Genomic DNA, 57,671 nt, shown 5'->3' with positions numbered 1-57,671 from the left:
TATAGAATTCTAACTTCTCGCGCGGAATATAGGTTAATTTTGAGGTGTGATAATGCGGATCAGAGATTAACTCCAAAGGCATATAAATTGGGATTAATTGGCGAAGATCAATGGAAAATGTTTCAAGAGAAGATGGAAGCTATAGCCTCCGAAAAGAAGAGATTAGTTAAGACAATTGTTTCTCCAACTCAAGAATTAAATAAACTTTTAGAAGAGAAAGGAACAAACCCTTTAGTGACCCCTATTTCTTTAAATAATCTTTTAAAAAGACCTGAGATTACTTATGAAGATCTTGATAAGCTGAATTTAGGTGGAGAGTTAAGAAAAGATTGGAAAGAAGTAGTAGAGATTGAAATAAAGTATGAGGGATATATTCAAAGAGAATTGTCAAAAATAGCAGAATTTAAAGAATATGAAGACTTAAAAATTCCAGAAGATTTTGATTATGAAAATATTCCTCATCTCTCTCGCGAAGGTAGAGATAAATTGCTAAAAATAAGACCTCAAACCTTTGGGCAAGCGCAGAGGATTCCAGGGGTTAACATAGGTGACTTAACAATTCTTTTATACTATTTAAAACAAAAATATGGAGAAAAACAGAGATTGGCGAGATGAATATTTTAGTAGATCTTATTATGAGTTTTTAGCTCGTCATTTAACACCAGAAAGAACAAGAAAAGAAGTAGATTTTTTAGAAGTAGTGATTCCTTTAAAAAAGAACATGTTGATTTTAGATTTAGGATGTGGTTTTGGAAGGCATAGTATAGAGATGGCAAAGAGAGGTTATAAGGTTATTGGCGTAGATAGATCTTTAGAGCTTTTAGAAATTGCTAAAAAAACTGCAAGAGAGGAAAATCTTATAAATTTGGAATTTTATCCCATAGAATATAAAGATTTAAATCAATTAACTTATTCATTTGATGTAGTCTTATCTTTATATACAAGTTTTGGTTTACATTCGTATAGAGAAGATAAAATAACTTTAAGAGAGATATATAAGATATTAAAACCTCAAGGAAAATTATTCATAGATATTGAAAATAGAGAAGCATTATTAAGACATTTTATTCCATATTCTTGGAATATAATGGATAAGTTTGTACTCCTTTCAGAGCATAAATTTGAGCCTGAAAGTGGATATTATATATCCCGAAGGATTGTATATAATAGGGAGTCTGGAGAAGTGAGGGAATTTTTTAGAAAGATTTACCTTTATACTGCTAGTGAATTAAGTAATTTATTAGAAGAAGAAGGGTTTAAAGTTTTAAGATTTATTGGTGATTATGAGGGTCATAAGTATAGTTTAGCTTCTCATCGATTAATCGTATTATGTATGAAAAGAGAATAAAAAGGGGAGATTTTTTATTTCTCCCCCGTATCTTTATTTTCACTATCAGTTTTTTCCGATTTCTTTTTATAATCGGTTGTGTAGAATCCTGAACCTTTAAATACAATTCCTACTGGATAAAACATTTTTTTTAAGGTTCCTCCGCACTTTAGACATACCTTTGGAGGTTCATCTCCTAAGGTAGTCATTATTTCATATCTTTCATTGCAATTAATGCAGATAAATTCATAGATTGGCATTCCAGCGTCACCTCCTTATTTTTTTCTACGACTAAAATTAATTTTTAATAATCAGAAAAAGTTTTGTCAAGAATTATAAGATAGTTACATTATTTAGTTTTTCTAAATAGAGTTTCTATACTTTCAGAACTTAAGAGAAAATCAATATCTCCAATTAATTCAAACTTTAAACTTTTCATCTTTACTTAAGAGCATTAATAATACATAAATCCCTTTCATGTCTAATTTTCTCAAAATATTGATATAAGGATAAGTAAGCTAAAAGAAAAACCAATAAAGATTCTGCTCCTTGGTTAAGGTTAACACCTTCAGGAGTAAGACCATCAAAGCATCCTCCTGTTTCTTCATCATATAAAACTTTACTATTTTTGTTTTTTCCAAAGAACCAATCAAAGGAAAGCCAAGCAAAGTCTAAATATCTTCTCTCTAAAGTAGTATTATAAGCTGATAAAAATAGAAGAGTCATATATCCTGCTTCAATAGGTTGGTGATCATATTCGCTTTTTATACCGTTTTTATAGTACCATCCTTTATTTCCTACTACATCTAAATAATCTTCTTTAATTAAATTTCTTATTAAAAATTCTGTACTTTCTTTTGCAATTCTTAAGAATTCTAAATTTTTTGTTAAATCATAAGCATAAAATAAAGCCATAGGAATGATAGCATTTCCATAGGTAAGATACTCCTCAAACCATTCCCATTTTTCTTCTTTATTGTGCTTATATTGATTTACAAGAGATTCTGAGAGTTCATTTATATAATCTAAAATCTCTTTTTTCTTATATTTTTCAAGAAAATGATAAAGGCCAAGGATACTGTATCCTTTTGCTCTTGGAGAATTTAGATTTTTTATATTTCTTAATGCCTTTTCAAATATTTCTCTTCCTGCTAAGTGTAAGTTGAAAATATCTATGTGTCCTATCATATAACCTAAAGCCCAAAGACATCTCCCAAAGCAATCTTCTGATCCAATTTCATCTATGAATTCTCGATTGTAATTCATGAAATTATGGAAATATCCGTCTTCTTTCTGGGCATGTTGTATGAAGCTTAAATATTTAATAATAAACTCCAAAATATTCTTATCTTTAGTTATCTCATAATATTTTACTACTACTATTAAGGCTCTTGCATTATCATCAGTTGTATAGCCAGTTTTTCTGTCAGGTACAGAATATTTGGAATGTTGTATTATTCCCGTATCATCAGTAAGTCTTCTTAAATGGGAAAGGGTAAGGGTAGGATATCCTGGAAGTTTTATCATAGGGTATCCTACACCTCCTTTCCAAAGTGTTAATATAAAACTTCGACTCTTTTTGGGAAATTTATTATGGATTTAAATAAAAATACATATTTTAAAGCCACATAGGGCCACTTCATTTGTTTTCCAAATTCCAATGCTTTTTTCTCTAGAGTTTTCATAAACTCTGGATTTTTTAGAATTCTATCTATAGCTTCAGAAATTGCTTTAGCATTTCTAAAATCAACTAAGATTCCTCTGTTATTACTTAGCATTTCTTCTGCATAAAGATATGGTGTAGATATTATAGCTTTTCCAAAGCCAATTGCATAAGCAAGAGTTCCACTACAAATTTGTTCTTTATTTAAATATGGAGTAATATAAATATCTGTTGCTATTAAATACTCTATTAGTTCTTCTTTAGTCAAATACTTATTTACGAATATAACATTATTTTCTAGATTAAGCTCTTTTACTTTGGCTATCAGTTTTTCTCTATAGTCTTCGCCGTATATTTTCTTTACTTTAGGATGAGTTTCCCCAAGAATTAGATAGACTATATTGGGATATTTTTCAACAAGAAAAGATATTGCTTCAATAGCATACTCTATACCCTTTCCTGGATTTATTAGTCCAAAAGTGGAAATAACTAATTTATCTGAAAGACCAAACTTTTGTTTTGCTTCCTCTTTAGATAAAGAATTATATATCGGCACTCCATGATGAATAACTGTAATTTTCTCTTTGGGTATAGAGTAGACATCATTAAGTATTTGAATTGCAGTATTACTTAAAACTATTAATTTTTCACTTCTTTGAGCAATCTTTTGAATTATCCTTTTTTGTTCTTCACGAGGTTGAGTAAGAACAGTATGTAAAGTTGTAATAACGGGTTTTTTAATAACATCTAGAAAAAGATTTAAATACTCTCCATCTTTTCCCCCAAATATTCCAAACTCGTGTTGAATGTTAACCATATCAATATTACTTTTATTTATATATCGAGCACTAAGAATATAATCACTTGGATTGTATTCTTTAATTTTAAAGACCACTTTATTATTAAATTTATACTCTTTGTCGTTTTCTTCTATCACTATAACTTGGGTATTAATATATGGAAAATATTTATCTATAGCATTTACTAAATCATAAGTGAAAGTTGCAATACCACATTCTTGAGGAGGATAAGTACTCAAAAAAGCTACGGTCCCTAATTTTTTCATTTCTTTTCACCTCCTATGGAATTTAGAGTATGTTTTTATAAAGAATATAAGAGCCCTTATAGTTTTTGGAGGAAATAAGTGTACCCCTCAGTATATCTAATTAAAATATATATAAAATAATCAAGTAACTTGTCAAGTCAAGAGAGCTAAGTATAGATAATTGCTTTTAAATAATCTTTATTGTAAAATGAAACAAAGAAGGGAGGATAAAAAATGAAAAAATTAGTATTTTTATTTTTTTTAGCAGTAATAACTATAGTCGCTGGTTGTGTTAAACCTCTGGCTATAAAGCCTCAAGTTATTAATATTGAGGGAGTAGAAATAAGACTTTCTCTTCTTGATCCTTATGAGTGGACTACTTTATCTAAAGATATTCTAGTAATTAATTTAGAAATTACCAATTTAAGGAAAGAAGCTATATGGGCCTATCCTTTAATTAAATCAGTAATTATTGATTCATTAAATAGACAATATTCACCTCTAAGAGAAATAACATATCAGAGAATAGAACCCTATCCTCGGTTCTCATTAGAGTTTCTTTTCTCTTCTCAAAAACCTCCTGAATTTTCTCTTTTCGTTGAATTTGGAGATGAAAGGAAGGAAAAGGAGCTTGTAAAATTAATAGAAAAGTTTGATCTTATGAAATTTAAGGATGGAAGAATTTTTCCTGGTGCTACTGTAAGTGGCATTCTTCTTTTCTATATTCCTTCATATAGACTTCCAGGTAGATTTATTATACCTGATATTTATCTTGAAGAATCTATGAGAAGTTTGACTTTCGAATTCATTATTAGCAGATAGGGAGGTTGATGATGCCTAGAGCAATAGGTGTGGATCTTGGTGGAACAAAGATAAATGTCTTATTAGTAGATGAAAAGGGAAATATTTTAGCAAGAGATAAGAGACCAACTGAGGTAGAAAAGGGTAAAGATCAAGTTATTAAGAAAATAAAAGAAATGATTATAAAAGTCCTTGAGGAAGCAAAATTAGGTTTAGGAGATATTGAAGGTATTGGGATTGGATTTCCAGGTATTGTTGATAGAGAAAGATCAGTAGCAATTTATGCTCCTAATTTAGGTGAAGAATGGAAACAAGAAGTTCCTATTGGGGAAGCACTTTCTATCTTTTTTGATCTTCCCATAGAAATAGAAAATGATGTAAATTTAATAGCTTGGGCAGAATGGCTTGTTGGAGCTGGAAAAGGAACAAGAACTATGCTATCAATAGCAATTGGAACGGGTATTGGTTCAGGAATTATTCTTGATGGTAAAATTTGGAGAGGAGCTCACGGTATCGCCGGAGAATTTGGACATACAACAGTTCTTCCTGATGGACCTTTATGTGGTTGTGGTAATAGGGGTTGTATAGAAGCTATTGCTTCTGGAAGCGCTATAGAGAGATATGCAAGAAATTTATTACCTCAACATTCAGAGAGTATTATTTGGAAACTTTGTGATGGGGATTTAAATAAAGTTTCTGTTAAAACCATTTTGGAAGCTGCGGAAAGGAAAGATGATTTAGCTCTGCATATTTTCAATTATGCTGGATATTATTTAGGTATTGCATTAGCTAACTATGTTCACATTATAGATCCTGAAAGAATAGTTATAGGCGGTGGAGTTGCTAATGTAAGAGAATATATTGCAAAGCCTATGAGAGAGGAATTTTATAAAAGAGCCTTAAATTATGTGAAAGAGAGAGTGAGTTTTGCATGGGCGGAATTAGGAGAAGATGCGGGTGGAATAGGTGCTGGCTTAATGATATTACACAAGTAATTTCTATTCCAAATTTAATAACAATTTTAAGGTTTATTGTAATTCCTTTTTACATTTTTTCTTTACTTGATAAAAATTTTTTCTTAGCTTTAATTCTTTTTCTTTTATCAGCTTTAAGTGATATATTAGATGGATACTTAGCGCGTAAATTGAATCAAGTTAGTAATTTAGGAAAAATTTTAGACCCTGTTTCTGACAAAATTATTATTATAACGAGCCTTCTATATTTTGGTTTAAACGGTTATCTTCCCTTTTTTTTAGTAATAGTTTTTTTTATAAAAGAAAGTTTAATGATACTAATAGGTCTCTATTTTCTTTCAAAAAAGATAGAGATTATATCGTCACGAATTTTCGGTAAACTCGCAACAGTTTTTACTTCTATCTCTGTTATTATGATTTTAATTAAACTTTCCTTTGCAGAAATTATCTTTATTATAGGTCTTTTTTTATCTTTGATAGCGGGTTTCGATTATCTTTTAATATATACTAAAAAACTTAAATCTTCTTGAATATACAGACTATATCTCCAAATTGTAAAATGTCGTTATCATGTAATAACTCTCTTTGGATTTTTATACCATTTACAAATGTTCCATTAGCGCTATTCAAATCTTCTATGTAATAGTTTTCTCCCTCTCTTATAATTTTTGCATGAAACCTTGAAACTGTGGGATGAGAAAAAATTATGTCATTTCCTTCATCTCTTCCAATTTTAGTTTCTTCTTTTTGAATCTTAAAGTCTTTTCCTCTTTCTAAGCCATGTTTTATTATTAAATATGCCCAATAAATTGGTGCAACAGCTGAGTCTAACATAATAGTATTTGATTTAAATTCTTTAAGGTCTTTAAATTTTTGCATTTTAGGTTTCTCTATTTTTTTTAGTCTTAATATTAGATCAACCGCTATTAATAAAATTAGAATTCCCAATAATATATTTCCCATGATTGATACCTCCATAGTTATATATTAATTTATTATACGAAAGGTTTCATGAAAGTCAAACAGCAGAGGAGGCTTTTCTAAAAGGTTATTTTAAAATATAAAGATAAAGAATTTAAAATTTGACACAATTGTAATTTTAGTGATAAAATAAAGTCAACAATTATACAAAAGGAGGTGATTAAAGAAAGGAATTTTTTAAAAATTATCAATGTACTTTTTCCCCTCTGTAATTTAGAGAGGAAGTTCATTACCTTATCTGGGTAATGGAAACTCTCTCTAAAAATTATTTGTTAAGGAGGGTAGCATGAGTCGAAAATTTTTGATATTTACTTTAATTTTATGTTTAGGTTTATCTTCGTTGACTTTTGCTCAAGTAAAGACTAGATTTAAAGATGTTCCTCCCACTCATTGGGCAGCAGAAGCAGTAAAATACCTCTCAGAGATAGGAATAATTGCAGGAATAAAACCTGATACTTTTGGTGGTGACATGTATGTTACAAGATACCAAATAGCGGTTCTGCTTTATAAATTAATTCAACAATTCAAACTTGCAGAGCTTGCTATTCCAGCAAAAGATATTGCAGAACTAAAAACCTTAGTGAAGGAGCTTAGCGAAGAATTAACTCTCTTAGGCAGTAAGGTAGATGATTTAATGGCAGTATTAGATGAATTATCAGGAAGAGTGGCTGATGTAGAGTCTGCGTTGGAAGGAAAAGCTTCTTTAGAAGATGTAAAAACTATAGTTGATGAAAGTTTAGGAGATGTAGTATCAAGATTAGATGAATTAGAGGGAAGATTAAGTGATTTAGAAGGGTTAGTAGGAGACTTAGATAGCAGGTTATCTGAGGTAGAGGTAGCATTAACGGAGAAGGTAAGTTTAGAAGAAGTAGAGGCATTAATATCAGAGAAGATAGCAGAGATAGAGATACCTGACATAAGTGAATTAGAGGGAAGATTAAGTGATTTAGAAGGGTTAGTAGGAGACTTAGATAGCAGGTTATCTGAGATAGAGGTAGCATTAACGGAGAAGGTAAGTTTAGAAGAAGTAGAGGCATTAATAGAAGACAAATTAGTAAGTATTGTTGAAAGATTAGATAATGTTGAGGCAGTTGTATCAGATTTAGATATACGTATTGGAACTTTAGAAAATGGAATTTCTGACTTAATGGCAGTAACTGATGATCTATCATCTAACTTAATCTCTCTTTCTGAGAGAATAGATGCTCTTGAGGGCTCAGTTAAAGATTTAGAATTGCAAATTGCAGATCTTGCTACTCAAATTGCAGAGATTGAAAAGATAGAAGTGACTGAAGAACAGATCAGAGCGGTAGTGGAGGTAAAACTTGAGGAACTAATTGAAAAAATAACAAGAGAAGTAATGGAAGAGCTAATTGGTAGGGTAAGTGATTTAGAGGGATTAGTAGGAGATATTGACCGTAGATTAGTAGATGTAGAGGTAGCATTAACTGAGAAAGCAAGCTTATATGAAGTAGAGGAAAAAATATCAGGTGTTGTTGAAAGATTAGATAATGTTGAGGCACTTATATCAGATTTAGAAAGTGGACTTTCTGATTTATTAGTAGTAACTGATGATCTATCATCTAATCTTATTTCTCTCTCTGAAAGAGTAGATGCTCTTGAGGGATTAACTGAAACTGTTGATAATTTATCAGCTATGGTAGAAGATCTTGAAGTTAGAGTATCTGATGTAGAAATTCTTCTCACTGATAGACCTACAATGGACGAAGTAATTGCGCTATTAGAGGAAAAATTAGCAGAGATAGAAATTCCAAATGTAGAAGAATTAAGACTCTTAGTTGAGGAACATAGTGATACTCTTGAGGCTTTAAGAGCTGATGTAGATGCCATTCTTGTTGAAGAATTACCTACAATAAAAGATGATATAGCAGGTTTGCAAAATCAAGTAGCAGAATTGGCTGATAGAGTATCTCTTATTGAATCAGGATTGAAACCAGAAGTATTAGAAGTGATTATAGAAGTAGATAAATTATTAGCAACAATAGAAAAAATAGACGTTGGAACTGAAAACCTTTATACTCTCGTTGATGATTTAGCAATAAGTCTTACAAGCTTGGGAGAAAAAGTTTCTTCTCTTGAAGAATCAATATCTAGTGTTCAGGAAAAGGTAGCAGGAATTGAGAAATCTATTGCTAAATTTACAGTAAGTGGATCTACTTCTGTTACTGCAAAGAAGGAATTTGGAGAAGCAAAAAATATTGTTGTTGATGATTCTACAACTCTGAATTTAACATTTGTACCTGTAGATGGCGTAAAAATATCTACAAGTATATCTCTCAAGGGTATAACTTCGAAAATAGATCCTAAACTTAATAAATTAGATGTTAGTGTATCAGAAGCAGTATTTGGAATAAAGAATGTTTCTCTTGTCTATGATCATACTGCAAGTAGCAATTTCGCAGTAGATGTCAATGGGCTTGTAGGAGCAAAAACTGCAAAATTAGTAGCATCTGCAGAATTACCATTTAAAGGAATAAAAGCAAGTCTTGGAGTTGATGGAAGTTTTGATGGAACATATACAGATCTTATTGTAGGTAAAGTTTATGGGAGTGTAGGTAATATAAACTTCAATATATTTGGTACTTTATCAACTCATACTACCTTAACCACTGCTCTATTTATAACTGGGCCTCTTGGTATAGATGTTGATACTTCTATTGCAAAGGGAATTAAACTTTTCGGTGAAATTATGTATGACAATGCAATATTTAATTTGTTAGCTGGAACATCTCTCGAAGATATACTTGCAAAAGGACTAAGCTCCACCTTAAAAGCGACATATAAAGATAATAAATTAGAACTTTATGCATCTGCAAGCTATCCAGTGACTCCTCAGGCAAAAGTAACGGGAGAGGTTACAGTCTCTGATGTAACAGCTACACCTGGCGTAACAGTAAAGGGAACAGTAGAGGGAACTATTGCTCCCTTTGCATATAAGACATGGCTCTCTGCTGATCTAAAAACAAATAAATATGCAGGATATGTAGAGGTTTCTGCAGTAATGGATCCTTACTCCTTCAAAGTTGTGGCAGATATGCCAGATCTGACAAAGATTGCTGATCTTAATACTACAAAGTTAACAGTAGAGGGAAGTTATAAACTTGCACCAAATCTTAAACTATCAGCCTTTGTAACTACACATTATGAAGGTACTACTACTGCTGCAGGAAAAATCTCCGCGGATCTAGAGCTTGCTCCTAAGGTTAATGTAAACTTTACAGTACTTAAGAAGGCATTAGGAACATTAACAACTGATCCATTAAAAGATCTATCTGCTAGTGTAACAACTTCAGTGAGCTTCTAATCTAAGCAATCATAAAAAGGGGCTCCCACGTGGGGGCCCCTTTTTTTATATGTTTTCAAGCAATGCTCTGAATAAAAAAGGAATAAATTTAATTGATTTTAAGTTTTTAGGATTTGAAATTATTGAAGGAATAGCAGAAAGAATTGAGGATTGATAGGCAGTATCTCCTTTTTCTTCTAACTTTTTGATCACGTCGGGATTTTTTAAAATAATATCCCATATTTCTTCTAGATCTTTATCAGAAAGTTTATTTAAAAATCTTCTTATAAATCCAGTGAAAAATAGTTCTTTTCCAAAAGATTTTTTTATTAGTCTGGGATAGTTTTTTAAAAAATTTAAATTTCCTGTCTCAAGATATCTGTAAATCTGATTTACTGCTATCTTGGCTCCCTTGAGTCCAAAGTATATTCCTCCACCTGTGGTAGATTTATTAAATCCTCCTGCATCTCCTACTACAATTATGTTTGGAGGAATATACATTTCATAAGGTCCATATAAAGGGATAATTCCAGAGTATCTTTTTTCAATCTTTAAATTCTTTATCCTTTCTTTTATTTTAAATATTAGATTATCTAAAAAAATTTGAGGGTTATTTTTCGGATAAACTGCAACTCCGATCTTTACTAAATTATCTTTAAAAGGAGAAATCCAAGAAAAAAATCCCTTTGAATATTTCTCTCCAAAGTATAATTCAACACATTCTTTATCTTTTAAAGATATTCCAGATACTTCATATTGAAAACCAATTAAAAATGGATTCACTGAAATTCCTAAATTTCTTAAAAATTGTCTTTTCGCCCCTTCAGCATCTACAATTACTTTTCCCTTTATCTTGTTTATTCTTTCCTTTTCTTTATAGTATACTTCGCTATATCCTTTAAAATGTTCAATACCAAAGGCTTTTGATCCAAGTAATATTTTTGTTCCCTTCTTTTCTGAAATCTCTCCTAATTTTTCATCGAATTTTACTCTATCTAATATATACGAATCTTCTTTTTCTTTTTTTAATTTTATCTCTTTTCCTGAAGGGGAATAAAAATAGCCTCCCTTTAAAGGGAAAAGAATAGAATCTTGAGGAAGGAGAAATTCCTTAAAAGCATGAACACTTAATTTTCCTAAGCAATGAAGAGGTTCTCCAATTTTATTATGTTCTTCCAATATGACAACTTTTAGTCCTAAAGAGGCAGAAAGATAGCCTGTAAAATTACCAATAGGTCCTGCACCAATTATTATCAAATCCCATAGCATTATTCTTGTAGTTCTTCCCAAGCTTTAAGAAGTCGTCGGACTCCTTCAAAAATATCATTCACATTAGTTTGTGAGAAAGATATTCTTGCAGTATTTTTTCCTTTTCCATTTACAAAAAATTCCTCTCCTGGAACAAAACTGGTTTTATTTTCTAATGCTTTTTCTGCCAAATTATAACAATCCATATTCTCAGGAAATGTCAAAAAGAAGAAAAAACCTCCTGAAGGATTATTCCAGACTGCCTTTCCTGAAAAATATGTTTTGAGAGCTTCTTTTAATTTATCTCTTTTTACTTTATATGCAGTTTTTAATCTTTCCAGATGACTTTTCAAAAAACCATTTTTACAAAAATAGTATATTAATTTTTGCGCATATGTTCCACAGCAGAGATCGGATGCTTCTTTTAGTAATCGCAAAGGTCTAATTAGATCCTTTGGTGCAACAATAAATCCTGTCCTCAACCCAGGAGATAATATTTTTGAAAAGCTTCCTATGGTAATTAGATAATCACTATCCTTCAGAGTTAATAAAGGAGGCAAAGTATCCTCATCATAGGCTAAAAGACTATATGCTAAATCTTCCACAATATAAAATTTATATTTTTCTGCAAGATCTATTAATTTTTTTCTTCTTTCTAAAGGAAGACACGTTCCAGCAGGGTTTGAAAAATCAGGAACAACATATAAAACTTTTGGAGAAGTCGGTAGTTTTTTAATAGTTTCTTCTAGTTCTTCCAAATTTATTCCCTTCTCATCCTGAGAGATACCAATTAATGTAGATTGAAAGACTCTCCAGGCTTGAATTGTTCCTAAATATCCAGGAGACTCAATTAATGCATAATCATCAGGATCTAATAATAATTTTCCAATTAGGTCTAAAGCTTGTTGAGATCCTTCTGTTATAATTATATTTTCTATAGGCACAGTTTTTCCCCATTTTATAAAAAATTCCTCTCCTATCCAACTTCTAAGATTTGTATCTCCTATACTCGACGAGTATTGAAAAACAATTTTCCCTTCTTTTTCTAGCATTTCCTCTTGACATATTTTAATTTCCTCAATGGGAAATAAATTATTATCAGGTAAACCGCCAGCAAAGGAAATAACTTCAGGGTCTTGAGCAAGAACAAATTTGGACATAGCATCAGAAGAAGGAGTTTTTGTTCTTTTTGAAAGTAAATCTCTCATATAAGATCCCTCCGAAAATTTTTCATATTCTTATCATAATTCTTTTAATTGGTCAAGATTTTTATTAAATTATTTTTTGTATTTCTACTTTATTTAACAGATTGAAAATTAATGATATATCTTCTTTCTTAAGCTCTAACTTCTGAATTTTTATATATGCTGTAGAGTAGGCAAGTTTCAAGGCGTAAACAGGATCATTATTTTTAATACCTATTATAAAGCCTGCAAGAAATGCATCTCCTGCTCCCCAGTTGAATCCTTTAATAGGAGGTAAAGTAGCAAAAAACATATCTTCTTCTGTGGCAAGAAATGCTCCCTTTTCTCCTAAGGTTATTAAAGAATATTTAATTCCCTTATCTTTAAAAAAATATCCTGCCCTTTTTAAATCTCTCTTAGTTTTTATAGAAAAATCTAAAATTTCTTCTGCCTCCTCTCTATTTGGCTTTATAATATCTGGCTTTTTCTCAAGAGAGATTTTTAATGCATCCCCTTGAGCATCTAGCACTTTAATCACAGGATAATTTCCTGAAATATCTAATAACTCTGAGTATATATCTGAAGGAACTCCTGGAGGGATACTACCAGAAAGAACTACAAATTTAGAATTTATAATTAATTTCTTAAATTTTTCTTTAAGCTCATAAATATCTTCCATAGAAATTTCAGGTCCTCTTCCATTTATAACTGTTGTGGGTCTTTTGTTTTCAGTTTCTATTATCCCAACAGCAAAACGTATATCCTTTTTCATTTTTACAAAGTCAAAGGGAATTTCTCTCTTTCTTAATTCTTCTTCTAATATTTCTCCAGTTTTTCCTCCAGATATTCCAAGAACGTAAGTATCTTCATTAAAGATTTTTAATGTTCTTGAGATATTTATTCCCTTGCCACCTGGAATTAAAATTTCTTTATCAGATCTGTGAACTCTTCCTATTCTTAATTTGGATAAAAATAAAGTTAAATCTAAACTAGGATTTAAAGTAACAGTGAGAATCATAAATTCCCTCCAATTTTTTCTCTTTTCTTTTTTCTTTCTGCATATTATACTTAATCTATGCTTGATAATATAGAGGAAATTTTAAAGTTAGCGGATGATTATAAATTACAGGGAAAACTTCTAAAAGCTATTTCCTTATATGAGGAACTTCTAAAGGAAATTCATGATTTTGATTTATCTCAATGGATTAGAATAACTTTAGCAGATCTATATTTGTGGGTTAAAAATTATGAGAAAGCAAAAGAATTGTTGACAAAAAGTATAGATTTGGATCCTTTTAATCCTCTATATTATTATCTTTTGGGATTTGTTTATCTCGCAGAAAATAATATAGAAATTGCGAAAATAAGTTTTTTAAAAGCATTAGAGTTATCTCCTGAAAATCCAGAATATTTAAGAGGATTAGCATGGACTGAGTATATATCTGGAAATTTAGAAAGAGCAGAGTTACTTCTTAAGAGAGTCCTAGAACTTGATTCTGGAAATGCTGCTGCAAGAGATAATCTTATTGAAGTTTTTATAAAGGAAGGAAAATTAAAAGAAGCAGAAGAAGAAATTAAGAAATTTAGAGCCTTTGATCCTCAGGATTGGCAAATTTTTCAGAGAATCCAACAATTAAGAGAAAAAGCAAAAGAAATTAAAGAAAAATCTTAATTTTTTAAAGTAGTACCTTGAACTTCAAAATTTTTCAGATATCTATCAATTTCTTCTCCTTCTAAAGTTTCTTTTTCTATTAGTATTTTAGATAACTCTCTTAGTACATTTTCATGGGTTTTTAAGATATTGAATGCTCTATTATATGCTGAGTCGATTATTTCTTTTATTTCTTCATCGATGGTTTTTGCTGTATCCTCACTGAAGTTTCTAATTTGCATTAGATCCTTTCCTAGAAAAACTTCAGAATGTTGATCTCCAAGAGAAAGATTTTTCAATTTCTTGCTCATTCCAAACTCGCATACCATTTTTCTTGCAAGTTCTACTGCTCTCTTAAGGTCATCAGCAGCACCTGAAGTGGGTTGTCCAAAGATTAATTCTTCTGCTGCTCTTCCACCTAATAATACAGCAATTTCTGATTCTAGTTCTTCCTTTGTTAATAAATATCTATCTTCTTCTGGCATTTGTAATGTATATCCAAGAGCTAATCCTCGAGGAATTATAGTTACCTTATGCACAGGATTAGCTTTTGGAAGTATTTTTCCTACCAAGGCATGTCCTAATTCATGAAAAGCTACAATTTCCTTTTCGCTACTTCTTATGATCCTACTCTTTTTCTCTGGTCCTGCAATAACTTTTTCTATTGCTTCTTCAAAGTCTTGCATAGTAATTTCTTTTCTATTTCTCCTTGCAGCTAAAATTGCAGCTTCATTTACTAAATTTGCTAAGTCAGCTCCTACAAAACCAGGGGTTCCCTTTGCTAATGCTTCTATATTAACATCCTTTGCTATAGGTTTTCCTCTCATGTGAACTTCAAGAATTTTTTTTCTTCCTTCTAAATCTGGTCTATCCACGACTACTCTTCTATCGAATCTCCCTGGTCTTAAAAGAGCAGTATCCAATATATCGGGTCTATTTGTAGCTGCAAGAACTATAACATTGGTATTTTCATCAAAGCCATCCATTTCTACTAAGAGTTGATTTAAAGTCTGTTCTCTTTCATCATGTCCTCCTCCAAGTCCTGCTCCTCTATGTCTACCTACAGCGTCCAGCTCGTCTATAAATACAATAGATGGAGATAATCTTTTTGCTTGATTAAATAAATCTCTCACTCTTGCAGCTCCAACTCCAACAAACATTTCTACAAACTCGGATCCACTAATGGATAAGAAGGGAACATTAGCTTCTCCAGCTACCGCTCTTGCTAATAAGGTTTTTCCTGTTCCTGGGGGTCCCACAAGAAGAATACCCTTGGGAATTTTTGCTCCCAATTGACGAAATTTTTGGGGATTTTTGAGAAATTCTACTACCTCTTTTAATTCTTCCTTTGCTTCGTCCGCTCCTGCAACATCTGCAAATGTAACTTTTGGTTTATTATCTAAGAAGATTCGAGCTCTACTTCTTCCAAAGGAAAAAGCCTGATTATTGCTTCCTTGAAGCTGACGAAGAAGAAGCCACATAAGGAAAAATACAAATAAATATGGTCCAAATCCTAAAAGAACATTTAACCATAAAGGGGTAGTTTCTGGGGGTTTCACTTCTATCTCTACATCATGGGCTATTAATTTATCAATTATTTTCGAATCTTGAATAGGAATTGTAACAGAAAATTTTGTTCCATTTTTGAAAATTCCTTCGATCTCTCTATCACTAATAGTAACTTTTGCTATCTCGTTTCTTTCAATATTTCTTAAGAATTCAGAATAATTTATCTCTATAGCACCCTTATTTATATTTAAAGGCGGATTTATAAAGGTATATATCAAGACTATAATTAAAATTAGGAAAATTAATTTTTGCATAATATTCTTCAATTTTATACTAAACCTCCTTTTCTACTTTAATATAAAGTATTTTCTTTGTATTCTCATCGATTTTTGCTAAATCACTTCTTCCTATTCCAACAATCCAAAGAATTTCATTTTTTCCCAGGATTAAAGGTATCAAATTCCTCTTAAATCGAGGTATCTTTCTGTCTATAAAGAAATCTTGCAATTTTTTACTCCTTCCTCCGAGCCCAAAGGGCTTAAATCTATCTCCCTCTTTCCAAGTTCTTATTGTTAACTCTTCTAAGTTTATTTTATCATAGTCAAAATACACATGAAAAGGATTTTGAAAATCAATATTTTTAATGTTCTCTCTATCAACCACTTCTGCAATAAGCTTCTCTCCAGTAGGAAGTTCTACATGTCCTGGAATTTTTAATGTTATAGAATATTGATCATATTTTTTTAGAGGAACTATTAAAATCTTATTCTTTGATTTATATAGTTCAATAGAATTTATTTTACCTAAAAAGCCCTCCTTTGGTTTCTCTATTTGCAAAATAATTTTCGTAATAGCTCTTGAAGAAAGATTTTTATTAAGACCACTATATACTTGAGAGAGAACTCGAAATTTTATAGGAAATGCTAAATCTTTCCATGTTGATAAATTTATTTCAAGATAATCTTCTTTTTTGACTACTTCTTTATTCAGATAATCTTCTGTGAATTTGTTTAAAAATTTCTCTTCCTCTTCTGCAATTTTTTTCTGGGTTATTAGACTTTCTGGAAAATGTTCTGAAATTTCTTGAAGAAATGGAATTAATTGCCAACGGATTTTATTTCTTAAGGTTATGGGAAGAAAATTGGTATAGTCTTCATGATAAATTATATTATTTCTTTTACAATATTCTCTAATTTCTTCTTTTTTAATATTAAGCAAGGGTCTTATAAATTTACCTCTTTTTATAGGAATCCCTACTAACCCTTTAAGTCCCATACCTCTTAAAAAATTCATGATAATGGATTCTATTTGGTCATCTAAAGTATGTCCCAAAGCAATTTTGTCTAGTCCTTTTTCTTCGGCTAATTTTTCTAATAGCCTATACCTTTCTTCTCTTAATTCTTTTTCTTTTAAAGATCTTTTAGATACCTCTAGGAAATATAATGGTAAATTTCTTTTTTCTGCAAATTTTTTGATAAGATCCTTTTCTATGAAGGTATCTTTTCTTATAAAATGTTCAACATAAGCTAAAGATAATTTCCAGTTAAAAATATGAGAAAGGTTAAAAAGAATATGAGAAAGAGCAAAAGAGTCGCTTCCTCCTGAGATTCCTATTAAAATGGAGTCTGAAGGTTTTAAAAGCGACTCTTTATTTATGAATTCTAAAACTTTATATTCTAAAGGATCTAAAACTCTTTTGTTTTTCACTTTTATGGTGGCGGTGCAGGGATTCGAACCCTGGACACCACGGTTATGAACCGTGTGCTCTAACCGCTGAGCTACACCGCCTAAAAATCTTGTAAATGTATTATACACTAAAAGTTAATATAAAAACAAGTTTCAATTTTCTCTTTACTAAATAAAAAAGTTGTGATAAACTTTCTTTCGAAAAGAGGATTAAAAATTCTGCCGGAGTGGCGGAATTTGGCAGACGCACTGGACTTAAAATCCAGAGGGTAGCAATACCCGTGCCGGTTCGAGTCCGGCCTCCGGCACCATTTTTAATCCCTTAAAATTTTTTTAATGAGGTGATTTATGGCAGAACATCAATATGAAGAAGACATTTTGATTCTTGAAGATGAGAATGGGCAAAAGTATGAGTATATTATTAGAGATTTTGTAGAAGTTGATGAAAAGACTTATGTTTTACTTTCTCCCAAGTCTTCTAATGATCCCGAAGAAATTTATGTATTTCGTTGTAGAATTTCTGAGGAAGATGGTGAATATTACATTGAAAGTCTTGAGGAAATTGATGACGAAGACGAATTTGAAAGAGTTGTGGAAGCTTTGGAAGAAGAAGAATGGGAGGAAGACTTGGACGAGGAAGATTTGGAAGAAGAGTAATTTAATTCTACTCTTTTTCTTTTTAATATTTTTTGCTCTATTTTTTGCTATTAGTATAATTCCACGAAATTTCAATAAAGGAGAAAAAATAGTATTTTATATACCGAAGGGAAGTTCTGCTTTAGAAATTGGACATCTTCTAAAAGAGAAAAATTTAATTTTCTCTGAATTTATTTTTTGGTTCTGGTGTAAAATTCTTGGGGTGGAAGAAAGATTAAAATATGGTTATTATGAACTTTCACCCCGACTTAGTATTTTAGAGATACTTAAGAAACTTTCTCGAGGAGATACTTTAGTAATTAAAGTTACAATTCCTGAGGGTTTAAATTTAGAAGATATATCTTATATTTTGTCTGATAAACTAAATATCTCAAGGGAAGAATTTATAAATCTTTCTAAAAATCCTGATAAAATAAGAGGAATTAAAAAGTATTTTCCAGAGGATCTTCCATCTTCTTTAGAAGGCTACCTTTTTCCAGAAACCTATTATTTCCCAAGGGATGTAGAAGAAGAATATATTATTTTAACTATGATTGATACTTTTTTTAAAAAAATAAATAAAGAGATTCCGAACTGGAGAAAGGAATTAGAAAAGAAAAACTTTTCTCTTAATGATTGGGTAATTTTAGCATCAATTGTTGAAAAAGAAGGAAAACTCGAAGAAGAACGACCATTAATCGCGGGAGTTTTTATTAATCGGTTAAAGAAAGGATATAAATTACAGTCTTGTGCTACTGTTGAATATATCTTTAATTTTAAAAAAGCAATTCTTACTTATGAAGACTTAAAGATAGATTCTCCATATAATACTTATATTTATCATGGACTTCCCCCAACTCCCATTTCTTCTCCTTCTCTTTCTTCTTTAAAAGCAGTATTATATCCCGAGGGAGATTATTTGTTTTTTGTTTCTAAAGGGGATGGAAGTCATTATTTTACAAAGAATTATAAAGAACATTTAGAATTTCAAAAGCAAAAAAAATAAGAAATGTTGAAAGAATTAAAACCCAAAAGATATATTCATTCCATTTTTAAAATAGATTTTGAGAATCTATATAAAGAAGGCTTTAGGGGAATAATTTTTGATCTTGATAACACTATAGTTCCGTGGAATGAAAAAGGTATAGATTCAAAAACTTTAGAATTTTTAGAGTATATAAAAAAAATTGGTTTTAAGATAATTATCATATCTAATAACTGGTCTTTAAAGAGAGTTAAATATTATTCAACAATAACAAAAATACCTGCTATTGGAGGCGCATTAAAACCACGAAATAGAGCTTTTAAAAAAGCTCTAAACATACTTAAAACTTCCCCCAAGACAACTTTAGTAATTGGTGATAGAATATTAACAGATATATGGGGAGGAAATAGATTGGGAATGTATACTATTTTGGTCTCACCACTAAATAGAAATGAAATATGGATAAAAAAATGGACTGTTAGAGTTTTGGAAAATCTTTTTATAAAAATCTGGATAAAAAAGGGTGAACTAACAGAGGAGGCTTAGCAAATTTGATTAAACCCTTTGATGAGAAAATATTAAATTTTCTAAGGGAAAGAAATATTTTAGAAGGAGAAATCTATAAAAGACTTGTTAATATGTTGCAAATTTCTAATAAAGACATACAAACAATTCTCCTTGAGCAAAATATCTTAGAACCTTCTGAATTAATAAAGATTATTTCTGAAATTCTAAAATGGAAGATCATGAGTATTGAAAATCCTGAACCAAATCCTGAAGCCTTAAAAATTATTCCTTCTTTCCTTACTAAGTTTTATAAATTTATACCCTTAAAAGTTGAAAATAAGACTCTACATGTTGGATTTACTCTTCCTATAAATCCTGCTGCAGTGGATGATATTGTTCTTATAACAGGCTATTCTGTAGTACCCTATATTTTAGATGTTTCATCTAAGGATAATTTAAAAAAAGAAACCTTAATAATGGAGAAATCAGAAGTTGTAGACTTGCAAGAAAAAATTATTGAATTAAAGGAAGAGAAAATAGAAAATGTTGAGAAAGAAGAGCTGGAAATAGTAGAGGAAACTGAAGAAAAGGTAATAGAGTTAAAAGAGGAAGATTTAGAGAGTATAGAGAAGATAGTAGAAGAAGTACAGAAAGTTAATTTTGAAGAGCCAGAAGAAAAAATAATAGAGGAAAATAGCGTTATCAAAGAAGTTGAGGAAACTGAGGAAAGTAAAAAAGAAGAAAGAAGTAAATCTAAACTTATTATGGAGAAAATAATTGGTGCAGTAAAAGATACTCTTCCTCGAGGAGATGCCTTACTGAGGTCAGAAAAGGCTACAAGGGTTCCGAGAAGAAAATTGTTAGGGGAAATTCTTATTGAAGAGGGTATAATAACAAAAGAGCAGTTAGAAATTGCTCTTGAAGAATCCCATAAGAGAGCAAAACCTCTTGGAGAAACATTGCTTGAACTTAAATATATAAATGATTATCAACTTGCACAGGTATTGAGTATACAATTAGGATTTCCCTTTAAGTCTTTGAAAGAGATAAAAATTGATCCTGAAATAGCAAAAATGATCAACTTTTCTAAAGCAAAACAAGATTTAATTCTTCCTCTCTATAAAGAAAATAATAGGGTTGTGGTTGCTATGGTAGATCCCGCAAATATTATGGCATTAGATGATATAAAAATGATTACAAAGAGCGAAGTAGAACCTGTAGTAGTTCCCAAAAATGAATTCTTAGAAGTAATAAACAGACTATGGAAAAGTCAAGAAATGAAGGAAATAATAGAAGATTTCACAAAGGTTGAAGAAGAAACGCAAACTTTAGAAGTTTCGGAAGAAGAAATAAGAGAAGAAACTGGACCAACAGCAAAATTAGTTAATAGTCTACTTTTGGAAGCTGTAGATCAAGGAGCAAGCGATATCCATATAGAACCTATGGAGAAAGGAGTAAGAGTAAGATTTAGAGTTGATGGAATATTGCATCAAGTTGCTAACTTTGCCAAAAAATATCATGCTCCTATTGTTTCTCGTATAAAAATAATAAGTGATATGGATATTGCAGAAAGAAGAGTACCTCAAGATGGTCGTATAAAAATGGTAATTAAAGGAAATACTTATGATTTTCGTGTTTCCACACTGCCAGGAGTCTTTGGAGAAAAAGTAGTTCTTCGTATCTTAGGAAGAGGTGAAATTTCTCTATCTTTAGAGAGCTTAGGATTTAGAGAAGAAAATTATAAAAAATATCTAAAAATGCTCAAAACCCCATATGGAATTATATTAGTAACTGGGCCTACAGGAAGTGGAAAATCTACAACTCTTTATGCATCTCTTAATATGATAAATTCACCAGATATAAACATAATTACTGTAGAGGATCCTGTGGAGTACCAGCTACCTGGAATTCATCAGGTTCAGGTAAATCCTAAAGCAGGGTTAGATTTTGCTGCTGCTTTAAGATCAATTCTTCGTCAAGATCCTGACGTTATTCTTGTTGGTGAGATCCGAGATGAAGAGACAGCAAGAATTGCTATTCAAGCGGCATTAACAGGACATTTAGTTCTCTCTACCTTACATACCAATGATGCCCCATCTACTATTACTCGTTTAATTGATATGGGAATTGAGCCCTTTTTAATTTCCTCTTCTTTACTAGGTGCTGTGGCTCAAAGATTAGTTAGAAAAATATGTCCGAATTGTAAAACCTCTTATGAGCCCACTTCTGAGGAGTTGGAAATTTTAGAAAGCCATCTTCATATTGATGTTAAAAATATAACCCTTTATAAGGGTAAGGGATGTTCTAATTGTAATAATAGAGGATACAAAGGAAGGACTGCAATTCACGAAGTTATGGTTATTGATGATGATATAAGAGAGTTAATTTTGAAGAAAGTGTCAAAGGAAACTATTAGAGAAGCTGCAAGAAGAAAGGGTATGAATACTTTAAGGGAAGATGGTCTTTTTAAAGTTTTAGAAGGTATTACTACTATTGAAGAGGTTATGAGAGTGACAGCTGCTGATTAAAAGGAGGTTTAGATTATGCCAAATTTTTCTATGATAGATATTTTACAAGAAGCTATTAAAAAGAATGCTTCTGATGTGCATATAACAGTAGGAGTCCCACCTATCTTTAGAATTAAAGGGCAGTTAATTCCTCAATCTCAATATTCTCCTTTGACTCCCCAGGATACTATTGAGTTAATATTTAGTCTTCTTACCGAAGAAAATAAACAAAGATTTCAAGAAAAAAGAGAATTAGATTTTTCTGTGGGAGTAAAGGGAGAAGGAAGATTTAGAGTTAATGCCTTTTTTCAAAGGAATAGTGTTGCAGCTGCTTTTAGACTTATACCTTGGCAAATTCCAAGTTTTCAGGAATTAGGTCTTCCTGTACCTGTACTTAAGGAATTAGCAAGTCTACCTAGAGGATTAATTTTAGTTACAGGGCCCACAGGAAGTGGAAAATCTACGACGTTGGCGTCAATGATTGATTACATAAATACAAACTTTAGTAAACATATAATAACTATTGAAGATCCTATAGAATATCTTCATACTCATAAAAAGTCCATAGTTAACCAGAGAGAAGTAGGAACAGATACTCATTCTTTTGCTAATGCTTTAAGATCTGCATTAAGGGAAGATCCTGATGTAATTTTAGTAGGAGAGATGAGAGATTTAGAGACAACTTCAATTGCTATTACTGCAGCAGAAACAGGGCATTTGGTTATGGCGACATTGCATACTGTAGACGCAGTCCAGAGTGTTGAAAGGATCGTAGATCAATTTCCAGCCCATCAGCAACAACAGATTAGAGTTCAGCTTTCTGGAGTTCTTCAAGGAGTAATATCTCAACAGTTATTACCCACAAAGGATGGAACAAGGAGAGTTCCTGCTGTTGAAATATTAATAGCTACTCCCGCGGTGAGAAGTTTGATTCGGGAAGCTAAGACTCCTCAAATTTATAATGTTATTCAAACAAGTGGGAAATTAGGAATGCAGACAATGGATCAGTCTTTAGCAGATTTGGTTAGAAGAAATCTTGTTACTGAGGAAGTTGCCCTTCAAAGGGCTGTTAACAAAGAAGAGCTTATAAGGCTTTTATGGGGTGAGGCCAGGAGGTGATTTAATTGGCTAAGTCCTTTGAATATAATGCAAGAAATATTAGGGGAGAATTAGTCAGAGGGGAAATAGAGGCGGAAGATATAAGAGAGGTAGCAAATTTCTTAAGAGAAAAAGGACTTTTACCTGTAAAGATTGAAGAAAAGAAAAAACGAGGTCTTTTCTCTCTAGCTTTCAGTAAAGAAGAAAAACCTAAAAAGGTAAAGTTAAATGATCTTGTTATATTTACAAGACAGTTTGCTACTATGATAAATTCAGGTTTATCTATGGCTACGGCGTTAAAGATTCTTGCGGAGCAAACAGAAAGTAAAGCATTAAGAACAATAGTTAGAGAGATACAAAAAGGTGTGGACGAAGGTATGGCTCTTTCTGAAGCTCTTAGCAAATTTCCTTTAGTTTTTTCAAAACTTTACACTAACATGATAAAAGCTGCAGAGGCATCAGGAACCTTAGATGAAACTCTTGAGAGATTAGCAACAACACTTGAAAAGCAACAAGAATTAAGAGGAAAGATAAGATCTGCAATGACTTATCCTGTAGCAATTTTGATCTTTGCAATTTTAGTTACCGCAGGGCTTTTAATATTCTTGGTTCCAACCTTTGCCAATATGTTTGAAAGTCTGGGTGCTCCATTACCTCTTCCTACTGCGATCATTTTAAAAATTAGCATAATTTTAAGACAGAATTTTTTAATAGTTTCAGGAGTATTCTTTAGTCTTATATATGGGGGATTTAGAGCAATAAAAAATCCAAAAATAAAAGAAAAAATAGATGCTTACCTTCTGAAAACTCCTCTTCTGGGGTCTCTTATAGAAAAAAGTGCTATAGTTAATTTCTCAAGAGTTTTTGCAACTCAAATAAAAACAGGAGTTCCTATTCTTCAAGCTTTAGAATTAGTATCTCAAACTGTAGGAAATAGTGTGTTTTCAAAGGCAATAATTAGTGCTAGTAAAAGGATAAGAGAAGGAGAGAAAATTGCTCCTCCTTTAAGAGATAGTAAAATTTTTCCTCCTATGGTGATTCATATGATATCAGTGGGAGAGGAATCTGGAAATTTAGAGTTAATGTTAAATAAAATTGGAGATTTCTATGAAAGAGAATTGGCGAATTCCATAGAAAGCTTGACTTCTCTTATTGAACCTTTAATGTTAGTAGTAATTGGTGGGCTTGCAGGAGGAATACTTATTTCTCTCTATCTTCCCATATTTACTATGTTCCAATATATAAAATGATTGATACTAATTTAAAACTTTTAGAAGAATATAAAAAAAATAGGGATCAAAAGATTTTAGAAGAGATAGTTAGGAAAAACAGTAATTTAGTGTATTATTGGGCAAAAAAATTTACTGATTATAATGAACCTCTTGAGGATTTAATTCAAGAAGGATATATTGGTCTTATTAAAGCTATAGAAAATTATGATCCTGAAAAGGGAGAATTTTCAACATATGCATCTTTTTTTATAAGAGGAGAGATCACTCACTATTTAAGAGATAAAGTTTCTAGGATTAAAATACCGAAAACTGTTAAAAGTCTGATTTTTGAATTGGAAAAGATTATTTACGAATTCTTAGAAAAAGAAAAACGATTTCCAGATACAAAAGAAATTGCAAAAAGAATGAATTTAAAAGAAGAAGGAGTATTGGAATTATTAAGAACAAGAGAAGCTCTTTATTCTTTATCCTTAGAAGATGAAGATTTTGAAATAGATCTATCTAAGATAAAGAGTGAAAGATTAGTTTCCTTTCAACTTCCTATCGAAGATAGGATTGCTTTAGAACAGGCTATAAATTCTCTCCCAGAGATTCAAAGAAAAATAATTTACTATATTTTTTATTACGACCTTACCCAATCAGAAATTGCAAAAAACTTAAAAATTTCTCAAGGACAAGTATCAAAATTACTAAAAAATGCACTAAAAAAATTAAAAGAAATATTAACTAAGGAAATTTTTTAAAAAAATTTGTGACAAAAATCCCTTTTCTTTTGGAATAATTTTTATAAAAGTAGTAAAATAGATAATAGAAAGGAGGTGTAAAGGATGAGAGAAAAGGGATTTACTCTTATTGAGTTAATGGTTGTTATTGTAATTATTGCCATTTTGGCTGCAGTAGCTCTTCCAAACTTTATGGGAGCAACTGAGAAAGCAAGGGAATCTGCGGTAAGAAGTGCAGTAAAGACAATTCAGACATCTCTTGAAATGTATGCGACAGATAATCAAGGATATTATCCTACAGCAACCCAATTTACTTCTACTGCTTTCAAGAGTTATCTACCAGGCAGAGAATTTCCCAAGAATCCATCAACAAATCAACCATATGCCTTTGGTAACCCAAGTGGAAACAGTGTACTCAGTAACGAAAACGCATATAGAATTAGATATGATTCCGATGGAACCACCTATACTATAACAGGATTTGCAAAAGATAACACAAAGACAGTAATTCAAGTTTCTAGCCAAGGAACAACACAATAGCTTATTTAAAAATTTTGAAATTCAAAAGGGGGAAGGAGAAATATCTTTCCCCCTTTTTATATCAAGTTCTTATATAAGGGCCTCATATTAATTAGGGGAGATAAAAAATATGCTTAAAAATGGTTTTACTTTAGTGGAACTTCTTATAGTTATAATTATTATTGCTATATTATCAATAGTAGGAATTGGCGGGTACTATAACTTTATAGAAAAAGGAAGAGAAAATACTGCAGTAAATGCATTAAGAGTTTTACATACCTCTATTGAGATGTATTCTACAGACACAAAGGGTATTTATCCTAGAGCAAATTCTCTTAATGAGTTAAAAGAAGCGATAAAAAAGTATCTTCCAGGGGGAGAAATGCCCCAAAATCCTTATAATAATATGCCCTATTCTGATGAAAATAACAATTATTACAGAATAACATATACTTATGACCCAGTAGAAAATTCATATACATTGATAGTAAGGAATAGGTATAATTATAAAAGACTATTGCTTCTTTCAAATAGAATTGTTATTATGGGAGAGAGATAAATATGAAAGAAGATAAATGGAAAAAGATTTGGGAGGATTTAAAACCTCAAATTGGATCCTTTGCAAAAAAAGCGGGAGAAACAATAGTTGATTTAGCAAAGACTTTGGGTAAGGAATCTTGGAAGTTAGCAAGAATTGGAGCATTAAAAGCAGAGATTTTGAGTTTAGAAAGTTCTATAAGGGAAGTTTATAAAAATATTGGGGAAAGAGCTTATAATTTATATAAAGAAGGAAAGGACATAAGTAAAGAAAGTTTTTTAGAACTTTTTGGAAAAATTGATAAATTAAATAAAGATATTGAATATAAAAAAGAAGAAATTAAAAGAATAGCAGAAGAGGAAAAATTAGAACCAGAGGATGTAGAAAAGATTCCTCCTTCGGAAGATGGGGAAAAAGCTTAAGGATCTTCCAAAGAATGAAAAACCAAGAGAAAGATTTCTTCATTATGGAGGACAAAGTTTATCTGACTCTGAACTTCTTGCTATAATTTTAAGGACTGGTAGTAGGAATTTATCGGTATTGGATCTTGCTCAAAATATTTTATCGGAATTTGGAAGTTTAAAAAGGCTTTCAGAGATTGGGATTGGAGAGTTGATAAAATATCCAGGGATTGGTATTACAAAAGCTATTCAAATTAAGGCAAGTATTGAACTGGGAAAAAGGATTTTATTAGATAAAAGGGAATTCTTTCAAGAAAGTATTCAAAATCCTGAGTCCGCATATAGACTTTTTCAGGAAGACTTTTTAAATCTCTTTGAGGAACATCTTTTTTGTGCCTATTTAAACACAAAAAATAACTGTTTAAGTAAAAGACTTATTGCAAAAGGGAATTTAAATGTAGTTTATGCTCAGCCAAGGGAAATTTTAAGATATGCTCTTCAAGAAAATGCTGTGAAAATAATATTAGCTCATAATCATCCCTCTGGTGATATTACTCCCAGTGAAGAAGATATAATATTTACCAAAAGGATAATAGAAGCAGGAAAAATAATAGGGTTAGAAGTTTTAGATCATTTGATTATAGGAAATAACAGATTTTTGAGTTTAAAGGAAAAAAATTATATTTAATCATGGAACAGAAGACTTTTTGGGAGTTAGTTGAGGAGAGAAAAGAAGAAAAAGTTCTTGTTATTGATGCATCTAGTATAATTTATAGGGTATATTATGCCCTTCCTTCTCTTAAAACTAAAAGTGGGGAAATGACCAATGCTCTTTATGGATTTATAAGAATTTTTCTCAATGCTATTGATGAATTTAAACCAAACTACTTAGTATCTGCCTTTGATCTTCCTCAACCTACCTTTAGGCATAAGATTTATAAAGAATATAAGGCTCAAAGACCTACCATGGGTGATGATTTAAGACGACAAATTCCTTGGATAAAGGAATTTTTAAGAATTATAAATATCCCCATATTAGAGGAACCTGGTCTTGAAGCAGATGATTTAATTGCTACCGTAGTCTGTCAAAATAAAGATAAGAAGATATATATTCTTTCTGGAGATTTGGATCTTCTTCAACTGGTTTCAGAAAATTGCTTTCTTATTCATCCTCAGAGGGGAATAACTGAGTTTAATATATATGATGAATCTAAGGTTAAAGAAAGATTTGGAGTTTTACCATGGAAACTGCCCTTATTCAAGGTTTTAGTAGGAGATAATTCAGATAATATTCCAGGAATTCCAGGGATTGGTCCAAAAAGAGCAGTAAAAATTTTAGAAAAAGTATCTTCTTTAGAAACGTTAAAATTTAGTTTAAGAGATATTGATGAGGATATAAAAAAGAATATAGAAGAAAACTGGGATATATTAGAAAGAAATATAAGACTGGTATCTTTGAAAATTTTGCCCAAAAAAATTACTTTGAAGCCTTATGATGAAAATGAACTGAAGAAGGAGGAATTATTAAGATTTTTAGAGAGATTTGAGATGAAAAGTTTAATTGCAAAAATATTTCCACATATGGAAACTTCTCCTATTGTTTTGTCCTCTGTTCCTGATCCTGATGATTTCGAAAAAATGATTGAAAAAGAGGGGGTTTTTGCTTTTAAGTTCTTAGGAGATAAAAGTTTAGACGGACTTTCCTTTTCCTTTAAAGAGAAAGAGGGATATTATCTTTCTAGTTTAGATTTAGAAAAATATAGAGATTCATTAGAACGGATTTTTGCATCTTCAAATATAGAAAAAATTGGTTCTTATATTCAAAAGGATCTTTCCCTTTTTCCTTTAAAAATATCAGGTAAAATTTTTGATGTTAGTATTGCATCTTATCTTCTTAATCCCGAGAGACAAAATCATTCTCTTCCTGTACTCATTGCTGAATATTTTGGGGAGACAAAAGTTCTTCCTCAAACTTTTTCAGGATATCTCATCCCTTTAAAGGAAATATTAGAAAAAAGATTACAAGAAGAGGAATTGGAAAAAATATTTTGGGAGATTGAAATTCCGTTAATACCTGTTCTTTATTCTATGGAAAAATTTGGAATAAAAGTAGATATTTCGTATATTAAAGAGCTATCAAGGGAGTGGGGAGAAAGATTATTGAAAATTGAAGAAGAAATTTATCAACTAGCAGGGGTAAAATTTAACATAAATTCTCCAAAGCAACTTTCTGAGGTTTTATACGAAAGATTAAAACTTCCTACGAGAAAAAAGGGAAAAACAGGTTATTCAACCTCTCAAGAAACGCTTCAAGAACTTATTAATTATCATCCTATAGTAAGAAAAGTCCTAGAATATAGGGAATTTTATAAGCTAAAAAGCACTTATGTTGATTCTATTCCAAGCCTGATAAATCCGAAAACCCAAAGACTTCATAGTAGTTTTAATCCTACAGGAACATCTACAGGAAGGTTAAGTAGTAGTGAACCCAATCTTCAAAATATACCCATAAGAAGTGAAGAAGGTAAGAAGATAAGAAGAGCTTTTATTCCCGAAGAGGGATGGTATTTTATTTCCTTAGATTATTCTCAAATAGAATTGAGAATTCTTGCACATCTATCTGGAGAAGAAAAACTAATTAAAGCTTTTTTAGAAGATAAAGATATTCATAGAAGAACCGCATCGGAAATTTTTGGAATTCCCGAGGATAAAATAGACGATAATTTAAGAGCTAAGGCGAAGGCAGTAAATTTTGGAATAATTTATGGCATTACTCCTAAGGGTCTTTCGGAAGCAACAGGACTTTCTATAGAAGAATGTGAAAAGTTCATAGAGAAATATTTTCAACATTATCCAAAAGTTAAGGAATATATTGAAGAATCCATAAAAACTGCAAGGGAAAAGGGATACGTAAAGACATTATTGGGAAGAAAAAGATATCTTCCTGAAATAAATAGTGCTAATAGACAATTAAGACAACTTTCTGAAAGAATTGCTATAAATTCTCCTATTCAAGGAACTTCTGCTGATATTATTAAGCTTTCTATGATTGAAATTTATAAAGAATTAGAAAAAAGAAATCTAAAATCGAGAATTCTTTTGCAGATTCACGATGAACTAATATTGGAAGCTCCAGAGGAAGAAATAGATTTGATTGGAAAAATTGCAAAAGAAAAGATGGAAAATGTTATTAGTCTTTCTGTCCCATTAAAAGTGGAATTATCTATTGGGAAAAATTGGGCAGAACTAAAATAGATGTTTATTTTGGGAATTACTGGTGGAATTTCTTCAGGAAAGAGTCTTGTAGTTAATACATTAAAAAGTCTTGGAGTTTGTGTTATCAGTGCAGATGAGATTGTTCATTCTCTTCTCTTGCAACCTTATTATCTTAATAAAATTAGAGAAATCTTTGGAGATGGAGTTTTTGATGGCGAGATCTTAAATAGAAAAAAACTTGGGAAGGTTATTTTTTCTTCAGAAGAAAAGAGAAAAATTTTAAATAATCTTTTACATCCTCCTGTTCTTAAAATAATGAAAGAAGAAATAGAAAAAAATAAAGGAAAAAAAGGAATCCTGGCTTTTGAAGTTCCTCTGCTTTTTGAGGTAGGAATTGAAGATTGGTTTGATGAGATATGGGTAGTTTACTGTCCCTTTGAGAAGCAAATTGAGAGATTGATAAAAAGAGAGAATATTTCTTATGAGGAAGCTATAGAAAGAATATATTCTCAGATGCCTATGGAAGAAAAAATAAAAAAAGCTCATTATATAATAGATAACTCTGGGAGCATAGAAAATACAATAAATCAGGTAAAAGAAAGATTTTATTATATAAAAAGAATGGTTTATAATAAGAATGGATAAAGGGTGATAAAAATGTCAAGATTTATATTGGTATCGGAGTTTAAACCTTGTGGAGATCAGCCTCAGGCTATAGAAAAACTTACCGAGGGAATAAAAAGAGGATATAAATTCCAGACTTTAGTAGGAGTTACAGGGTCTGGAAAAACTTTTACTATGGCAAATATTATCGCTAATGTTCAGAAACCTACATTAGTTATTGCTCCTAACAAAACCTTAGCTGCCCAATTATATGGTGAATTTAAGGAATTCTTTCCTTATAATGCAGTAGAATATTTTGTCAGTTATTATGACTATTATCAGCCTGAGGCATACATACCTCAGACAGATACATACATAGAAAAGGATGCTGATATAAACGACAGAATAGATAGATTAAGACACAGCACTACAAGTTCTCTTCTAAGTAGAAGAGATGTTATAGTTGTTGCTAGTGTTTCCTGTATATACGGTCTTGGCTCTCCTGAAGATTATGAGCATATGGTATTTAGAATAAGATTAGAAGAAGAATTTCCAAGGGATAAGCTCTTGAGAAGGTTAGTTAAACTTCAATATCAAAGAAATGATTACGAATTTATTCGAGGAAGATTTAGGGTAAGAGGAGACGTAGTAGAAATCTTTCCAATAGGATCTGAAACTGCAATAAGAATAGAATATTTTGGAGATTATATAGAGAGGATATCAGAATTTGATCCTATTTCAGGTAAAAGAACAATAGATCTAAAAGAAGTTTGGATTTATCCTGCAACCCATTATGTTGCTCCTCCTGAGAAGATGGAAAGAGCTTTAGAATCTATAAAAAAAGAGTTGGAAGAAAGATTAGAAGAATTGAAAAGACAAGGAAAATTTTTAGAAGCCAAAAGATTAGAAGCAAGAACCCTTTATGATCTAGAACTCTTGCAGGAAATTGGATATTGTAAAGGAATAGAAAATTATTCAAGACATTTTGATGGAAGACTTCCTGGAGAACCTCCATACACTCTTTTGGATTATTTCCCCGATGACTATCTTCTCTTTATAGATGAATCTCATCTTACAATTCCTCAGCTTAGGGGAATGTATCATGGGGATAGATCAAGAAAATTTAATCTTGTGGAATATGGATTTCGTTTACCTTCTGCCTATGATAATCGCCCACTAACCTTTGAGGAGTTCCTAGAAAGAGTAAATCAAGTTATCTTTGTATCTGCAACTCCTGCAGAGTTTGAGTTTTCAGTGTCGGAACAGGTAGTGGAGCAATTAATAAGACCTACAGGACTTCTTGATCCAGAAATTGAGGTTCATCCCACAAAGGGACAAATTGAACACTTAATTTCTCAAATTAAAGAAGTGGTAGAAAGGGGAGAGAGAGTTTTAGTAACTACGTTAACGAAAAGAACTGCGGAGGATCTTGCAGAATATCTTTCGGATCTCGGAATGAAAGTAACTTATTTGCATTCAGAGATAGAAACTTTAGAAAGAACAGGAATTCTTCAAGATTTAAGAGCTGGAAAATTTGATGTTCTTGTGGGGATTAATTTGTTAAGAGAAGGTTTAGATCTTCCTGAGGTATCTTTGATAGCTATCTTAGATGCGGATAGAGAGGGATTTTTAAGATCTGAAAGGTCTCTTATTCAAATTATGGGAAGGGCTGCGAGAAATATAAATGGAAAAGTAATAATGTATGCGGATACTATTACAGAATCTATGGCGAAAGCTATAGCAGAGACCGAAAGAAGAAGAAAAATTCAGATGGAATATAACAAGACCCATGGAATTGTTCCAAAAAGTATAAAAAAATCTTTGAAAGAGGTATTTCAATTTGCAGAGGCACTTATGGAAAATAAAGTTGATTATAAGATGATTTCCAAGGAGCTCGAAAAAGAAGAGATTGAAGAAATGATCTTGGAATTAGAAAAGGCTATGTATGAGGCTGCAGGAAATTTAGATTTTGAGAAAGCTGCTCAATTAAGGGATCAAATAAAGGAATTAAAAGAAATTCTTAAGAAAAAAAGCCTAAAATGAGTGAGAAGTATATTAAAATAAGAGGAGCAAGGGAACACAATCTTAAGAATATAAATTTAGATCTTCCGAGAAACAAACTAATAGTATTTACAGGAATTAGTGGATCTGGAAAGTCTTCCTTAGCCTTTGATACTATTTATGCGGAAGGACAAAGAAGATATGTGGAATCCTTATCTACTTATGCAAGACAATTTTTAGGACAATTAAATAAGCCAGATGTGGATATTATAGAAGGACTTTCTCCTGCTATTTCTATTGATCAAAAAACAGTTATTAAGAATCCAAGATCTACAGTGGGAACTGTGACAGAAATTTATGACTATTTAAGACTTCTTTTTGCAAATATAGGAAAACCTCACTGTCCTAACTGTAATATTGAGATCTCTGCTCAGACGGTGGAACAAATTGTAAATAAAATATTAAGCTTTCCTGAGGGAAGAAGAATACAGGTTTTATCTCCTGTAGTTAGAGGGAGAAAGGGTGAATATAAAAAACTCTGGGAAAATCTAAGAAAGCAAGGTTTTTTAAGGGTTAAAGTAGATAATGAAGTATATTCTTTGGATGAGGATATTGATCTTGATAAAAATAAAAAGCATGATATCTCTGTTATTGTTGATCGCTTGATAATAAAACCTGATATAAGAAGTAGACTCTTTGAAGCTGTTGAGCTTTCTCTTAAACTGAGTGAAGGATTGGTATTAATAGAAGAGTTAACAGAAGAAGGACCCAAGGAACATCTATTTAGTGAGAATTTTTCGTGTCCCCAATGTGGATTTAGTTTTGGAGAGATAACTCCCCGTCTTTTCTCCTTTAATAGTCCCTACGGTGCTTGCCCTTCTTGTTCAGGACTTGGTGGTAAAAAGGAGTTTGATCCCGATTTAATCCTTGATCTTGAGAAATCCATATTAGAAGGAGGAATAATTCCTTGGGGAAAGGATATTTCTCCCTACTATAGGATTCTTCTTACTAATTTGGGTAAAAAACTGGGTTTTTCTTTGGATATCCCATTAAAATTTTTCTCGGAAAAGCAAAAAAATGCATTATTATATGGTGTTCCCTTTGCTATTCATGTTGAATATCCTGATTGGGATATCTATGGATACAGATCCTTTGAAGGCTTGATAAATATATTCATGAAAAGATATCAGGAGACCGAATCCGAAGAAATAAGAGATTATTTTGAAAAATTTATGATATTTTCTCCATGTAGTGAATGTGGAGGAAAAAGGTTAAAGAAAGAGTCTTTAGCAATTACTGTAGGTGGTAAGAATATTGCGGAGGTTTGTAGTTTAACCCTCTTAGAGCTTCAAGATTTTCTTAAAAATCTTGAACTTTCTGAAAAAGAAAGAATCATTGCAGAACCTATCTTAAAAGAAATCTTTCAAAGGGTGAGATTTTTAATTGAAGTGGGAGTAGATTATTTAACCTTAGATAGATCTGCAGATACTTTATCAGGAGGAGAATCTCAAAGGGTGAGACTTGCTACTCAAATTGGCTCTGGTCTTGTGGGAGTTATTTATGTTTTAGATGAACCAAGTATTGGACTTCATCCTAGAGATAATAAGAGGTTGATAGAGAATCTTAAAAATTTAAGAGATTTAGGAAATACTATATTAGTTGTGGAGCATGATGAAGAGATTATAAGATCTGCGGATTTTATTGTGGATATAGGACCTGGAGCAGGAGAGCATGGAGGAGAAATAGTTGTTGCAGGATCTTTAGAAAAGGTATTGTCTCATCCTACATCTATCACTGCTCAATATTTAAGAGGAGATAGAAAAATCCCAATACCTAAAGAAAGAAGAAAAGGAAATTCTAATTGGCTCGAAATAAAAGGAGCTCGTGCAAGAAATCTTAAAAATATAAATGTAAAAATACCTTTAGGAACCTTTGTATGTCTTACAGGAGTTTCTGGATCTGGAAAAAGTACATTGGTAGAAGAGGTAATATATCCTGCCCTTCAAAAGGCAATATATGGAAAGAAAATAAAGGGTAAAAATTATGATGAGGTTTTAGGGACAGAGTATATTGATAAAGTTATTATAATTGATCAATCTCCCATAGGAAGAACTCCAAGATCTAATCCCGCAACTTATACAGGAGTTTTTACAGATATTCGAGAGTTATTTGCAGAACTTCCTGAATCAAGAATAAGAGGATATAAGCCCGGAAGATTTAGCTTTAATGTTAAGGGTGGAAGATGTGAGGCATGTCATGGTGAGGGTATGGTTAAGGTTGAGATGCATTTTCTTCCTGATATTTATATTCCTTGTGAAGTCTGTAAAGGAAAAAGATATAATAGTGAAACTTTGGAAATAACCTTTAAAGGAAAAAATATTGCGGATGTTTTAGATATGAGTGTAGAGTCTGCATTGGAATTTTTTGATAAATTTCCTTCTATAAAAAGAAAACTTCAAACTCTATATGATGTGGGGCTCTCGTACATAAAGTTGGGACAACCTGCAACTACTCTTTCAGGTGGTGAGGCTCAAAGAATAAAGTTAGCAGCAGAACTTTCAAAAAAGAGTACAGGAAGAACCTTTTATATATTGGACGAGCCCACCACAGGACTTCATTTTGCAGATGTAGAGAAGCTTGTAAATCTTCTTCATAGATTAGTAGATAGTGGCAATACAGTATTAGTTATTGAACATAATTTAGAAGTTATTAAAACTGCAGATTATATAATAGATTTAGGTCCTGAAGGAGGAGAAAGAGGAGGAGAAATCGTAGCTGTAGGGACTCCTGAAGAGATTGCAGAGATTCCTAATTCTCATACAGGACGGTTTTTAAGAAAAATTTTATTCTTAGAGAGAAAGATATATGCATGATAGGTACTTATCCCTTAAATAATGGTTACTTGATTATAAATTATGAAGGAAAGATTATAAAGAGAATTTATTGGGAGAAGAATCCTAAGAAGATAAATATTAATTTCCCTTTTTATACTCTTTTTGATTCTTATTTTCATGGAGAAAATGTAGATTTTTCTAAAGTTTCATTAGATTTTTCTATGGTTTCTCCTTTTTGTAAAAAGGTTTATGAATTAGCAAGGGAAATTCCCTTTGGTAAGATAACTTCATATAAAGCAATAGCTGAAAAATTGGGATACAATAATGGATCAAGAGCAGTAGGACAGGCATTAGCAAAAAATCCCTTCTTAATTATTATACCTTGTCATAGGGTTATAAGAAGTGATGGAAGACTAGGAAATTTTTCTTTGGGAGTAGAATTTAAGAAATTTCTCTTAAAATTAGAGGGAATAGAGGAGGTAGAAAATGGAAAGATTCTTAGCCTTAGATATTGGTGGTACTAAGATTGCTCTGGGAAGATTTTTGGGAGATGGAAAATTAGAGGAAAAAATAATATTTCCTACAAATGCAGAAAGAGGATACAGAAAAATTTTAGAAGAAATCATAGAAAATCTAAAAAAACTTAAAACAAGTGATACTTTGGCTCTTGGAATAGGATGTGGGGGACCTTTAGATAGTGAGAAGGGAGTTATCCTTTCCCCTCCTAATCTTCCAGGTTGGGACAATGTTCCATTAAAGGGAGATTTAGAATCTGCCTTAAATATTCCTGTTTTTTTAGATAATGATGCAAATACTGCATGCTTAGGAGAATATTATTTTGGAGCGGGTAGAGGAGTTAAGAATTTAGTTTACATAACTGTGAGCACGGGAATTGGCGGAGGAGTTATTATTGATGGAAAAATTCTTCGTGGACAAAGAAATAGTGCTGGAGAGATAGGACATCAGACTATTTTACCTCATGGTCCTCTTTGTAATTGTGGAAACAAAGGTTGTCTTGAGGCTTTAGCATCAGGAATAGCTATTGCAAAAAGAGCAGAAGAGGCTATTCTAAATAATGAAGATACTATTTTAAAAGAATTAAGTAGAAAAGAAAGAATTTCTGCAGAGCTCGTAAGAAAGGCATATCTTCAAGGTGATAAGGTTTCTGAAAGAATTTGGAAAAGTGCTTTAGAATATCTTGGAATTGGTATAGGAAATGTTATAACTATATTGAGTCCAGAAAGGATAATTCTTGGTGGAGGGATAATGAAAGCAGGAGAAGAAGTGCTAGAGACAGTAAAAAGGGTAGTAAAAGAGAGAGTAAAGTTAGTTCCAGTAGATAAAGTAGAAATATTATCCTCTCAATTAGGAGAAGATGTAGGACTATATGGTGCTTTAGCTCTTATCTTAAGTGAGATAGGAGCAAGATAAATTCTTGCTCCTTTTATTTTCCAGGAGAGAAAAAGGGAATGGGAGTTATATTTTGGGGTTCCTTTTGTTTTATAATTTTACCTTGAGGTAGAGTTCTTAATTTAGTTGCGGATAGATTCTGATTTATTTTTAATTCTGTCCATAGCATATCCATATATAATCTGTTATATATGTCAAAAATTTTTAGTCTTATAGGTTTTAGTTCACTTTTATTAAGATAAAGCTCAAAATATGACATTTGAGTTTTTAGTTCTGGTGTATTGGGTTTTCCTATAATTTTGTAAAATTTTTCATTCTTTTCTATTAACTCTGCTACTTCTAAGTTAAAGTCTTCTTCTTTTCCTGAGATAAAGGGTAGATTTATTCCTGAAGTATATGTTAAGGTTTGAGTAAATTCGCTTTCAAGGATTTGTTTTGTAGCAGGAATGTAAACTCTCATTAACTTTTTTTCTGAGTCTATTAAGATTATTTGACCCGAGAAAAGGGCAGGTTCTAAAAAATTAATTCTTAATATTAATGGATTAGTTATGTAAAACATTTCCATAGTCATTTTTTGAGGTATGGATTCTCCTTTTGAGGAGTAAGAATAGAGAGTTATGGATAATTTCATCTGGATATCTTTAGCTGAGCCCCATTTGTCTCCTACTTCCTTTAATATGGACTCTGCAGAAATCTGAGAAAAAATCGAGGAACTCAATATCAAAGAAAATATTAAAATTAATCCAATAATTCTTTTCATAGTTTATTCCTCCTAAAATTGATAAGATAATTTTAATCCAAAAGTTTGAGTTTCATTCTTTATTTCTCCTGTGCTTAATTTCTCTAAATTATATGTCCAATAAATACTTCCCACTAAGATTCCTTCCATAGTAGGGAAATTCAATTGAATTTTTTGGTTTAGGCTATATTCTCCTTCTTCTTTAAAGATATATTCAAAAGTTGTTAAGGACTCTAAATTTAAATAATCTCTTAAACTCCACTCCATTGAAGCTCCTAATTTAAGTCTTCCAACTCCATTACTGAAATTATGAAAATATCCTCCTGAAATTCTGCTGAAAATATTTACAATAAAAGGGGTTCTTAGAAAGATCTCTCCACCAAATTCTCCAGGTTTTATATCATAAAGATCAAAATTCTGAGAATGATTAGATCCAACATAACCCTTAAGAGAAAAATTTCCAATACTTATCTCACCTTGAACTAAACCACTAATATAGACTCGTGAATCTTTAATGAGAAAAGATAATTCCTCAGAAGTATAGCAAATTCCTAATGGAAGTGTATGTTTTTGTAGAAGATTAATGTTTAAATTATAGCTTTCTTTATAAGATAAGAGAGAGAAATTAGCTATATTATTTGGAGTAAATAATCTCTGCCATCCTAATGCTTTTAATGGTTTATTATCCGCTATATTTTCTCCAGTAAGTAAATATATTTCATCTTTTAAGATATATAATCCTAAAAAGAGTCCTTTAAATCTTAGATATTTTGAATAGGAATTTAGATTGGGATAAAAATAACCATAAATACTTCTTAAATAAGGAGTTTGTAATCCCAATCTATATTTAAAATATTCTTCATGCTCCAAATTAATAGTGATTCCTAAATTTTCACTCCACCACTTTTCTAATAGAAAATTATATTTCTGATACGTTTTCTCTTTGCTTGAAAAAACTTCTGTATTTAATTCCATAATTCCCCATTCACTTGCGAAGGTATTAGATATTAATAAGAAACTCAAAACAAATAATAATATTAATCTCCTCATAGCCTTCCTCCAAAAATTTTGACATGATTTCTTTTTACTTTTATAATCCAAAAAAGAAAATAAAGCAAGAAGAAATGGAAAAGATAAGAAGAGAGATATTTTGGCTTTTTGTTTTAATTGTATTAGACTTTATCTGTCTAATACTTTCTGTTCCTTTAGCTTATTATATAAGATTTAATTTTTTAATAAAAATTCCTGAACTTTATCTTCCTGAGTCTGATTTTCCTGTTTTCTATCCTTATTATTTTTATCTTTCTATTTTTTTTGGAATAATGGCTCTAATTATTCTTATTTGGAATAAAGCCTATAATTCCAAAAACTATTTTTCCTTTGGACCCATATTTATTTCTGTTGCTCTTTCTATTTTTATATTGTCCTTTCTTTCCTTCTTTTATAGGGATTTTTCTTTCTCGAGATTAATTTTTATTCTCACAGGTTTTTCTGCTCTTTTTCTTATCTTCTTAAATAGAATTATTCTTTTACTTTTAAGATGGGGACTATTTAAAATAGAAAGAAGTATAACAAAAGTTCTTTTAATTGGAAATAATGAAATAGCAAACACACTTATAGATTTTTGGAAGAAAAATCCATGGGTGGGATATAAATTATATAGAAATATTCCTGATCTTTCATATTTAAAAGAGAACTTAGAAGAATTTTATAATTTCCAGGAAATTATAATAACACATCCTATAAAAGATGAGGAGATTTTTCGTTTAATAGAGATATCTAGGAAAAAAGGAATTACAGTTAAAATAGTTCCTGATCTTTATCTTCTTTTTGGCTCTCAGATTATATTTGACGAAATTAGTGGTATTCCTATTTTAAGAATTAAAACTTCTAATCTCGAGGGATGGCAGGGTTATTTAAAAGAGATTGAAGACATAATTATTGCTACTATTGGACTTATTTTCTTTTTGCCTCTTATGTTTATAATATCTTTATTAATAAAACTAGATTCCGAAGGTCCTGTTATTTTCAAACATAAAAGGGTGGGAAGATATGGTAAAGATATATACGTTTGGAAATTTAGAACAATGTATAAGGATGCAGACAAAATTCTAGAAAATAATCCTAAATTAAAGTTAGAATTTGAAAAAAGTTTTAAGTTAAAAGATGATCCAAGGGTAACAAAAATTGGCAAATTTCTAAGAAAATGGAGTTTAGATGAAATTCCTCAATTTTTTAATATTCTAAAGGGAGATATGAGTATTGTAGGACCAAGACCTGTGGTAAGAAAAGAGTTAGAAAAATATGGAATCTTTGCAGATGAAATTTTGAGAGTAAAGCCAGGTCTTACAGGTCTTTGGCAAGTGAGTGGAAGAAGTGACTTAGATTATGCTAGAAGAGTCCAATTGGACTTATATTATATTCAAAATTGGAGTATAAAATTAGATTTTCAAATCATACTGAAAACCATCCCATCGGTTATTCTTAGAAAGGGAGCATATTGATATGATATAATAAATGCATATTTGAAGCTATGAAGGATTTAAGTAGTAAAGTTTTAGTATTAAATAGTAATTATGAACCTTTAGATGTTTGTGGAGTAAAAAGGGCAATATCCCTTCTTGTTCAAAAAAAGGCAGAAGTAGTAGAAGAAAACAGTGGGATTATTGCTTCTCCATCGGTATTTTTTGTTATTCCATCGGTGATTAGACTTTTATATTATGTAAAAAGACCTAGATTAGAACTTAAACTATCAAGAAAAGGAGTTTTTATTAGAGATAATTTTACTTGTCAATATTGTGGCAAAAGGGATGGAGAAATGACTATTGATCATGTTGTACCAAAGAGATTAGGGGGAAAATCGGTATGGGAGAATTTAGTTTGTGCTTGTAAAGAATGTAATAAGAAGAAAGGAGATAAGACGTTGGAAGAGGCAAAAATGAAATTAATAAGAGAGCCAAAACCACCTAAATATATTCCTTACTTTCATTTGACAAGATATTTAGAACGAGAAGAGAATATTGAATGGCGAAAATATTTCTTTGTTAACTCTGAGGAGTAGAACAATGAGAGAATGGAGTAATTTGAGAATAGATGAGATAACTAGAGAATTAGGGACAGATCTTGAAAAGGGATTGTCAGAAAAAGAGGCTAAAGAAAGACAAAAAATTTTTGGAAGAAATGTTTTACCTGAAAAACCTCCTACCACTTTTTTAAAATTATTTATTAATCAATTTAAGGAATTTCTTACTATAATTCTTATATCTGCTACTTTTATATCCTTAATCTTAGGAGAAATTAAAGATGCCATTGCTATATTCGTTATTGTCCTAATAAACGCTGTTTTAGGAGCATCTCAGGAATTTAAGGCAGAAAAAACCTTAGCTTCTCTAAAAGCATTAACAAATCCAGTGGTAAAAGTTATAAGAGATGGAAGGTTAAAAGAAATCCTATCTGATGATTTAGTACCAGGAGATATTATTATTTTAGAAGAAGGAGAGAAAATACCTGCAGATGTTAGGTTTTTTGAGACTCATTATCTACAAGTTGACGAGTCTATATTAACTGGAGAATCAGAAGCAGTAAGAAAAGATGCTGATTTTGTTGGTGAAGGAAATTTAGATCTTGGAGAGCAATATAATATGGGATTTAAAGGGACATATATCATGTCTGGAAAGGGTAAAGGAATTGTTGTTGGAATTGGAGAAAATACTGCTTTAGGAAAAATTGCAAAGATGCTTTCTGAGATGAAAGAAGAACCTACACCCTTGCAGAAGGAGTTAGAAAAATTAGGAAGACAAATTTCTGTTCTAATACTCATATTAGTTTCAATACTTTTAGGGATTGGAATTATACAAAAAAGAGAATTCTTTGAAATGTTTATGACTTCTGTTAGTCTTGCGGTAGCAGCAATTCCTGAGGGGCTTCCCACAGTTATTACTATTCTTCTTGCTTTAGGTGTTCAAGAAATGGCTAGAAGAAAGGCAGTAGTGAGAAGACTTTCCGCTGTGGAAGCTCTTGGGGCAACCACTATAATCTGTACTGATAAAACAGGAACATTAACAGAGAATAGAATGGAATTGGTTAAGATAGGACTTTTAGAAAAGGTTTATGAGAGAGAGAATTTCTCTAAGGTTACTTCAGAAATTTATGAAATATTGGAAAGTGCAATTTTATGTAGCGATGTTAGAAAAAAGGAAAATACTTATTTAGGAGATCCTTTAGAGATTGCTCTTTTTAGAACAGGAGAAAACTTAGGTATATTAGATAAAGTATTGGAAAATAGAGAAAAGGTTAAAGAGATCCCTTTTGATTCTCAGAGGAAAAGAGTGAGCGTTGTCTATAAAAATAGTGATGGTTATCTTTTGTTTGTTAAGGGTGCTCCCGAAGGGATTATTAAGAAGAGTAAATATGTGAAATCAGATAACCAAATTTTGGAGTTGAATGAAGAGATTGAAAAGAAATTGACAGAAAAACAGATAGAACTAGCTAAAGAAGGTCTTAGAGTATTAGGAGTAGCAAAAAGAAGTCTTAAATATTTAACTCAAGATAATATAGAAGAGAATCTTACTTTTTTAGGATTCGTAGCCTTTTTAGATCCATTAAGGGATGGAGTTAAAGAGGCTGTAGATCTATGTTCAAAGGCAGGAATTAGACCAATAATTGTCACAGGAGATTATATATGGACTGCCAAGAAGATTGCAAAAGATCTTGGAATGGATATAGAAAATGGACTCTCATATCAAGGAGAAGATCTAAAGGACGAAAAAGCTTTTGATAATATAAATTGGGAAAAAGTTTCACTTTTTTCAAGGGTACTTCCTGAACATAAGATGGAGATTGTTAAAAGATTAAAAGAAAAGGGTGAAGTGGTTGCTATGACTGGTGATGGGGTAAATGATGCTCCTGCTTTGAAAATGGCAGATATTGGAGTAAGCATGGGACAAAGAGGTACAGAAGTAGCAAGAGAGGCATCGGATTTAGTCTTACTTGATGATAGCTTTGCCACCATCGTAAAAGCAGTTGAAGAAGGAAGAAGAATTTTTGATAATATAAGAAAGGTGACTTATTATCTTTTTTCTTGTAATTTAAGTGAAATTGTTGTGGTAGGGTTAAGTATATTATTAAGATTTCCATTGCCCTTAACTCCTATTGAACTCTTATGGATAAATTTGGTAACCGATGGTTTTCCAGCTTTAGCTTTAGGTATAGAACCTGCTGAAAAAGATATTATGGAGAGAAAGCCTCGATCTATAAATGAGGGAATATTGACGAAAGATATATGGAGAAAATTGTTATTAGATGGTGTTATTATGGGTTTAGCTTCATTATCTTTATTCTATTGGGGACTATCTTTCAATAATATAACTTTAGCAAGGACTTTGGCTTTTTCTGGACTTGTATTTGCACAACTCTTTCAGGCTTTAAGCTTATCTCTTAGAAGAAGAAAGGAATTTATAGATGCTTTTTCTAATATTTATTTAATTTTAGCCATTCTTCTATCCTTCTCTTTGCAGTTCTTAATACTCTATACTCCCTTTGGAAGAAATTTCTTTAATCTAGAGTACTTAAGCCCTGAAAAAATTTTAATAGTAATTTTAGTTTCCTTGCTTCCTATATTTAAGCTTATTATAGAGAAAATATATGAGAAGATTTCTTAAAGAATTTGTAGTTTATATAATAAGTTTTGTTTTAATTGTTTTTCTTGCGAATCAATTATTTTTGATAGAGAAAATTCCTCAAGAATCGAAAGAGGAGACAAAAAGCGTGGAAATAAGACCAGCAAAAGAAAAAGTAGAAAGAATTAATGACTCTTCTAAGAATATTTTGAAAGATGAAAAATCAAAGGAAACGTATACTCAAATAATATATGAAGTTAAAGTAGGAGATACAACTATAGGGATTGCTCAAAGATATTCTATAGATTGGAAAGAATTAGCAAAAATTAATAATCTTAAAGATCCTAATAAGTTATATGTAGGGCAGAAATTAATAATTCCAATAAAAAAGGACTAAAATACTTGATAAGTCAAAGTCTATTTGTTATAATTTTTCTATAAAGTTGCGGACGTAGCTCAGTCGGTAGAGCGAGGGACTGAAAATCCCTGCGTCGGTGGTTCGATTCCACCCGTCCGCACCATAAAATATAAAGAAAAAATTAAGTTTGAAAACAAAAAATAATTTATATAAAAATATTATACTCTCTTTCCTAATAAGCGCCCGTAGCTCAGTAGGACAGAGCAGCGGTTTCCTAAACCGCGTGTCGGGGGTTCGAGTCCCTTCGGGCGCACCAAGTGTGAATACTCTCCTTTTACCTCATGCTTCAATAAAGTTCTACTTGGAGGTGATATTTTTAGAAATTTTCTATCTTCTCACGCTAATTCTCACACTAATTTAATTTCTTTAATTAAAAAGGAGGTTTAGGAGATGGCAGACGTAAAACTGGAAAATGTAACTAAAAAATTTGGAGATGTTATAGCTGTTAACAATGTTTCTTTAGATATTCAAGACAGAGAATTTATAGTTCTTGTAGGTCCCTCAGGATGTGGTAAAACGACGACTTTGAGAATGATTGCGGGATTAGAGGAGGTTACAGAAGGAAGAATTTATATAGGTGGAAGACTGGTTAATGATGTGCCTCCAAAGGATAGAGATATTGCAATGGTATTTCAAAACTATGCTCTATATCCTCATATGACTGTTTATGATAATATGGCTTTTGGATTAAAGCTTAGAAAATTTCCAAAAGAAGAAATTGACAGAAGAGTAAAAGCAGCAGCAGAAATGCTGGGTATTGAGAATTTATTAAAAAGAAAACCCAAAGAGTTATCTGGTGGACAGAGACAAAGAGTAGCTTTAGGACGTGCTATTGTTCGAGAACCAAAAGTATTCTTGATGGATGAGCCTTTGTCAAACCTTGATGCAAAGTTAAGAGTTCAAATGAGAGCAGAACTTAAAAAATTACAAAGAAGTCTTGGAGTTACAACAATATATGTTACTCATGATCAAACTGAAGCAATGACCATGGGAGATCGTATTGTAGTGATGAGAGATGGAGTTGTACAACAAGTAGATGAGCCTCTTACTATCTATGAAAAACCTAATAATATTTTTGTGGCTGGATTTATAGGTAGTCCTCCTATGAATTTTATAGATGCACGTCTTGATGAAAATGCAAGAGTTTTAGATCTAGGAAGTATAAAATTGGGAATTCCTCAAGATATGCAAAGCTTTGTTGCGGAGCATGCAAAGGATTATCTTGGAAAGAAAGTTATTCTTGGAGTAAGACCAGAACATATTTATGATGTATCTCTTATTAAAACAGAAGAGATTATACCTGAAGATGTAGCAGAGATGAAAATTGAGGTTTTGGAACCTATGGGAACAGAAGTTTATCTCTATCTTATCGAAGGTCCAGTAAGTGCTGTGGCAAGAGTAGGCTCAGAAACAAGAGCAAGGATGGGAGAGAGAATTAAAGTTATGTTTGATTTAAGAAAGATGCACTTGTTTGATCCTGTAACTCAGGTAGCAATCATTTGAGAATAGTAATCTCCTTATTAAACTTATCTGAAAATAAGGGGGGATTCTCTATTCCCCCTTATTTTGTTTTTTATAAATTTTAGGGGTGATTTTTATGAATAATATATTTTTTAACTTAGTTTTACATTCCCATATCCCTTTTGTTAAAAAAGCTGGAAGATGGCCTTTTGGAGAGGAATGGTTTTTTGAAGCAATGTTAGAGACTTATATTCCTCTTACAGTACTCTTTTACAATCTTAAAGAAAAGGGTGTAGATTGGCATATAACTCTTAGTGTTACCCCAGTTCTTGCAGAACAGCTTTCTGATGCATATATGCTTTATGAGGCAGAAAAATATATTGAAGAGAGAATATTTTTAGCAGAAAGGGATTTTTATGAATTTAGTAAGGAAAACAAAAAGGAAGCTCAGTTAGCATTGTTCTATAAGAACCTTTATAAAAAAATGTTGGATCATTTTAGAAATTCCTTTTCAAGAAATCTATTAAAATTTTGGGGAGAATTACAAAGAGATGGAAATTTAGAAATTTTAACAAGTTCTGCAACTCATGCATATCTTCCTTTATTAAAAAAGAATTCTTCTATTTATGCTCAATTATATATAGGCAAGGAAAATTATATAAAACATTTTGGAAGCCAACCAGTAGGAATATGGCTTCCTGAGTGTGCTTATAAACCTGGGCTTGAGAAAGTTTTATCTGAATTAAAATTTAAATATTTTTTTGTAGATACGCATTCTATATTAGGTGGTGAATCCCTTGGATATCCTGAGGTAAAAAGCTCAGGAAAAATGAGATCGATTTTAGAGCCTTATTATGTAGATGAAACTGAAGTAATAGTGTTTGGAAGACATGAGAGAACTAGTATGCAAGTATGGTCTGCTGAGTGGGGTTATCCAGGAGATGGGTTATATAGAGAGTTTCATAAAAAGGCAGAGACTTCAGGACTTCAATATTGGAGAATTGTTTCTAAAAACACAGATTTAGGACTCAAAGAGATATATGATCCTGAGGTTGCTAAAAATAAAGCTTTAGAACATGCAAGTCATTTTGTTAGCCTTTTAGAAGAAGAGGGAAAGAGAGAAAAGGGAATAATTACTGCAATGTATGATACAGAACTTTTTGGTCATTGGTGGTTTGAGGGATTAATTTTCTTAGAAAGGGTTTATGAATTAATCAACGAAAGTAAGATTGTAAAAAGTACAATTCCTAAATTATATCTTACCTATTTTGAGCCAAACAAAAAAATATATCTTCCTGAATCTTCATGGGGAAAAGGAGGAAAACATGAAGTCTGGTTAAACAAAGATACTGAAGAACTTTGGCAGAAAATACATTCTGTTGAGGAAATTATGGAAGAAGCTTCTGAAGAAAAAACAGACTCTTTATGGAAAGAAAAGGTTCTTAAACAAATGGCAAGAGAAAAATTACTTTTAGAGAGTAGTGATTGGCCTTTTTTGATCAGTACATATCAGGCTCGAGAGTATGGATATAAAAGATTTTATCAACATTATGAAAATTTCTCAAAACTCTATAGCTTTTTAAAAATAAAAGAGCCAAAAGTAGAAGATTTTAATCTATTAAAAAAGTTGGAAGATACAGATTCTTTGTTTCCAAATATAAATTATAATATATTTAGAAGGAGAAATTATGAAAGATAAGATCTTTTTTACTTTAGGTTTTCATAATCATCAACCTATAGGAAATTTTGATTTTGTAATTGAAAAGGCTTATAATTTGGCTTATAAGCCTCTTATTGACTTTTTTTTGAAAAATCCAGATTTTCCCTTTAGTATTCATTTTTCAGGATTTCTTCTTCAATGGCTTGAAAATAAACACCCTGAATATTTTAAGAATTTAAAAATACTTTCAGAAAGAGGACAAATGGAAATTTTTTCTGGAGGATTTTATGAACCTATATTGCCAATAATTCCTGATGAGGATAAAATTTTACAAATTAAGAAATTAAATAAATATATCTGGAATAAATTCGGACAAAAACCTAAAGGAATGTGGCTCGCAGAAAGAGTTTGGGAACCTCATCTTGTCAAGTTTTTAGCTGAATCAGAAATTGAATATACTGTACTTGATGATACTCACTTTCTTTCTACTGGCCTAAATCCTGAAAGACTTTTTAACTATTTTATCATAGAAGAACAAGGATACATGATTAAAGTATTTCCTATCAATATGAAACTTAGATATCTTATACCTTTTCATGAACCTTTAGAGACTATTGAGTATTTAAAAAGTTGCTTAAAAGGGGAAATAAATATTGTAGTTTTATTTGATGATGGAGAGAAATTTGGGCTTTGGCCTGATACTTATAAAACGGTTTATGAGGAACGATGGTTAGAAAGATTTTGGGAGATTTTAAAAGAAAACTCTCATTGGATAAAGCTAATGAATTTTAGGGACTATAATGAGAAAAATTCTCTTTCTGAAAGAATATACTTACCTACTGCTTCATATAGAGAAATGATGGAATGGTCTCTTTATACTTCTGCTCAAAAAGACTTAGAAAATTTAATTAATGATATCAAAAATATGGAAAAATGGGAAAAATATTCTCCCTTTATTAGAGGGGGATTTTGGAGAAATTTCTTAGTAAAATATCCTGAAGCAAATCATATTCATAAAAGGATGTTGTATGTAAGAAAAAAAATTGAAAGTATATCAGAAAAAAGTAAGTATAAGAATTTTGCTTTAGAAGAAATATGGAAGGCTCAGGCAAATGACGCCTACTGGCATGGTATTTTTGGAGGACTTTATCTTCCTCATTTAAGATCAACAATTTATTCTCATATAATTAAAGCTGAAAATTATTTAGAGAAAATGAAAAATAAAAATAGTATTATTCTAAAATATTTTGATTTTGACTGTGATGGTAAAGAGGAGATAATTGTTGAATCAAAGAATTTTAATCTATATTTTGCTCCTCATCTTGGTGCGGGACTCTTAGAGTGGGATTTTAAGCCTCTTTCTTTTAATCTTACTGATATTTTAACAAGAAGAGAGGAAGCTTATCATGAAAAACTTCATTTAATAAAAGAAAACGAAGGAAAAGGAAGGACCATTCATGAAAGATGGGCTGTTAAAGAGAAGGGTTTAGAAAATATTCTTTTTTATGATAGACATAGAAGAGTTTCCTTTAAGGAATACTTCTTTAAAAACTTTCCTTCAGTTGAAGAATTATGGAAGTGTGAAGATAAACCTTGGTTTTATTCTTTAGATTTTTCTTTTAATTGGACTTATAAAAAAACAAAAAAGAAATTCTTGTTGATTTTTTCAGGTGAGAACAATTATGTTAAATTAGAAAAAATCTTTATGATCTATGAAGATAAGAATGAACTTGGTTTAATATATAAAATAAAAAATATTTCCTCAGAAAAAATCTCTTTTGTTTTTGGATGGGAAGTTCTTTTTAATTTCCTAGCACCAGAACATGATGAATACTATTTTTATATTCCTGAAACCTCTTGGAAGTCTAGTTTAAGGTCTATGGGTATAGAAGAAACATATAATTGGGGAATAAAGTCTCCTTTTATTTATTTAACTTGTAGGCTTAAAGATAAAGCTAAGTGGTATAGATATCCTATTGAAACTGTATCTTTGTCAGAAGAAGGTTTTGAAAGAGTATATCAAGGAAGTGCTCTTCTCCATTTTTATAATATAAAACTTGAACCTAATGAAGATTGGGATACGGAAATAGTTTTTCATATAGATGTTAATCCTAATTTTAATGTTTCTAATAGTTCATCATGAATTAAGCTGTTAGATGCAACAATACTTGATTCCTTAAAAGGGATAGTTTTATTATCAAAATCTGTTACTTTTCCTCCTGCTTCTTCAATAATAATTATTCCTGCAGAAAAATCCCAAGGATTTAGTTTCTTACACCAATATCCATCTAATCTTCCACAAGATACATATGCTAACTCTAATGCTGCAGATCCAATTCTTCTTACACCATGACTTTTTCTTGAGAGATTTATAAAGGAAATAAAGTTTTTTTCATCCATAGTTAATTCATAAGGTAAGCCAAAAGCTAAAAGAGAATCTCTAATATATTTTACTTTAGAAACCCTTATCTTCTCCTCGTTTAAAAAGGCACCTTTTCCCTTCATAGCAGAAAAAAGTTCTTTTCGGACAGGGTCATATATTATTCCTAAAATAATATCATTTTCTTTTTTTAAAGCAATACTTACTGAGAAGTAAGGATTGTTATGGGCATAATTTGTAGTTCCATCTAAAGGATCTATTATCCAATGATATATGGTATTTCTTTTTATATATCCTTTTTCTTCGGATAATATTGAATGATCAGGAAAATTTTTATTAATTAACTCAATAATTTTTTCTTCGGATAGTCTATCTGCTTTAGTGACAAGATTAGAAATACTTTTTAATTTTATATCCTTTTCTTCATAAAAATATTGTAAAAGAATTTTACCAGCTTCTATTACAATATTTTTTGCAATACTTAAAATTTCTTCCATATGTTTTAACCTCAGTTTTTGAGTAAAAATTATATCATCTGAGAACAAATAGTTAAATACTTTTATGGTATAATTATTTCTAATAACACTAGGAGGTGAAGCAAAATGTCTAAGAAAACATGTGACAGATGTGGACAAAGAGTTGCAACAATCAGAGTATCCATAATAAAAAGTGGAAAAAAACAAACTCTTGATCTATGTGAGGTTTGTTATGCTAAATATAGACAGAAAGAGAGAAGTTTTTCTCCTTTAGAATCTCTTTTTTGGGGTGATTTTTTCAAGGACTTTTTTGGAGAAGAATTTGGTCCCTTTGAAAGTGAAAGATTTGATAGGGAAGCTATAGATCTTTCCTTATATCTTAGTGACAGTGCCAAAGAGTATCTCCAAAAAGCAGGAAGAAAAGCTATTGAGTTTGGAAAATCAGAGGTAGATACGGAACATCTTTTATATGCGTTAACAGAAAATGAGATTGTTCAAGAGGTTTTAAGACATTTTAATATAACACCTCAAGATTTAAAAGGGTATATAGAATATAATGCTCCAAAAGGAACTTTTAAAGCTCCTCAAGGAGAAAATATTGAGATGGAAGTTTCTCCTCGTTTAAAAAGCGCTCTAGAAAGATCTTTTTGGGCTTCTCGAGATTTGGGACATAACTATATTGGTCCAGAACATTTATTAATTGGTCTTTCTGAAGAACCAGATGGATTTGCCTATGATATTTTAAGAAAATTTGGTCTAACTCCTCAAGATATAAGAAGAGCAGTAATAAATATAGTGGGCGAAGGAAAAGAAGAAATAAAAGCAAGATCTTCTATGATGACTCCAAATTTAGATAAATATTCTAGGGATTTAACAGAACTTGCAAGACAAGGGAAATTAGATCCTGTAATCGGAAGAGCAAAGGAAATTGAGACAATAATAGAAATTCTAGCAAGAAGAAAAAAGAATAATCCAGTTCTTATAGGAGAACCTGGGGTAGGAAAAACAGCGATAGTGGAAGGTTTAGCTCAGAGAATTGTTAAGGGAGAAGTTCCTGAGGTTTTAAGAAATAAAAGATTAGTTGAATTAAACATAAATTCTTTAATATCAGGAACAAAATATAGAGGAGAGTTCGAAGAAAGAGTTAAACAGATATTGGATGAGATTATTGCAAATCAAGATAGGTTAATAATATTTATTGACGAGATACATACTATTGTAGGAGCAGGATCAGCAGGGGAAAGCTCAATGGATCTTGCTAATGTTTTCAAACCTGCTTTAGCAAGGGGAGAACTTCATCTTATAGGAGCGACAACCTTAAATGAGTACCAAAAATATATAGAAAAAGATGCTGCTTTAGAAAGAAGATTTCAGCCTGTTTTTATTTCAGAACCCACTGTGGAACAAACTATTAATATATTGAGGGGGTTAAGAGATAGATTTGAAGCTCATCATAAAGTTAGAATTACTGATGAGGCTTTAATTGCTGCTGCAGTTCTCTCTGACAGGTATATTACTAATAGATATCTTCCAGATAAAGCTATTGATCTTATTGATCAAGCATGTGCTAAAGTTCGTATCAGCTTGACTTCTCGTCCTTCAGAAATTCATGAAATAGAATCAAAGTTAAAACAGTTGAAGAGAGAACAAGAGTATGCTACATCAAGAAAACAGTTTGACAAGGCAAAGGAATTAGAGGAACAGATTAAAAAGTTAGAAGAGGAGTTAAGAAATGCAGAGGAAAATTGGAAAAAAATGGTAGCATCAGAATCTGCAGAAGTTAAAGCAAAACATATAGCAGAAATAATTTCTACTCTAACAGGTATTCCAGTTTCTGAATTATCTACTGACGAAAGAGAGAGATTGTTGAAATTAGAAGAAAAACTTCATGAAAGAGTTGTTGCACAAGAAGAAGCAGTAAAGGCAGTTGCTAATGCTATAAGACTATCAAGAGCAGGTTTGAGAGAAGGAAACCGTCCTATTGCTACTTTCTTATTTTTAGGTCCCACAGGAGTTGGAAAAACTGAATTAGCAAAAGCTCTTGCTTGGGCAATCTTTGGAGATGAGGATGCTATAATTAGAATTGATATGAGTGAGTATATGGAAAGACATACTGTTTCAAGATTAATTGGTGCTCCTCCAGGATATGTGGGGTATGAGGAGGGGGGACAGTTAACAGAAAAGGTAAGAAGAAGGCCATATAGTGTTATTTTATTAGACGAAATTGAAAAAGCTCATCCTGATGTTCATAATATTTTACTTCAAGTTTTTGATGAAGGAAGGTTAACTGATGGAAAGGGAAGAACTGTGGATTTTACAAATACGATAATCATAGCAACAAGTAATATAGGATCTGATATAATTCAATATAACCTTACTGCTCCTGAAAAGGAGAAGTTAACTTATGAACAGTTAAAAGAAAAGCTTATGAATCTATTAAGAAAATATTTTAGACCTGAATTTTTAAATAGAATTGATGAAATAATAATATTCCATGCTTTAACTCAAGAACAAATTAAAGAAATTGTAAAATTACAACTAGAGAGGGTAAGAAAAGTGGCTAAGGGACAAGGAATAGAATTAAACTTTGATGAATCTCTTATTTCCTATCTTGCAAAAATCGGATATCAACCAGAATTTGGTGCAAGAGAACTTAAGAGAAAAATAAGAAATGAATTAGAAACAAAAATTGCTGAAGCGATGCTAAAGGGAGAGATTTCTGAAGGTGATAAAATTTTTGTGACATACGATGAGAATGAAAAGAGAATAAAGTTTGAGAAGATTAAAGAAGAGGAGGAAATAAAAGCTAAGTCTTAAGAAAGGAGGAAATCTAATGGAATTTCAAATAGTGGAGATAGAGAAACCTAATGAAGTTAATCTTATTTTGGGACAAGCCCATTTTATTAAGACTGTAGAAGATATTTATGAAACAATTGTTAGTTCTGTACCTGGTGCAAAATTTGGATTAGCTTTTTGTGAATCTTCAGGTCCAGCTCTGATTAGACATGTAGGTACAGACCTGGAGTTAGAAGAGTTAGCAGTAAAGAATTTACAAAGGATAGGAGCAGGTCACTCCTTTTTAATCTTCTTGAGAAATCTCTATCCAATTAATGTTTTAAATGCGATAAAACATGTTTCAGAGGTTGTTAATATCTTTGCCGCAACTGCAAATCCGTTGAAAGTAGTAATAGTAGAAGATGGAGATGGAAGAGGAATAATAGGTGTAATTGATGGTGTTAAACCTAAAGGAGTCGAAGAAGAAAAGGACATTGTTTACAGAAAAGAGTTCTTACGAAAAATAGGTTATAAGTTATAAGGGAAAAAAATGGCTATTATTACCATATCTCGTCAATATGGAAGTAATGGTGAGAAGATTGCAGAGAAATTAGCAAGGGATTTAAATTATAGATATTTTGACAAGTTTCTAATGACAGAAATTGCAATATCCTCTGGACTTTCAGAGGCTGAGGTTATTGATTTTAATGAGGATAACTACAAAGTTAAGGGATTCTTTGAACAATTATTTAGGAGAAGGGAGTTTGTAGGGGAGATTACAGTAAAAGAAAAAGATAATGTTACAGGAATTACAAGTATTATAACTAAAACTTTTGATGAAGAAAGTGGTTTAAGATTTGTTCAAGCTGTTATAAAAAAATTAAAAGATTGGGGAGATGTAGTTATATTAGGTAGAGGAGCACAAGTTCTTTTAAAAGATAATCCAAAAACATTACATATAAGAATTATTGCTCCTTTAGAATATAGGGTTAAGAATGTTATGAAAGAAAGAAATCTTACAAGAGAAGAATCTTTGAGATTGATCATAGAAAAGGATAAATCTGCGGAGGAATATCTAAAAAGATTTTATAACGTAGATTGGAATAATCCAGAATTGTATCACTTAATCTTAAATACTGGCTTATTATCTTGGGAACAAGGAGTAGAAGTAATAAAAAATGCTTTAAGAGCTATAATTTAAAACAGTTCTCCTATTTCTTCTTCTACTTTTCTTAAAAGTTTATCTAGATTTTCTTCTAATATCTTAATTTTATGTAAATTGTCTTTAATTGGAGAAATTAAGGATTTTATAAATTGATATGCTATTTCTGTCCCCTTACCGCATTTTAAAGGTTTGTAATAATCTATTCCATGAGTTGCATAGACGAAGTTTATAGTAATTAATTTTTCCCAATTTTTGACTATTTTTTTTAGCTTAATAATATTCTTAATTTCAAGTTTTATAAAATCATATTTATTTAAACAGAATATTCTTTTATTAGAGGGTTTAGATAACTTTTTGTTTTCTTTAGATAAATTTTGATAAATAGCATAAAGAGATGGAAAATCAAGCTCAAATTTAGATTTAATTATATCTATTATTTTTTCTAACAAGTAACTTAGGTTTGCAATAACTATAGATAGATAATCAATAATATGACTAAGAGTTTCCACATAAAGATTTTCATAAAGAATAAACTTTTCCTTAGGAATAATTATAGGACTATTAGAAATAGAATTAATTTCTGTTTCTAATATATTTTTCATAAAATCTATAGTTTGATGAAATATAAAAAAAACCTGAGAAAGATTGTTTAGAATATAAAGGTTCTGAGATTTAGGATTATCAGAAGAGAAAATAAATTCACTTTCCTTTAAAAGTTTTCTAAGGTTTTCATAAAATTTTATTAATCCAAGATGAGGTTTTAATGCATAAATAAAGGAATTAAGTAGTTTTTCCTCTATTCTTAAATTTTCAAGAAAAAGAGCAAAAGCTATTTCTGATAGTTTTCCTAGTTTCTTTATTTTTATGAAATATATACTTAAAATACCAGCTATATATTGAGTTCCACTTGTAAGCGCTAGAATTTCATTTTCTTCTAAATCTATGTATTTCGTATTAGATTCCTTTAATGCTTTTTCTGTCTTCATTCTCTTATTTTTATATAAGACTTCTCCCTTTCCTTTGAGAGCATAAACAATAAAAATTAAAGGATTTAAATTCCTCTTCAAAGATAAGTTCTCTGGAATCAAAGGAATAATATTTTTTCTTAGAAACTCTAATATTTTTTCTACAACTTCTATGCGAACTCCAGAATAACCTAAAGCTAAAGAATAGGCTTGTAATATCATAATTGCTCTTATTTCTTCAGGAGTAAGAGAGTTTTTGAATTTAACACTATCATAATTGTCATGGTTTCTGGGTTTTTCTCTTAAGGTTTCTTTCCAAAGTTTTCTGCTCTCTTTAATTTTTTTCTCTAATTCTTGGGAAAGCTGAATATTATAAGGTTTAGTGCTTAATATATATACATCTTCAATAGAAAGTCCAAAGGGAATAAATTCAAATTTCTCCATGAAGTTCTTTTTTCTCACCTGTTTCCATATAATAAATAATTTCAATCATGTTAGTTATATGATCCGCTATTCTTTCCAAATATCTTGAAATCATAATTAATTGAATTATTTCTTGAGTATTCTTAGGATTTTTCTGAATTTCATGAATCATGTTATATAAAATTTCTTGATATTTAGAGTTTATCTCCTTATATTTTAAAGATAAATTTTCTAAGGAACCCAAATCAGGTTTAAAATATGCTTTTATGACCTCTCTTATCATATTTTCTGTAAGTTCTCCTAGGAAGAATATTTCTTTCCATGGTAATTCAAAAAAATTTTTAAGAAGATTTGAAGAAAATTTTGCAATATCTACGGAATAATCTCCAATTCTTTCTAAATCTTTGATAATTTTCATTGTAGATGCTATTATTCTTAAATTTTTTGCAATAGGTTGATAAAGAGCGAGAAGGTTTATACAGCTACCTTCAATATTCCAGTAATAATTGTCTACAAGATCATCTTTTTTTATAGCATCAACAGCTAAATCCAAGTTTCTTTTTTTAAGAGCTTCTAGGGTTTGGTGTAGCATTTTTTCCACAATGCTTCCCATTCTTATAACATTTTCTCTTAATGTTTCAATCTCTTTATCTAAGAAATTCCTTTTCATAAGTAAGATTATATGGATACAATACTCTTTTTTCAATTTAAAATTATATTAAGGAGGAAAATATGGTATAATATCTTCCATATGGAAAAGTGTATTCTCTGTAATAAAAGAAAAGGAAGAAGATACTGTAAAAGTGTGAATAGAATGATCTGCTCTGAATGTTGTGGAGAAAAGAGATTCAGAGAGATCAATTGTTTAAAAGATTGTGTATACCTAAAGCAAGCTAAAGATTATTCCAGTGAAAAAATTACAGAAATATTTCCTTTATGGAGGGAAGAAAAACTTTGGTTTTTACTTTATAGTATTAGGCTTTCCACATATAAATTTCTTAAAGATAATCAAAACTTTACTGATGATGAATATAAAGAAGTAATAGATTTACTGAGAAGAGAGTATGAGGTAAAACTTAAAAATTTACTTCTTCCTTCATTGTATCCAAAATCTTCCCGTGGGTTAATTTTAAAAAATCTGCTTGAAGATGTTTTAAAAGATTTTCTGAAAAAATTAGATGATTTTGGTTTTCCTCTCTTTAGTGTAGAGGATATAGTGAAAGTTCTTTCATGGGAGAAATATATAATAGAAGAATATCAGAGAAATAATAAAAATGTTGGAATGGATTTCTTTTTACAAGATTTAAGAAACTTTGTCGAAAAATTTCAGCCCGAGAGAAATGATAAACCTATAATAGTATCAAAAGGAGAATAGGAAATGAATATTAGAGAAATTTACGAACTTTTTGTAGAACTTGGAATGAAGAATGATCCTAGAGGATGGGATAATGTTCAAAAAACATTAGAGAGAACTAAAAAAGAGTTTGAAAAATTAAGCAGTAAAGAAAGAGAAAAATTTGATCTGGAAAAACTTTATAATCCCTATTCAGATACAAGAATACTATATGGAGACCCTGAAAGAAAAGTAAAAAGGGTTTTAGCAGGAATAGATATTGATACCTCAGAACTACTTTTAGCGAAAGAATTGGAGAGACAAGGAAAAAGGATTGATTTAGTTATTTCTCATCATCCTCAGGGTAAGGCGTACGCCAATTTCTATGAAGTTATGCATCTTCAAGAAGATCTTTTAAATCAATGGGGAATTCCTATAAATGTTGCAGAGGGACTTTTATTACCAAGAATTGGAGAGGTAGAAAGAAGGGTACTTCCAGCAAATCATTACAAAACAGTAGATGCTGCGAGAATTTTAGATATTCCCTTTATGTGTTGTCATACTCCTGCAGATAACTGTGTAGCCACATATTTACAAAAATTGTTTGATGAAAATGCTCCTTATACTGTGGGAGATATTATAGAATTATTAGAGGAGATTCCTGAATATAAGGAGGCTATTAAAAGAAATATTCCTCCGAAGATAATTGTTGGAAATATTAAAAATAGAGCGGGAAAAGTTTTTGTGGATATGACAGGAGGCACCGAAGGGGCAGTAGAGCTTATTGAAAAAATGGCACAAGCTGGAATTGGAACTATTGTGGGTATGCATATGAGTGAGGAACATAGAAAGGAAGCTGAAAAACATCATATAAATGTTGTAATTGCAGGCCATATTGCTTCAGATTCCCTAGGTATGAATATTCTTCTTGATAAATTAGAAAATCAAGGAATCGAGGTAATAGGAGCTTCTGGTCTTATTCGAGTTCCAAGATGTTAACTAATATTTTTAATTGTTGAAATAATTAGATTATACAAAGTTTTTTTATCTTCTTCTGCTAAATTTAAAAGAGCTTTCCAATATTCTTCTAAAGTTGTTTTTATCTTTTCTTTATTTACACCTTGATAGATATTCTTACTAACATACCCTAAGATTAATAAGGGAATAACTAATAGAATTATTTCCATATTTATTTTTAGATTTCCAAGAATAAAGAGAATATAATTTTTTAATTCTTCGTGCCATTGTATTTTTTTTAGAAGAAAAAGGAGAAAAGAAATACACAAAAAAAGAGGACTTGTTTTATCGATATTATTCAATTCAATAATGTTCTCTTCTTTTTCTTCTATAGGTTTGTAATAAATTTTTTTTCTTCCTCTTTTTTTCATATTTTTCTCGTATTCTGACTTTATATATCCCTCTTTAAGAAGAAGTTGTAATATGTCATATGCAGTAGCAGGACTTACTTTAACTTCCCTTGCAACTTCATAGTAATGAATAGGTCTTTTTTTAGTCTTATATAATTCTTTTAGAACTTCGAGGAATTGCCTTCTTCTCTCAGTAATACTCATCTTAAACTCTCATCTCTTTGTCTTCTACAGGTGCTTTTCCACCAAACTCTTCAATCCAGACAGGATTTAAAACTCTTCTTACTTCTTCTGCATACCTTTCTATTT

Annotated in this window: 51 protein-coding genes and 4 tRNA genes (1 of these 55 running past the window's edge); 39 read left to right on the top strand and 16 right to left on the bottom strand. The window is 30.9% G+C overall.

Translation table 11 applies throughout. The features are described from left to right. Positions 1–615: the 3' end of a tRNA uridine-5-carboxymethylaminomethyl(34) synthesis enzyme MnmG gene (gene mnmG, locus NZ841_00275; GenBank protein MCS7201210.1), read on the top strand. It extends 1,263 nt beyond the left edge of the window; the window shows 615 of its 1,878 coding nt (coding positions 1,264–1,878); the start codon falls outside the window, past its left edge; it ends in the stop codon at positions 613–615. Next, positions 587–1,348, top strand: coding sequence for a methyltransferase domain-containing protein (locus NZ841_00270; GenBank protein ID MCS7201209.1), 762 nt, complete (start codon positions 587–589; stop codon positions 1,346–1,348). The genes mnmG and NZ841_00270 overlap by 29 nt, the downstream gene beginning before the upstream one ends. A 14-nt stretch (positions 1,349–1,362) precedes the next feature. On the opposite strand, the gene NZ841_00265 is transcribed toward NZ841_00270, so the two are convergent. The 3 genes from NZ841_00265 to NZ841_00255 all read right to left on the bottom strand — a co-directional run bounded on the left by NZ841_00265 (position 1,363) and on the right by NZ841_00255 (position 4,056). Beyond that, entirely contained in the window at positions 1,363–1,587 is a 225-nt protein-coding gene (locus NZ841_00265; GenBank protein ID MCS7201208.1) for a zinc ribbon domain-containing protein, read from the bottom strand. A gap of 181 nt (positions 1,588–1,768) precedes the next feature. After that, entirely contained in the window at positions 1,769–2,854 is a 1,086-nt protein-coding gene (locus tag NZ841_00260) for a glycosyltransferase (GenBank protein ID MCS7201207.1), read from the bottom strand. A 29-nt stretch (positions 2,855–2,883) separates the two neighbouring features. Then, positions 2,884–4,056 (bottom strand): glycosyltransferase family 4 protein, encoded by a 1,173-nt coding sequence (locus tag NZ841_00255; GenBank protein MCS7201206.1) that lies wholly within the window; start codon positions 4,054–4,056, stop codon positions 2,884–2,886. 213 nt (positions 4,057–4,269) lie between these two features. On the opposite strand from NZ841_00255, the gene NZ841_00250 reads away from it, so the two are divergent. The 3 genes from NZ841_00250 to NZ841_00240 are packed head-to-tail and all read left to right on the top strand — an operon-like array spanning position 4,270 to position 6,340. Further along, entirely contained in the window at positions 4,270–4,857 is a 588-nt protein-coding gene (locus tag NZ841_00250) for a hypothetical protein (protein MCS7201205.1), read from the top strand. 11 nt (positions 4,858–4,868) lie between these two features. Further along, positions 4,869–5,831 carry an ROK family protein gene (locus tag NZ841_00245; protein ID MCS7201204.1) on the top strand — a complete coding sequence of 321 codons (963 nt, stop codon included), beginning with the start codon at positions 4,869–4,871 and terminating at the stop codon, positions 5,829–5,831. Further along, a complete protein-coding gene (locus tag NZ841_00240) occupies positions 5,768–6,340 on the top strand; it encodes a CDP-alcohol phosphatidyltransferase family protein (GenBank protein ID MCS7201203.1) in 573 nt (190 codons plus the stop codon). The genes NZ841_00245 and NZ841_00240 overlap by 64 nt, the downstream gene beginning before the upstream one ends. Here NZ841_00240 and NZ841_00235 read toward each other — a convergent pair. Then, positions 6,327–6,773, bottom strand: coding sequence for an FHA domain-containing protein (locus NZ841_00235; protein ID MCS7201202.1), 447 nt, complete (start codon positions 6,771–6,773; stop codon positions 6,327–6,329). The two genes, NZ841_00240 and NZ841_00235, sit on opposite strands and share 14 nt — an antisense overlap. Before the next feature lie 304 nt (positions 6,774–7,077). Between NZ841_00235 and NZ841_00230 the strand changes: the two genes are divergently transcribed. Beyond that, on the top strand, positions 7,078–10,116 hold the full coding sequence (locus tag NZ841_00230) for an S-layer homology domain-containing protein (protein ID MCS7201201.1): 3,039 nt from the start codon (positions 7,078–7,080) through the stop codon (positions 10,114–10,116). A gap of 45 nt (positions 10,117–10,161) precedes the next feature. Here the strand turns inward: NZ841_00230 and NZ841_00225 are convergent, their stop codons facing one another. From NZ841_00225 to NZ841_00215, 3 genes are all read right to left on the bottom strand, one after another. Next, positions 10,162–11,364 (bottom strand): NAD(P)/FAD-dependent oxidoreductase, encoded by a 1,203-nt coding sequence (locus tag NZ841_00225; protein ID MCS7201200.1) that lies wholly within the window; start codon positions 11,362–11,364, stop codon positions 10,162–10,164. Beyond that, the gene (locus tag NZ841_00220; protein MCS7201199.1) at positions 11,364–12,551 is read right to left on the bottom strand and encodes a PLP-dependent aminotransferase family protein; all 1,188 of its coding nucleotides are present in this window, start codon (positions 12,549–12,551) and stop codon (positions 11,364–11,366) included. Before NZ841_00220 ends, NZ841_00225 begins: the two co-directional genes overlap by 1 nt. Before the next feature lie 64 nt (positions 12,552–12,615). After that, positions 12,616–13,545 (bottom strand): 1-phosphofructokinase family hexose kinase, encoded by a 930-nt coding sequence (locus NZ841_00215; protein MCS7201198.1) that lies wholly within the window; start codon positions 13,543–13,545, stop codon positions 12,616–12,618. A gap of 57 nt (positions 13,546–13,602) precedes the next feature. Here NZ841_00215 and NZ841_00210 point away from each other — a divergent pair, with 57 nt between their 5' ends. Then, on the top strand, positions 13,603–14,199 hold the full coding sequence (locus tag NZ841_00210; protein ID MCS7201197.1) for a tetratricopeptide repeat protein: 597 nt from the start codon (positions 13,603–13,605) through the stop codon (positions 14,197–14,199). Here NZ841_00210 and ftsH read toward each other — a convergent pair. From ftsH to NZ841_00195, 3 genes are all read right to left on the bottom strand, one after another. Beyond that, a complete protein-coding gene (gene ftsH, locus NZ841_00205; protein ID MCS7201196.1) occupies positions 14,196–16,013 on the bottom strand; it encodes an ATP-dependent zinc metalloprotease FtsH in 1,818 nt (605 codons plus the stop codon). The two genes, NZ841_00210 and ftsH, sit on opposite strands and share 4 nt — an antisense overlap. 7 nt (positions 16,014–16,020) lie before the next feature. After that, positions 16,021–17,394 carry a tRNA lysidine(34) synthetase TilS gene (gene tilS / locus NZ841_00200; GenBank protein MCS7201195.1) on the bottom strand — a complete coding sequence of 458 codons (1,374 nt, stop codon included), beginning with the start codon at positions 17,392–17,394 and terminating at the stop codon, positions 16,021–16,023. A 5-nt stretch (positions 17,395–17,399) separates the two neighbouring features. After that, positions 17,400–17,475, bottom strand: a tRNA-Met gene (locus NZ841_00195). 119 nt (positions 17,476–17,594) lie between these two features. Here NZ841_00195 and NZ841_00190 point away from each other — a divergent pair. The 18 genes from NZ841_00190 (at position 17,595) to NZ841_00105 (ending at position 36,603) form a co-directional block, all read left to right on the top strand. Continuing rightward, positions 17,595–17,684, top strand: a tRNA-Leu gene (locus NZ841_00190). 37 nt (positions 17,685–17,721) lie between these two features. Continuing rightward, positions 17,722–18,030 carry a DUF1292 domain-containing protein gene (locus tag NZ841_00185; protein MCS7201194.1) on the top strand — a complete coding sequence of 103 codons (309 nt, stop codon included), beginning with the start codon at positions 17,722–17,724 and terminating at the stop codon, positions 18,028–18,030. After that, complete coding sequence (gene mltG / locus NZ841_00180; protein MCS7201193.1) at positions 17,939–19,015, top strand: endolytic transglycosylase MltG; 1,077 nt, start codon at positions 17,939–17,941, stop codon at positions 19,013–19,015. Before NZ841_00185 ends, mltG begins: the two co-directional genes overlap by 92 nt. A gap of 3 nt (positions 19,016–19,018) precedes the next feature. Beyond that, a complete protein-coding gene (locus NZ841_00175) occupies positions 19,019–19,540 on the top strand; it encodes a YqeG family HAD IIIA-type phosphatase (GenBank protein MCS7201192.1) in 522 nt (173 codons plus the stop codon). A gap of 5 nt (positions 19,541–19,545) precedes the next feature. Further along, a complete protein-coding gene (gspE, locus tag NZ841_00170) occupies positions 19,546–22,029 on the top strand; it encodes a type II secretion system ATPase GspE (protein MCS7201191.1) in 2,484 nt (827 codons plus the stop codon). 15 nt (positions 22,030–22,044) lie between these two features. Continuing rightward, positions 22,045–23,127 (top strand): type IV pilus twitching motility protein PilT, encoded by a 1,083-nt coding sequence (locus tag NZ841_00165; protein ID MCS7201190.1) that lies wholly within the window; start codon positions 22,045–22,047, stop codon positions 23,125–23,127. A gap of 5 nt (positions 23,128–23,132) precedes the next feature. Further along, on the top strand, positions 23,133–24,356 hold the full coding sequence (locus NZ841_00160; protein ID MCS7201189.1) for a type II secretion system F family protein: 1,224 nt from the start codon (positions 23,133–23,135) through the stop codon (positions 24,354–24,356). Continuing rightward, positions 24,353–25,081 carry a sigma-70 family RNA polymerase sigma factor gene (locus NZ841_00155; protein MCS7201188.1) on the top strand — a complete coding sequence of 243 codons (729 nt, stop codon included), beginning with the start codon at positions 24,353–24,355 and terminating at the stop codon, positions 25,079–25,081. The genes NZ841_00160 and NZ841_00155 overlap by 4 nt, the downstream gene beginning before the upstream one ends. 84 nt (positions 25,082–25,165) lie before the next feature. Next, entirely contained in the window at positions 25,166–25,600 is a 435-nt protein-coding gene (locus tag NZ841_00150) for a type II secretion system GspH family protein (GenBank protein ID MCS7201187.1), read from the top strand. Positions 25,601–25,709: 109 nt separating this feature from the next. Continuing rightward, the gene (locus NZ841_00145; protein ID MCS7201186.1) at positions 25,710–26,138 is read left to right on the top strand and encodes a prepilin-type N-terminal cleavage/methylation domain-containing protein; all 429 of its coding nucleotides are present in this window, start codon (positions 25,710–25,712) and stop codon (positions 26,136–26,138) included. Positions 26,139–26,140: 2 nt separating this feature from the next. Then, positions 26,141–26,539: a DUF47 domain-containing protein gene (locus NZ841_00140; protein MCS7201185.1), complete on the top strand. Its 399-nt coding sequence runs from the start codon at positions 26,141–26,143 to the stop codon at positions 26,537–26,539. Further along, entirely contained in the window at positions 26,523–27,206 is a 684-nt protein-coding gene (gene radC / locus NZ841_00135; protein ID MCS7201184.1) for a DNA repair protein RadC, read from the top strand. Before NZ841_00140 ends, radC begins: the two co-directional genes overlap by 17 nt. A 2-nt stretch (positions 27,207–27,208) precedes the next feature. Beyond that, positions 27,209–29,773 (top strand): DNA polymerase I, encoded by a 2,565-nt coding sequence (gene polA, locus NZ841_00130; GenBank protein ID MCS7201183.1) that lies wholly within the window; start codon positions 27,209–27,211, stop codon positions 29,771–29,773. Then, entirely contained in the window at positions 29,774–30,379 is a 606-nt protein-coding gene (coaE, locus tag NZ841_00125; GenBank protein MCS7201182.1) for a dephospho-CoA kinase, read from the top strand. 12 nt (positions 30,380–30,391) lie between these two features. Further along, complete coding sequence (uvrB, locus tag NZ841_00120; GenBank protein ID MCS7201181.1) at positions 30,392–32,380, top strand: excinuclease ABC subunit UvrB; 1,989 nt, start codon at positions 30,392–30,394, stop codon at positions 32,378–32,380. Further along, positions 32,377–35,211, top strand: a complete 2,835-nt coding sequence (gene uvrA, locus NZ841_00115; GenBank protein ID MCS7201180.1) for an excinuclease ABC subunit UvrA — start codon at positions 32,377–32,379, stop codon at positions 35,209–35,211. Before uvrB ends, uvrA begins: the two co-directional genes overlap by 4 nt. Beyond that, positions 35,208–35,696, top strand: a complete 489-nt coding sequence (locus NZ841_00110; protein ID MCS7201179.1) for an MGMT family protein — start codon at positions 35,208–35,210, stop codon at positions 35,694–35,696. The genes uvrA and NZ841_00110 overlap by 4 nt, the downstream gene beginning before the upstream one ends. Beyond that, positions 35,659–36,603 (top strand): ROK family protein, encoded by a 945-nt coding sequence (locus tag NZ841_00105; GenBank protein ID MCS7201178.1) that lies wholly within the window; start codon positions 35,659–35,661, stop codon positions 36,601–36,603. Before NZ841_00110 ends, NZ841_00105 begins: the two co-directional genes overlap by 38 nt. Before the next feature lie 13 nt (positions 36,604–36,616). Here NZ841_00105 and NZ841_00100 read toward each other — a convergent pair whose 3' ends face one another. Beyond that, positions 36,617–37,342 (bottom strand): hypothetical protein, encoded by a 726-nt coding sequence (locus NZ841_00100; GenBank protein ID MCS7201177.1) that lies wholly within the window; start codon positions 37,340–37,342, stop codon positions 36,617–36,619. A gap of 12 nt (positions 37,343–37,354) precedes the next feature. Next, complete coding sequence (locus tag NZ841_00095) at positions 37,355–38,371, bottom strand: hypothetical protein (protein MCS7201176.1); 1,017 nt, start codon at positions 38,369–38,371, stop codon at positions 37,355–37,357. A 74-nt stretch (positions 38,372–38,445) separates the two neighbouring features. Between NZ841_00095 and NZ841_00090 the strand changes: the two genes are divergently transcribed. The 9 genes from NZ841_00090 to NZ841_00050 all read left to right on the top strand — a co-directional run bounded on the left by NZ841_00090 (position 38,446) and on the right by NZ841_00050 (position 48,621). Continuing rightward, positions 38,446–39,825: a sugar transferase gene (locus tag NZ841_00090; GenBank protein MCS7201175.1), complete on the top strand. Its 1,380-nt coding sequence runs from the start codon at positions 38,446–38,448 to the stop codon at positions 39,823–39,825. A 29-nt stretch (positions 39,826–39,854) separates the two neighbouring features. Beyond that, positions 39,855–40,382, top strand: a complete 528-nt coding sequence (locus NZ841_00085) for an HNH endonuclease (GenBank protein MCS7201174.1) — start codon at positions 39,855–39,857, stop codon at positions 40,380–40,382. Between the two features lie 4 nt (positions 40,383–40,386). Continuing rightward, positions 40,387–42,981 carry a calcium-translocating P-type ATPase, PMCA-type gene (locus tag NZ841_00080; protein ID MCS7201173.1) on the top strand — a complete coding sequence of 865 codons (2,595 nt, stop codon included), beginning with the start codon at positions 40,387–40,389 and terminating at the stop codon, positions 42,979–42,981. Then, positions 42,965–43,336, top strand: a complete 372-nt coding sequence (locus NZ841_00075) for a LysM peptidoglycan-binding domain-containing protein (protein ID MCS7201172.1) — start codon at positions 42,965–42,967, stop codon at positions 43,334–43,336. The genes NZ841_00080 and NZ841_00075 overlap by 17 nt, the downstream gene beginning before the upstream one ends. A 48-nt stretch (positions 43,337–43,384) precedes the next feature. After that, positions 43,385–43,460, top strand: a tRNA-Phe gene (locus NZ841_00070). Between the two features lie 76 nt (positions 43,461–43,536). Then, positions 43,537–43,613 (top strand) — tRNA-Arg (locus NZ841_00065). 134 nt (positions 43,614–43,747) lie between these two features. Next, positions 43,748–44,860, top strand: a complete 1,113-nt coding sequence (gene ugpC, locus NZ841_00060; protein ID MCS7201171.1) for a sn-glycerol-3-phosphate ABC transporter ATP-binding protein UgpC — start codon at positions 43,748–43,750, stop codon at positions 44,858–44,860. A gap of 94 nt (positions 44,861–44,954) precedes the next feature. Further along, positions 44,955–46,517, top strand: coding sequence for a DUF1957 domain-containing protein (locus NZ841_00055; GenBank protein MCS7201170.1), 1,563 nt, complete (start codon positions 44,955–44,957; stop codon positions 46,515–46,517). Beyond that, positions 46,507–48,621, top strand: coding sequence for a DUF1926 domain-containing protein (locus tag NZ841_00050; protein MCS7201169.1), 2,115 nt, complete (start codon positions 46,507–46,509; stop codon positions 48,619–48,621). The genes NZ841_00055 and NZ841_00050 overlap by 11 nt, the downstream gene beginning before the upstream one ends. On the opposite strand, the gene NZ841_00045 is transcribed toward NZ841_00050, so the two are convergent. Further along, positions 48,573–49,355: an inositol monophosphatase gene (locus NZ841_00045; protein MCS7201168.1), complete on the bottom strand. Its 783-nt coding sequence runs from the start codon at positions 49,353–49,355 to the stop codon at positions 48,573–48,575. The genes NZ841_00050 and NZ841_00045 overlap by 49 nt on opposite strands. Positions 49,356–49,460: 105 nt before the next feature. Here NZ841_00045 and NZ841_00040 point away from each other — a divergent pair, with 105 nt between their 5' ends. The 3 genes from NZ841_00040 to NZ841_00030 are packed head-to-tail and all read left to right on the top strand — an operon-like array spanning position 49,461 to position 53,310. After that, positions 49,461–52,151, top strand: a complete 2,691-nt coding sequence (locus NZ841_00040; protein MCS7201167.1) for an AAA family ATPase — start codon at positions 49,461–49,463, stop codon at positions 52,149–52,151. Between the two features lie 16 nt (positions 52,152–52,167). Further along, positions 52,168–52,650 (top strand): adenosine-specific kinase, encoded by a 483-nt coding sequence (locus NZ841_00035; protein MCS7201166.1) that lies wholly within the window; start codon positions 52,168–52,170, stop codon positions 52,648–52,650. 9 nt (positions 52,651–52,659) lie between these two features. Continuing rightward, on the top strand, positions 52,660–53,310 hold the full coding sequence (locus NZ841_00030; GenBank protein ID MCS7201165.1) for a cytidylate kinase-like family protein: 651 nt from the start codon (positions 52,660–52,662) through the stop codon (positions 53,308–53,310). Here NZ841_00030 and NZ841_00025 read toward each other — a convergent pair. Next, positions 53,307–54,683 carry an aromatic amino acid lyase gene (locus tag NZ841_00025; GenBank protein MCS7201164.1) on the bottom strand — a complete coding sequence of 459 codons (1,377 nt, stop codon included), beginning with the start codon at positions 54,681–54,683 and terminating at the stop codon, positions 53,307–53,309. The two genes, NZ841_00030 and NZ841_00025, sit on opposite strands and share 4 nt — an antisense overlap. Next, positions 54,670–55,332, bottom strand: coding sequence for a phosphate signaling complex protein PhoU (gene phoU, locus NZ841_00020; protein MCS7201163.1), 663 nt, complete (start codon positions 55,330–55,332; stop codon positions 54,670–54,672). The genes NZ841_00025 and phoU overlap by 14 nt, the downstream gene beginning before the upstream one ends. 81 nt (positions 55,333–55,413) lie before the next feature. Between phoU and NZ841_00015 the strand changes: the two genes are divergently transcribed. Together NZ841_00015 and NZ841_00010 are read left to right on the top strand one after the other, a co-directional pair. After that, on the top strand, positions 55,414–56,037 hold the full coding sequence (locus NZ841_00015; protein ID MCS7201162.1) for a hypothetical protein: 624 nt from the start codon (positions 55,414–55,416) through the stop codon (positions 56,035–56,037). Positions 56,038–56,040: 3 nt separating this feature from the next. Continuing rightward, positions 56,041–56,994: an NGG1p interacting factor NIF3 gene (locus NZ841_00010; protein MCS7201161.1), complete on the top strand. Its 954-nt coding sequence runs from the start codon at positions 56,041–56,043 to the stop codon at positions 56,992–56,994. Here the strand turns inward: NZ841_00010 and NZ841_00005 are convergent. Then, positions 56,991–57,566 (bottom strand): winged helix-turn-helix domain-containing protein, encoded by a 576-nt coding sequence (locus NZ841_00005; GenBank protein ID MCS7201160.1) that lies wholly within the window; start codon positions 57,564–57,566, stop codon positions 56,991–56,993. The genes NZ841_00010 and NZ841_00005 overlap by 4 nt on opposite strands. Positions 57,567–57,671 lie beyond the last annotated feature (105 nt).

Origin of the sequence: Dictyoglomus sp., assembly GCA_025060475.1 — a bacterium.
Classification (GTDB): domain Bacteria; phylum Dictyoglomota; class Dictyoglomia; order Dictyoglomales; family Dictyoglomaceae; genus NZ13-RE01.
The sequence above is the reverse complement of the archived record's forward strand: the minus strand, read 5'-3'. Positions and strand labels throughout refer to the sequence as shown.

What these genes read in the sequence shown, in the direction of transcription:
- NZ841_00270 (MCS7201209.1), top strand. Translation starts at nt 587, where the DNA reads ATGGAGAAAAACAGAGATTGGCGAGATGAATATTTTAGTAGATCTTAT.
- NZ841_00265 (MCS7201208.1), bottom strand. Translation starts at nt 1,587, where the DNA reads ATGCCAATCTATGAATTTATCTGCATTAATTGCAATGAAAGATATGAA.
- NZ841_00260 (MCS7201207.1), bottom strand. Translation starts at nt 2,854, where the DNA reads ATGATAAAACTTCCAGGATATCCTACCCTTACCCTTTCCCATTTAAGA.
- NZ841_00255 (MCS7201206.1), bottom strand. Translation starts at nt 4,056, where the DNA reads ATGAAAAAATTAGGGACCGTAGCTTTTTTGAGTACTTATCCTCCTCAA.
- NZ841_00250 (MCS7201205.1), top strand. Translation starts at nt 4,270, where the DNA reads ATGAAAAAATTAGTATTTTTATTTTTTTTAGCAGTAATAACTATAGTC.
- NZ841_00245 (MCS7201204.1), top strand. Translation starts at nt 4,869, where the DNA reads ATGCCTAGAGCAATAGGTGTGGATCTTGGTGGAACAAAGATAAATGTC.
- NZ841_00240 (MCS7201203.1), top strand. Translation starts at nt 5,768, where the DNA reads ATGGGCGGAATTAGGAGAAGATGCGGGTGGAATAGGTGCTGGCTTAAT.
- NZ841_00235 (MCS7201202.1), bottom strand. Translation starts at nt 6,773, where the DNA reads ATGGGAAATATATTATTGGGAATTCTAATTTTATTAATAGCGGTTGAT.
- NZ841_00230 (MCS7201201.1), top strand. Translation starts at nt 7,078, where the DNA reads ATGAGTCGAAAATTTTTGATATTTACTTTAATTTTATGTTTAGGTTTA.
- NZ841_00225 (MCS7201200.1), bottom strand. Translation starts at nt 11,364, where the DNA reads ATGCTATGGGATTTGATAATAATTGGTGCAGGACCTATTGGTAATTTT.
- NZ841_00220 (MCS7201199.1), bottom strand. Translation starts at nt 12,551, where the DNA reads ATGAGAGATTTACTTTCAAAAAGAACAAAAACTCCTTCTTCTGATGCT.
- NZ841_00215 (MCS7201198.1), bottom strand. Translation starts at nt 13,545, where the DNA reads ATGATTCTCACTGTTACTTTAAATCCTAGTTTAGATTTAACTTTATTT.
- NZ841_00210 (MCS7201197.1), top strand. Translation starts at nt 13,603, where the DNA reads ATGCTTGATAATATAGAGGAAATTTTAAAGTTAGCGGATGATTATAAA.
- NZ841_00185 (MCS7201194.1), top strand. Translation starts at nt 17,722, where the DNA reads ATGGCAGAACATCAATATGAAGAAGACATTTTGATTCTTGAAGATGAG.
- mltG (MCS7201193.1), top strand. Translation starts at nt 17,939, where the DNA reads ATGACGAAGACGAATTTGAAAGAGTTGTGGAAGCTTTGGAAGAAGAAG.
- NZ841_00175 (MCS7201192.1), top strand. Translation starts at nt 19,019, where the DNA reads ATGTTGAAAGAATTAAAACCCAAAAGATATATTCATTCCATTTTTAAA.
- NZ841_00165 (MCS7201190.1), top strand. Translation starts at nt 22,045, where the DNA reads ATGCCAAATTTTTCTATGATAGATATTTTACAAGAAGCTATTAAAAAG.
- NZ841_00155 (MCS7201188.1), top strand. Translation starts at nt 24,353, where the DNA reads ATGATTGATACTAATTTAAAACTTTTAGAAGAATATAAAAAAAATAGG.
- NZ841_00150 (MCS7201187.1), top strand. Translation starts at nt 25,166, where the DNA reads ATGAGAGAAAAGGGATTTACTCTTATTGAGTTAATGGTTGTTATTGTA.
- NZ841_00145 (MCS7201186.1), top strand. Translation starts at nt 25,710, where the DNA reads ATGCTTAAAAATGGTTTTACTTTAGTGGAACTTCTTATAGTTATAATT.
- NZ841_00140 (MCS7201185.1), top strand. Translation starts at nt 26,141, where the DNA reads ATGAAAGAAGATAAATGGAAAAAGATTTGGGAGGATTTAAAACCTCAA.
- radC (MCS7201184.1), top strand. Translation starts at nt 26,523, where the DNA reads ATGGGGAAAAAGCTTAAGGATCTTCCAAAGAATGAAAAACCAAGAGAA.
- polA (MCS7201183.1), top strand. Translation starts at nt 27,209, where the DNA reads ATGGAACAGAAGACTTTTTGGGAGTTAGTTGAGGAGAGAAAAGAAGAA.
- coaE (MCS7201182.1), top strand. Translation starts at nt 29,774, where the DNA reads ATGTTTATTTTGGGAATTACTGGTGGAATTTCTTCAGGAAAGAGTCTT.
- uvrB (MCS7201181.1), top strand. Translation starts at nt 30,392, where the DNA reads ATGTCAAGATTTATATTGGTATCGGAGTTTAAACCTTGTGGAGATCAG.
- uvrA (MCS7201180.1), top strand. Translation starts at nt 32,377, where the DNA reads ATGAGTGAGAAGTATATTAAAATAAGAGGAGCAAGGGAACACAATCTT.
- NZ841_00110 (MCS7201179.1), top strand. Translation starts at nt 35,208, where the DNA reads ATGATAGGTACTTATCCCTTAAATAATGGTTACTTGATTATAAATTAT.
- NZ841_00105 (MCS7201178.1), top strand. Translation starts at nt 35,659, where the DNA reads ATGGAAAGATTCTTAGCCTTAGATATTGGTGGTACTAAGATTGCTCTG.
- NZ841_00100 (MCS7201177.1), bottom strand. Translation starts at nt 37,342, where the DNA reads ATGAAAAGAATTATTGGATTAATTTTAATATTTTCTTTGATATTGAGT.
- NZ841_00095 (MCS7201176.1), bottom strand. Translation starts at nt 38,371, where the DNA reads ATGAGGAGATTAATATTATTATTTGTTTTGAGTTTCTTATTAATATCT.
- NZ841_00090 (MCS7201175.1), top strand. Translation starts at nt 38,446, where the DNA reads ATGGAAAAGATAAGAAGAGAGATATTTTGGCTTTTTGTTTTAATTGTA.
- NZ841_00085 (MCS7201174.1), top strand. Translation starts at nt 39,855, where the DNA reads ATGAAGGATTTAAGTAGTAAAGTTTTAGTATTAAATAGTAATTATGAA.
- NZ841_00080 (MCS7201173.1), top strand. Translation starts at nt 40,387, where the DNA reads ATGAGAGAATGGAGTAATTTGAGAATAGATGAGATAACTAGAGAATTA.
- NZ841_00075 (MCS7201172.1), top strand. Translation starts at nt 42,965, where the DNA reads ATGAGAAGATTTCTTAAAGAATTTGTAGTTTATATAATAAGTTTTGTT.
- ugpC (MCS7201171.1), top strand. Translation starts at nt 43,748, where the DNA reads ATGGCAGACGTAAAACTGGAAAATGTAACTAAAAAATTTGGAGATGTT.
- NZ841_00055 (MCS7201170.1), top strand. Translation starts at nt 44,955, where the DNA reads ATGAATAATATATTTTTTAACTTAGTTTTACATTCCCATATCCCTTTT.
- NZ841_00050 (MCS7201169.1), top strand. Translation starts at nt 46,507, where the DNA reads ATGAAAGATAAGATCTTTTTTACTTTAGGTTTTCATAATCATCAACCT.
- NZ841_00045 (MCS7201168.1), bottom strand. Translation starts at nt 49,355, where the DNA reads ATGGAAGAAATTTTAAGTATTGCAAAAAATATTGTAATAGAAGCTGGT.
- NZ841_00040 (MCS7201167.1), top strand. Translation starts at nt 49,461, where the DNA reads ATGTCTAAGAAAACATGTGACAGATGTGGACAAAGAGTTGCAACAATC.
- NZ841_00035 (MCS7201166.1), top strand. Translation starts at nt 52,168, where the DNA reads ATGGAATTTCAAATAGTGGAGATAGAGAAACCTAATGAAGTTAATCTT.
- NZ841_00030 (MCS7201165.1), top strand. Translation starts at nt 52,660, where the DNA reads ATGGCTATTATTACCATATCTCGTCAATATGGAAGTAATGGTGAGAAG.
- NZ841_00025 (MCS7201164.1), bottom strand. Translation starts at nt 54,683, where the DNA reads ATGGAGAAATTTGAATTTATTCCCTTTGGACTTTCTATTGAAGATGTA.
- phoU (MCS7201163.1), bottom strand. Translation starts at nt 55,332, where the DNA reads ATGAAAAGGAATTTCTTAGATAAAGAGATTGAAACATTAAGAGAAAAT.
- NZ841_00015 (MCS7201162.1), top strand. Translation starts at nt 55,414, where the DNA reads ATGGAAAAGTGTATTCTCTGTAATAAAAGAAAAGGAAGAAGATACTGT.
- NZ841_00010 (MCS7201161.1), top strand. Translation starts at nt 56,041, where the DNA reads ATGAATATTAGAGAAATTTACGAACTTTTTGTAGAACTTGGAATGAAG.
- NZ841_00005 (MCS7201160.1), bottom strand. Translation starts at nt 57,566, where the DNA reads ATGAGTATTACTGAGAGAAGAAGGCAATTCCTCGAAGTTCTAAAAGAA.